Raw genomic sequence first — 56557 nt, 5'->3', positions numbered from 1 at the left:
GGATCGCGAAGATCATCCCCGCGCTGGTGTCCTCCTGGCGCAGGTCGCCGTTGACCCACGTCCGCACGGGGATCGCCTCGGCGTCCGCCAGCTCGTCGACGGAGCAGACCGAGCTGCCCAGCGGGTTGCACCCGGGGAAGCTCTTGGCGAGGGTCGGCGTCGCCGTCCGGCGCATCACGTCGCGAGCGGTCATGTCGTTGGCGGCGGTGATGCCGGCGACGGCGGGCCACACCTCGCCCGGGGCGGCGCGGTGGAGCCGGCTGCCGATGACGACGGCGATCTCGCCCTCGTAGTCGAGCTGCTCGGTGGCGTCCGCCGGGAACGCGACCTCCGCGTCCGGCGAGAGCATCGCCGAGGACGCCGCCAGGTAGAGGATCGGCTCGGTCGGCAGGTCCCGCCCCGCCTTCGCGGCCTTGGAGCGGTAGTTGAGGCCGACGCCCCACATCGCCCGCGGCCGGCCCAGCGGCGCGAGCAGCCGGGTGCCGTGGATCGGGACGCGACCGGTGACGGCGCAGTCGTGGAGACCAGCGAGCGAGCCGGTCGCCTCGACGACCGCGCCGAGATCGGGGAACGGGGTCGCGAGGAGGGCGATCTCGTCGCCGTCGACTCGGCCGATCCCGTGTTCGGTAGTCACCGCATGCATGACGGTCATCTTTTATTGCGAGATGGCATCATGTCAAGCGATACGCATGCGAGACGGCAGGGGCGTAGCACCAGAAGCCTCTCAAGGCCCAGAACCCGCCTGGGGACAGGGTTTTCGGGCAGCACGAACACCCGGCACCGGGTATCCGGTGCCGGGTGTCGCGTGGGTCAGATCACGCCTGTCGCTCGCCTACAGGTCGAGGACCAGCTTCGGCGTGCAGGACCGGCTGACGCAGATCATCATGGAGCGCCCGGTCGCCTGCTCGGTCTCGCTGAGCACCTCGTCGCGATGGTCGGGCGTGCCTTCGAGCACCCGCGTCTCACAGGAGCCGCAGAAGCCCTTCTCGCAGTCGTAGGCGATGCCGGGGACCGCCTCCCGGATGACCTCGATCAGCCGCTTGTCGACAGGTACGTCGACGGTGACTCCCGAGCGCCGGAGCTCGGCCCGGAACGGCGTGTTGCCCTCGGTCGAGGTCAGCCGCGCCTCCATCTCGTCACTGGCGGCGAACCGCTCGACATGGAGGTCGGCACGGCGGCCGAGCTCGTCGCAGATCCGCTGGACCTCCGCGATCATCGCGCCGGGGCCGCAGCAGTAGACGGCGGTGCCGGGCGGGGTGGCCGCGATCGCGCCCTGGAGGTCGGGGAAGCCGTGCTCGTCCTGGGGCACCAGGTCGACGTCGATGCCGGGCAGGGCGCCCAGCTCGTCGGCGAACGCCATCGTGGCGCGCGAGCGGCCGCCGTACACGACGCGGGCGGGTCGGCCGCGCGCGGCGAGCGAACGGGCCATCGCCAGGATCGGCGTGACCCCGATGCCGCCGGCGATGAGCAGGTGGCCGTCGGCGTCGACGAGCGGGAAGTGGTTGCGCGGACCGCGGACGGTCAGCTCCCGGCCCGCGACCGCGATGTCGTGCAGCTCCTCGGAGCCGCCGCGGCCGTCGCGCTCGCGCAGGACGGCGACCCGGTACGACGAGCGATCGTCGAGCGCGCCGCACAGCGAGTACTGCCGCAGCCGGCCGGAGGGCAGGCGCACCTCGAGGTGGGCACCCGGCTGCCACCGCGGCAGAGCGCCGCCGTCGGTCGCCCGGACGGTGACGGCGAGGACGTCCTCGGCGACCAGGTCGGCGGCATCGAGCACGACCTCGTAGGTCTCGTTGCCGTGGCTCGCCCCGTGGAACTGGTCGATCTGGTCACCGACCCGCGGGCCCGGCGTGAAGGTCGCGGGGATGACGTCCCAGCCCATGTGGTTGCCGCGCGAGGCGTAGCCGACGACGTTGTCGCGGTCGACCCGGTAGTCGGGCAGCCGGGTGAGGACCTGGTGGATCATCTCCTGGAACATGGCGCGCGCCAGGTGCGCACCGGGGCAGCGGTGGGTGCCGATGCCGAAGGTCAGGTGCCGGCTGGCGTCACGGTCGAGGCGGACCTCCTGCGGCTCGCTGAACACCTCGGGGTCGTGGTTGGCAGCGAACCAGGGCACGAGCACCCGCTCACCCGCCTTGACCGGGCAACCGCCGATCTCGGTGTCCGTGGTCGTGGTCCGCGACATGGCGGTCACCGAGCCGTAGCGGCGCAGGAACTCGTCCGTGCCGTCGATGAGCAGGTCCGGCGCGTCGATCAGCTGCTGGCGCAGCTCGGGGTGCTCGTCGAGGTGGACGAGGACGGAGCCGGTCAGCGAGGTCGTGGTGTCGACACCGCCGGTGATGGCGATGCCGATCACGGAGAACAGCTCGGCGTCGGTGAACTCCGAGCCGTCGGCCTTGCGCTCCTTGAGGAGGAGGCTGATGACGTCGTCCTGCGGGGCTGCCCGGCGCTCGGCGATGAGCTCGGCCAGGCGCTTCTCCATGTAGGCCATGCCCTCGTAGGCACGCTGCGCACGCTCGCTGCCCGGCTCGGAGGTGAAGACGTCGTGGATCGGGCGACCGATCCGCATCCAGTCCTCCTCGGGGAAGCCGATCCAGTCGAGGGTCACCGCGCTGGGCAGCGGGTTGGTCAGCACCTCGACCAGGTCGACGCTGCCGGACTCGATGAACTCGTCGACGATCCGGGAGGCGTGCCGCGCGATCATCGGGCGCAGCCCGTCGACGGCGGCCGGCGACAGGATCAGGTCGAGGAGCCGGCGGTACTCCACGTTGTCCGGCGGGTCCAGCTCGAGCGGCTGCTGCATGTTGCCGCCGAACGGACCGCTCGGGATCACGATGGCCGTTCCCTCGAGGTTGCCCGCCGCGCGCGTGGAGGAGAACAGCGCGTCGTTGCGGGCGACGTGGAAGACGTCGGCGTAACGCGTCAGATAGACGTAGCCGTTCTCATGCGCATCCGACCTGCCCACCGGACACTTGTCTCGGAACGCCGCGTAGTAGCCAACGATGTCATCGCGGCATTCGGGCGAGTGGTGGTCGAATTTCTCGTAGGTTGACATACCCCGTCCTCATCGGCCGTACCTCTGTGAGCGAACTCTCAAGCGAGGGTAAACCGTCTCGCAAGGCGAGTCAACGTCTCGCATTGCGCAATCAGGTCACGTCCCTTACCGTCTGGTTGACAGCACCTGCGAGGACACGAGAAGGATCTGCTCATGCGAACCAGAGGCGCGATCGTCCGGACGGCTCCCGGCCCCTACGAGGTGGTCGACCTGGAGGTCTCCGACCCCGCCGAGGGCGAGGTCCAGGTCCGCCTGGCCGCCGCCGGCCTGTGCCACTCCGACGACCACATCGCCGTCGGCGACTCCCCCGTCGCGATCTATCCCTTCGCCCTCGGCCATGAGGGCGCCGGCGTCGTGACCAAGGTCGGTCGCGGCGTGAGCGACCTCGCCGAGGGCGACCACGTCATCTTCTCCTTCCTGCCCGCCTGCGGCCGCTGCCGCTGGTGCGCGAGCGGGATGCAGAACCTCTGCGACGAGGGCGGCAAGGTGTGGATGGCACCCGAGGTGCCCCGCATCCACCTCGCCGACGGCGGCGCCCCGGTCGGCCAGATGTGCGGTGTCTCCGCCTTCGTCGAGACCACGACCGTCGACGCCCGCTCCGTCGTCAAGATCGGCGACGACCTGCCCCTCGACAAGGCATGCCTCGTGGGCTGCGGCGTCGCGACCGGCTGGGGCGCGGCCGTCAACTCGGGTGCCGTCCGGCCCGGCCACATCGTGATCGTGATGGGCATCGGCGGCATCGGGATCAACGCCGTCCAGGGCGCGGTCCACGCCGGGGCGACCACGGTCATCGCGGTCGACCCCGTCGAGTTCAAGCGCGACGAGGCCAAGCGCTTCGGTGCCACGCACGCGTACGCCACGATGGCCGAGGCCGCCGAGATCGCCCGCCAGCACAGCAACGGCCAGGGGGCCGACTCGGTCATCGTCACCGTCGGCGTCGTCAAGGGCGAGCACGTCGGCGAGGCCTTCTCGGCCATCCGCAAGGGCGGCACCGCCGTCGTCACCGGCCTCGGCAACAACGCCGACATCGGCGCGCCGATCAGCCTCACCGAGCTCACGCTCTACCAGAAGCGCATCCAGGGCTCGCTGTTCGGCCAGTGCAACCCGACCGCCGACATCCCGGCGCTGCTCGACCTCTACCGCGCCGGCGTGCTCAAGCTCGACGAGATCGTCACCCGCACGTACGCGCTCGACGAGATCGGGCAGGGCTACGAGGACATGCACGCGGGACGCAACCTGCGTGGGGTCGTCCTCTTCGACTGAGGCACACCCACCACCGGCCGTGCCCGGACCGCAGTCGCGGTCCGGGCACGGTGCGTTTTCCCCGGGGCACGCGGGAACCGGCACAGCAAGGGGCCACGCCTCCCCGTCCTGCGGGAAGGCGCGGCCCCTCGTCGCGCTTGCGTCTACCGTGCTGGCGCGAACGGCTGCCCCAGCGCCAGTGGTCGCCTGGACCGGGCGCCGAGGAGGGCGAGCGAGACCAGCGCCAGCAGGTACGGCGTCGCCGCGAGCAGCTGGGGTGACACGGAGTACCCGATAGCGGGCAGGGCCAGCTGGAGGCCCTGGGCGATGCCGAAGACGGCACAGGCGCCGATCACGCCGCGCAGCATCCAGCCGCCGAAGATGACGGCGGCGATCACGATGTAGCCGCGGCCCGCGGTCATGCCGGAGGTGAACGAGCCGGACTGGAAGACCGACAGGTACGCGCCGCCGATGCCGGAGCACAGGCCGCAGAAGAGCAGGGCCTGGCGACGGCGGGCGTTGACGTCGATGCCGGTCAGGTCGCCGGCCACCGGGTCGTCACCGGCGGCGCGGAGCTCGAGGCCGATGCGGCGACGGCGTACCCACCAGATGACGAACAGCAGCGGCAGCAGCAGGTAGACCACCCAGGGCTGCACGAAGAACGCCTTGCCGATGATCGGCAGCTCGGACAGCAGCGGGATCCGCCACGCCGAGCCGCCGGGGATGTCGAGCACCGTCGTCGACAGCAGGTAGTTGGTCACGCCGAGCACGAGCACGTTGAGCGAGAGGCCCACCACGTAGGTGTTCAGCTGCAGCCGGTGGCTCAGGTTGCCGTGCACGAAGGCCACGGCCAGACCGGCGAGCATGCCGCAGAGCAGTCCCACGATCGGCGATCCCGAGGCGGAGGCGCCGTACGCCGCGGCGAATGCCGAGCCGAGCATCATCCCCTCGACGGAGAGGTTGAAGGTGCCGGCCCGCTGGGCGACGTACTCCCCCAGGCCCGCGAAGAGCAGCGGCACCATCAGCGGCACCGACGCGGTCAGGATCGTCTGGAGGTCCGTCGTCAGGTTCATCTCAGGCCTCCACGGAACGGCGGATCCGGCGACGGCGCAGCGCCGCGAGCAGGACGGGGGGACACAGCAGGGCGACCACGATCGCGGCGGTGATGACGTTGACGATGTCGACGGGGATGCCGTCGCCGCCGAGCAGTCCGCCACCGGCGACCATCGCGCCGAACACCAGGGCCAGCAGCACGCTCACACTGGCGTTGGTCCGCGCGGCGAGCGCGATGAGCAGGCCGCTCCACCCGATCGAGCTGGAGACGCCGGGATTGAGCTGGAAGCTCTGGCCCATCAGGATCGCCCCTCCGGCGGCACCGGCGAAGGCGCCCGAGGCGGCAACGGCCAGCGAGCCCAGCCGGGGAGCACTGATGCCGATGGTGCCGGCGACGGCCGGGTTCTGGCCGAGGATCCGCAGCCGGTAGCCGGCGTGCGCGGACGAGAGGAACCAGGCCACCAGCACGGCGGCCACGAGCGCCAGCACGAACGCCAGCGGTACGTCGACGCCGAGGACGTGGATCGTGGGGAGCATGGACTTCTCGGGGACGCGCGGCGACTGGGACGCCGTACCGCCGCCGAGGACGCCGTCGCCGTCGTCGTGCAGCGGGCCGTCGCCGCTGATCAGCGCGGTGAGGAGCTGCTCGGCGAGGAACACCAGGAGCAGCGAGCTGACCACGATGTCGACGCCGCGGCCGAACTTCAGCAGCGCCGCGAGGAAGGCCCAGGCGGCGCCGGCCAGCGCGGCGGCGGCGAAGGCCAGCACGATGGTGACCGGGCCGGACGCGTCGACGTGGAAGATGACGAAGCCGGCGCCGATCGCGCCCAGGGTGACCTGACCCTCCTGGCCGATGTTGAACTGCCCGGCGCGCATGCAGATCACCGCGCCGACCGCGACCAACAGCAGCGGGGCGGCCGCGGTGAGCATGTAGCCGATGGAGATGCTGCTGCCGATGCTGCCCTCGAACAGGTCGCCGAGGATGACGCCGGGGTCGTGACCGGTCGCCCAGCCGAGCAGCAGTCCGACCCCGATGCCCAGCGAGAGGAACGCCAGGAAGGCGAGCACCTGCTCGGTCGCGGGCCGCGTGCTGCCGCGCAGGGACGCGAGCAGGCCGGCCATCGCGGCCTCCGGTCCGCGGCGGGCGCCACCGCGTGGCGGGGGTGGGGTCGCGTCCTGAACCGGCGACGCCGAGACGTCGGTGCTCAGAACGGGGTCCCCGGGTGCTTGTTCGGAGGAGCCGCTTGGGGTCCCCGCGAGGCTCTGCTCCGGAGAAGCGGAGCGGGGGAGGGCGGAGGCTTGTGGGGTGATGCGTTGCGGAGAAGAAGGACCTGGGGTGTTCATGCGCTGACTCCTCCCATCAACAGACCGAGCTTCTCGGGGTCGGCCTCGGCACGGGCCAGCTCCCCCTGGATCCGGCCCCGGTAGATCACGGCGATGCGGTCGGAGAGCTGCATGATCTCGTTCAGGTCGGACGAGATGAGCAGCACGGCGACGCCGGCCGCGGCCGCCTGGCGCATCCGCTCGTGCAGGTCGGCGACCGCGCCGACGTCCAGGCCCCGGGTGGGCTGGGCGAGCACGAGGACGGCCGGTCCGGCGGACATCTCCCGGGCGAGCACCACCTTCTGCTGGTTGCCGCCCGAGAGCGAGCGCATCGGCTGGTCGACCGAGGCGACCGCGATGTCGAACTCCTCGACCAGACGCTCGGCCAGGCTGTGCAGCTTGCGCCGGGAGACGACACCCGCGCGCGCGAGCGACTTCAGGCCGGCCAGCGCGAGGTTGTCCGCGACCGACATGTCGAGGATGCAGCCGGACGTCTTCCGGTCCTCCGGTACGACGCCCACGCCGGCCTTGCGGGTCGAGCCCGGCCTGCCGACCGGGACCCGCCGGCCGTGCACGCGGACCTCGCCGTCCTGGAGCGGGAGCGAGCCGGCGAGCAGAGCGGACAGCCACTGCTGACCGTTGCCCTCGACGCCGGCGACGCCGACGATCTCGCCGGCTCGGATCTCGAGGTCGAGGGCGTCGAGCGCGCGGGTCCCGTCGTGGGTCGCCGTGGCGCCGACGATGCGGAGGACCGGCTCGGTGTCCGCCGGCTCGGGCTCTGTCATCGCCGCCGGCTCGCCCGCGATCGGCACCGGGTCGGCGCCGATCGCGGCGGCCACGTCCGGCGTACCGGGCAGGTCGCGCCCGATCATGTGGCGGGCGAGCTCGGTCACCGGCGTCTCCGCGGGGATCACCCGGGAGACGACGCGACCGCCCCGCATCACCGTGGCGCGATGGGCCACCGCGGTGATCTCGGCCAGGTTGTGGCTGATCAGGACGACCGAGCAGCCGTCCTGGTCGACCAGCCGGCGCAGCATGGTGAACAGCGACCTCGACTCCTGCCGGGTGAGGACCGCCGTCGGCTCGTCGAGGACGAGCAGCCGGGGCCGGTCGATCAGGCAGGTGACCAGCTCGACGCGCTGCTGCTCGCCGACACTGAGGTCGCCGACCATCGCCCGTGGGGAGACCTCGAGGCCGAAGCGCTCGCTGACCTCCTCGATCTGCCCGATCGTTCGATCCCTGTCGACGCGGCCCTCGCCGCTGAGGACCACGTTCTCCCAGACCGAGAGCGTCGGGATGAGGCTGTAGTGCTGGTGCACCATCCGTACGCCGAGGGCGCGGGCCGCGTTCGGGTCGCGGATGACCGCCGGCTCACCGGCCAGGGTCACCTCTCCGCGATCCGGGCGGACCAGCCCGAGGAGGATGTTCATCAGGGTGGACTTGCCGGCGCCGTTCTGCCCCAGCAGGCCGTGGATCTCCCCCGGCGCGACCTCGAAGTCGACGTCGAAGCAGGCCGGGACCCCGTTGAAGTGCTTGGTGATGCCGGCCATGCGGAGCGCCGGCATCACCGTCTCCACCTCCGGTCGGGAAGCTGCAGTCATCGTCGGATCAGGACGCGCCGGCCATGCCGAACAGGTCGATCTTGCCGGCGTTGATGTCCGCCTGGGCCTGCTCGATCGCCTGGCTCATGGCGTCCTTGCCGTCGCCCGCGGTGTCGCACGCGTGGACTGCGGGGACCGGGTCGACGCCGAGACGCCAGTTGCGGGTCACGCCCAGCTCGAGCTTGCCCTCGGCGAAGAGGTCGAGCATCGGGGCCAGGTAGTAGCCGGGGGCGAAGATGACCTCGCCGATGAAGTCGGCGTCGCCGGAGTCGCAGAAGGTCTTCGGCGAGCCGAGCACCGGGATGCCGGCCTCCTTCGCCTTCTTGGCGACCGCGATCGTCGGAGCGCCGAAGTACGGGTAGACCGCACCGATGCCCTGCGATGCCTGGGCGTTGAAGCCCTCGACGGCCTTGCCGACGTCGATCTGGTCGCCCGTGTAGGTCTCCACGACCTCGGCGTCGGGCACCTGGGCCTTCACGCCCTCCGTGAACACCTTGCCGATCGTGGTGTTGAAGGGGGCGGCGATGCCGGACAGGAAGCCGGTCTTCTTGATGTCGTTGGCCTTCATGTAGGCGCCCATGGCGATGCCCGCGACGTACGCGTAGTCGAGGCCGACGTCGTAGGACTGCGTGAAGGTCTCGTCCTGCTCCGGCGATCCGTAGCCGCCCTGCAGGTAGAAGAAGGTGTCCTTGCACAGCGGGTTGGACGCCGCGGTGACGGCCTGCGCGAGCTGGGCGTCGCTGATCACGATCAGGTCGACCCGCTGGCGGCACAGGTTCTCCGCCGCGGTGACCGCCTGGGTCAGCGGGACCAGGCCCTGGACGGTGTACTCCCAGTCGTTCTTGTCCGCGGCATAGGCCACCGCGTCCGCCGTGCTCTGGTAGTACGTGCCGTCGTTGGTGTCACCCGAGGTGATGACGCCGATGGAGACCTTGCCATCCCCGTTCTGGTCCGGCTGTCCCTTCGGGACGCTGCCCTCGCCCGCCCACTGGGGCGCGGTCGCCGTACCGGGCTCGCCGATGGCGGCTCCGCGCGCGACCGCGAACGGGTCGGGGCCGTCGAAGCCCTTCTCCTTCTTCGGCTCGTCGCTGGAGCCGCAGCCGGCCAGCGCGAGCATGGCCACAGCAACGCAGGCTGCTGAGAACTTCTGGATTCGCATGTTTCTCCGCCCTCGATCCATCCGAGTAGTGCGTGACTTGCGGGTCGTTCCGACCTGGTCCGAGTGCCTGCCGGCCGAGCCCGGGAACTGCGCCAGCATGCACCAGCCCGTCTCGCAATGCAACACATCATCTTGACTATTGTTATCGGCGAGCCGGACGATCTATCTGTGACCACGGACACGAAGACCCCCGCAACGACCGCTCCGAGCGGCGATCACCTCGGTACGTTCATCGGCGGGAGCTGGCTCGAACGAAGCTCCGCGTTCCCCTCCGTCGACCCGGCGACGGGCGAGACCTTCGGCGAGATCTCGGCGAGCGAGGTGGGCGACGTCGACCGCGCGGTGGCCGCGGCCCGCGCGGCCGCGCGCGACTGGTCCCGGAGGTCGCCCTCCGAGCGCGGCGCGATCCTCGGCCGCTGGGCGGGCCTGGTCTTCCAGCACCAGCACCGGCTCGCCGCCCTGGAGGCGCGCAACGTCGGTAAGCCGCTGTCCGGCGGGCTCCTGAACGTCCAGATCGCGGGCTCGATCCTGCAGTTCACCGCGGGCGGTGCCGACAAGCTGACCGGCGCGACGCTGCCGACCCGCTCCCCGGACTACTTCGGCTTCACCCGCCGCGAGCCGCACGGCGTGTGCGCGATCGTGCTGCCCTGGAACGTCCCGGCGGTCCTCTGCGCCGCCAACCTCGCCCCCGCGCTCGCCGCCGGCAACACCGTCGTCCTGAAGCCGTCGGAGGTAGCCCCGCTGGTGATCCACGCGCTCGTCGAGCTGGCCGCGGAGGCCGGGCTGCCCGCAGGCGTCCTCAACGTCCTCACCGGCGTCGGCGTCGAGCTCGGCGCCACCCTGGTCAGCCATCCCGGGATCGACCACATCAGCTTCGTGGGCTCGGTCGCGACCGGCCGGCTGGTCATGCAGGCCGCCGCCCAGAACCTGATCCCGATCAAGGTCGAGCTCGGCGGCAAGTCGCCCAACCTCGTCTTCGCCGACGCCGACCTGGACGTCGCCGTCCCCGCGATCGTCCGCTCGATCACGGAGAACGCCGGCCAGAACTGCAACGCCGGCTCCCGCCTCCTCGTCCATGCGGGGATCGCCGACGAGGTCCGCGCCCGGGTGCTCTCCGCGATGGGCGAGATCCGGATCGGCAGCTGGGACGACGACCTCGACATGGGTCCCCTCGTGAACCAGGCCCAGCACGCCCGGGTCAGCAGCCTGGTCCAGGGCGCCCTCGGCGACGGCGTCGAGCTGCTCCTCGGCGGCACCCGGCCCGACGGTCGCGACGCCGGGAACTTCCTCGCGCCCACCGTGCTGGAGGTGACCGACCGCAACGCCCCGATCGTCGGGCAGGAGATCTTCGGTCCGGTGCTGACCGTCGAGACCTTCACCGACGACGCCGACGCCGTCGCCCTGGCCAACGGCACCGACTTCGGCCTGCTGGCGTGCATCTGGACCAATGACGTCTCGCGCGCCCTGCGCATGTCGTCGGAGGTCGACGCCGGCCAGATCTCGGTGAACCAGTTCTCCGACGCCGGCGTGATCGGCATGCCGTTCAACATGGCCAAGCAGAGCGGGTTCTCGTCGGGCAACGGCTATCGCGGCCTCTACGAGTTCACCCGCGAGAAGGCGGTCGCCATCAAGCTGCTGGGCTGACTCCGACAGCCATCCACAGCTCCGCAGATCCGCTTGTGACCACGACCGGACCAGGACTACATTGGCAGGGCCGACGACACTAGCCGTCGGAAGTGGTGAGCGTAGGAGGTCTCCGAGACGTCAGCACCCCGGAAGGGGCAGTCTCCTCAGTCGGTTTCTAGCCTTGCTGGCCCAACATCAGCCTCGGGAGCCTCCCGGGGCTGACTGCTTTCAGGGGCCGCCGAACCTGCCGTGATCGGTCGTCACCGGCTTGACCGCGTCTCGGAAGCGCCCACCGCGGCCGTGCGCCCACGCCAGGATGTCGGGCAGCGACAGCAGCAGGTCCGACTTGCTGCCGTGCCGGTACGTCAGCTCCGGCGCCGGCCCCAGCAACCGGCGTAGCAGCCGCCGATCCTCGGCGTCCTCCTGGCACGACTCGATGACGAGCTCGGTGACACCCAGGGCGATGAGACGCGGCACCATCTCCTCGAACAGCAGGTCTCGAGCGGCACGGGCGCGCTTGACCCGGGTCGCGAACAGCATCCCCGTGACCTCGAGCCCCGCGAGCATCCGGGCGTAGGCCAGGCGCTCCGCGTCATTGCGGCTCTTCATGTGAATCATGCCGTACGAACCCCGGGCCCGGGCCAGCTCGTGGCGAACCTCCCCAAGACGGGATTGGTCGACCACCACCGCGCACAGCAGATAGGCCCTGCGCTTGGACTCATCGACGAATGCCGTCCGCCCCACGCCCACGACCTCCCGTCCTGGCGCACGATCGCGTGTGTCGCTCGTGACCGCCGCCGGGACGAGTATGAGCGGAAGCGGGCGTCTAGCCTGCGCGTCATCCACAGGAACCGTCCACTCCCGCTCACACGCCGGGACGCGCGAGGAGGAACGGGGCCGGGCGCTACTTCGTCGTCACGTACGACGGCACGAAGTCGTCCGGGGACGGCGGATCGTCGAGCCGGTCCTGGCCGACGAGGATCTCGCCCATCCGCTCGAGCGCACCGGTGTCGACCCGGGCCTCGTAGATGTTCTCCGGCAGCGTCTTCAGCACCGCGGGATCCTGCTTGCACTGGGCGGACGCCAGCTTGAAGCGCTCGTCGTCGTTGGCCGGGTCGTTGAACGCCTCGTTCGTCTCGATCAGCGCATCCTGGAAGGCCTTGAGGTCCTTCTCCTTGGCCTTCGCCTCCTTGCCGGTGGCGACGTAGCCGGCGAAGACCAGGCTGCTGCCCTCGCCCGCGACGACATAGGGGTCGCCGAGGCTGACCAGCCCGAGCTCCGGGTCCACGTTCTGGGCCGGCACCTGCGCGGCCGCGACCTTGCCCGAGGCGACCGCGGAGGCGAGCTCGTTGAACGGCAGGGCGACGAACTTCACCGAGCTCGGGTCGCCACCCTCGAGCTTCATCCACTGGCTCGAGGCGATCTGGTTGATGCCGCCGACCTCGTTGACGCCGATCGTCTTGCCGTTCAGGCCGGCGGCGTCACTGATCCCGGCGTCCTTGGCGACGACCATGGCGTTGGCGGCGTCAGCCTCGACCGTGGTGGTCTCGTAGGCGGTCGCGATCCACTTCAGGTCCAGGCCCTGGTCGATGGCGAGCATCGTGGAGAAGGGGTTGGCGAAGGCGAGGTCGATGTCGCCGCTCTGCAGCGCGGTCAGCGCGGCTGCGCCGCCGGTGGACTTGACCAGCTCGACCTCCACACCGTGGTCGGCGAAGAGGCCCTTCTCCTGGGCCCAGTAGACGACCTCGTTGCACAGGCCCAGCGTGGTGACCCGCAGGGTGCCACCGTCGGCACCGGCCTTGTCGTCGGACGACGAGCCGCACGCGGCCAGCGTCGTGCTGACGCCGAGGCCGAGGAGACCGACGACCGCGAGCCGTCGGCGCAGGGGGGATGCATGACGAGCACTCATGGCGCGCCCTTTCGTTGGTGGGAGGGGACATCGCCCCACGACGGCGCCGCGGGCGAGCTGGGAGGACGACGCACGGGCTCAGGCCGAGGCAGGGGTGTCGGGCCGCATCACCAGACGGAAGACCTCGCTGCGGAGCTTGGCGAAACGGGCGTCGAGCTTGGTCTCGACCTGGTCCCGCGGGCGGGGCAGGTCGACGGTGAGGTCGGCGGCGATCCGCCCCGGGTTCGCTGCCAGGACGACGATCCGGTCGGCCATGTAGACGGACTCGTCGATGTCGTGGGTCACGAAGGCCACGGTCACGTCGTACTCGTGGCGGACCCGGAGGACGAGGTCCTCGAGATCGGCGCGGGTCTGGGCGTCGACGGCCGCGAACGGCTCGTCCATGAGCATGACGGTGGGCTCCGTGACGAGTGCCCGTGCGATGGCGACCCGCTGCTGCATGCCGCCGGACATCTGCCAGGGATACATCTCCCCCTTGCCGGCCAGGCCGACGGACTCGAGCGCGTGCTCGACCCGGGACCGCTGCTCCTCCTTGCCGAGCCTGGACGCGGTCAGCGCGGTGGTGAGATTGCGGCGCACGCTCATCCACGGGAACAGCGAGCGGCTGTAGTCCTGGAAGACGACGGAGAGCCCCGCCGGCGGACCGGTGACGGGCTCGTCGCCGAGCCGGATCTCGCCACTGCTCGGCTTGAGCAGGCCGGCCATCATCATGAGCAGCGTCGACTTGCCGCAGCCCGAGGGCCCGACGATGCTGACGAACTCCTGGGACCGGACGGTCAACGAGGTCTCGGTCAGCACCTCCCGGGCCTCGGCCCCCCGGCCGTAGGACTTGCGGACTCGGTCGACGACGACATTCATCGGTTCACTCCCTGTGGGTGCCGGTGGGTCACAGTGCGTCGAGACCGGTACGACGCTGCCAGCGCAGCAGCCGGGTCTCGATCCTGCCGAAGGCCAGGTTGAGGACGATCCCGATCAGGCCGATCAGGACGAAGGCGGACCACATGTCGAGGTACCGGAAGCTCGACTGGGCCACGACGATCTGGAAGCCGAGGCCCTCGGTGGTGGCATACAGCTCGGAGATCACCATCAGGATCAGCCCGATCCCGAGGCTGACGCGCAGCCCGGCGAGGATCTGCGGCGCCGCGGCCGGGACGATCACCCGGGCATAGAGCACCCAGCGCGGGACCCGGAGGCTGCGGGCGCTGCGCAGCCACATCGGGTCGACGCCGGCGACACCGTCCGCGGTGTTGATCATGACGACCCAGACGCTGCCCAGGAAGATCAGGAAGACGTTCATGTTGCTGGCGACGCCGAAGATCTGCACCGCGATCGGCAGCAGCACCGTGTTGGGGATCGCGGCGAAGAAGCGGACGACCGGGCCGTACATCTGGGCGATCACCGGGCTCCGCCCGAGCACCACGCCGCAGGCGATCCCGACCACGACCGCCAGCCCCCAACCGCGGGCGAAGCGGGACAGGCTGGTCGTCACCTCGCTCCAGAACAGGTCGGAGAGGAAGAGCTGCGAGGCCGGTCCACCCAGCCACACGTCACCGAAGTTCTCGAGGATCCGCGAGATGGGCGGCACGAACAGCGACTCGCTGACCCGGCCGTAGACCTCCCAGAGCACCAGCACGAGCGCCAGGAGCCAGAGGTTCCCCACCCCCGCGGCGGTACGACGGAGCGCGGTCGTCGCGCGGCCCGGCCTCGTCCTCGTCAACGGCGGGGTCAGCGGCGGGGTCAGCGGCGGGGTCAGCGGCGGGGTCGTCGGACTAGTCATGGTGCACCCACCTCACGAGCCGACGCTCGGCCCGGACCAGGGCGGAGAAGAGCAACGCGCCGGCCGTGCCCAGCAGGAGGACACCGGCGTAGACGACCTCGGGCCGCGACGCCTGCGTGTACTGGACGAGGACCGTGCCGACGCCGTACCGCGCGCCGAGCAGCTCGGTCGAGATCACGACGACGAGCGCGATGCCGACGGCGACCCGGACGCCGGTGAGGATCGAGGGCAGCGCGCTCGGCAGGGTGACCAGTGCCTGCTGGCGCCACCAGCCCCACCGCAGCGAGCGGGCGACGTCGCGCCGCATCGGCTCGGTGGTGGCGACGCCGTAGATGGTGTTGATCAGGATCGGCCACACGACGGCGTAGAGGGCGATGGAGACCTTCATCTGCATGCCCAGGCCGAAGATCAGCACGCCGATCGGGATCAGCGCTGTCGCCGGCACCGAGCGGAAGGTGTTGACCACGACCATGGTCGGGCGCTGCAGGAAGGCGAAGCTGCTCGCGACCAGACCCACGGCCACCGCGACGAGCGAGCCGACGAGCACCGTGAGCCCGGTGGCCGCGGCACTGTCGAGCGCTCCGGCGAGGAAGTCCTGGTCGCTGAGGATGGTGGGCAGCGCTCCCAGCACCGACCACGGTCCCGGCAGCGACGAGCGCGGGACGACGTCGAGGGCGCCGAGCAGCTGCCAGAGCAGCAGCAGACTCACCACCCCGGCCACGCCCAGCACGACGGGGCCGGCCCGGCCCGCACCGCGGACGGTTGCTTGCTCGGTCTGCATCGGACCCCCTGGCGAGGACGGCGATCTCTCGGGCGACGTGACCCGGGTCACGTCTCGACGAACGTAGGGCCTGTCATCGCGCGTGTCAATATGCGAGTCGATATCTCGCATAGCAATATGCATCTCGGGCCCGGATCGGGCCGGTGGCCGCCCGGCAGCACCGAAGTAGCACGCACCGTCCACGTGCCCACAACGGCAGTAGCACGCCGTCCCAGCAACGCGGACGACGTGCTACAACGCGTGACGCGGGGGTCAGTGGCAGGCGCCCGCGGCCCCGCCGACGGCGGCCTCGACCTGCTCCAGGACCGGGCGCACCTCCTCGAACCGGGCAAGCCGGTCCGGGAGCGTGGTCCAGATCCGGGTCGCGATCTCGCGGGCCTCGGCGCGGATCGCGGCCTCGTCGATGCCGGGGAAGCCGCGGTCGACGAGCACCGGCTCGCCCGCGACGTAGACGCTGCGCACGGCCGACCCGAGCTCGGCGTAGGCCAGCTGGTGACGCAGCTGCTCGGCCGGCGCCGGCCACACGTAGTCGGTGTCGATGACCGTCAGGTCGGCCTGGGCGCCGACCACGAGCCGGCCGACGTCCGCGCCGAGGGCGGCGGCGCCGTTGGTCCAGCACATCCCGAGGCCGTCGTTGGCCGTCGGCCAGGTCTCCGGCGGACCCTGCACGCGGTGCAGGATCGTCGAGAGCTTGAGCGTCTCGAACATGTTCTGGGTGTCGTTGCTGCTCGCGCCGTCGGAGCCGATCGCGACCTTCGCACCCGCCTTGAGCAGCGCCGGGACGGGCGCGACGCCCGCGCCGAGCTTGAGGTTGCTCGCCGGGTTGTGGACGGCGACCGCATCGGTCTGCGCGAAGAGCTCGATCTCCTCCGGGCTCAGCCAGATCGCGTGCGCGAAGGAGGACCACTCCTGCAGGGCATCCAGCTTGGCGAGGAACTCCACCGTCGAGACGCCGTAACGCTGCTGGGCCATCCGGATCTGCGACTGCGCCGAGAGCAGGTGCGTCTGCATCCGTACGCCGCGGGTCCGCGCCGTCTCGACACTGGCCTCGAACAGCTCGGTCGAGCAGCGCGGCAGGGACGAGGGGCCGAGCAGCGGCTGCAGCAGCGGCGACCTCCCCTGCCAGCGGTCGACGAACCGGTTGGCCGCCGCGAGGACGACCTCCGGGTCCGCCACGGGAGGCTTGCGCAGATCCGCGCCGCCGGGCACGAGGTCGACCGGGATCGACGAGAAGAAGTCGAGGTCGGAGTACTGGATCGCCACGTTGGCGCGGAAGCCGAGGTCGGCATACGCCTGCATGATGGCGTCCATGCCGTCGTCGACCCACTCGTTGTCCGAGCGGGCGCAGTCGAGCACGGAGGTCGCGCCGCTGCGGACCATCTCGATCGCGCCGACCATCGCCGAGACGTAGAGGTCGCGCGGCGAGAGCCGGGCACCGGCGCCGCCGTAGCTGGCGACGACCATCCACGCGTCGAGCGGGAGCGCGTCGCACAGGCCCTTCTCGATGGTCTGGTTGGAGTGCGTGTGCGCGTTGACCAGCCCCGGGATGAGCAGGTCGCCGCCGAGATCGGTCGACTCGACCGCGGCAGCGGCCGATCCGGCCCGGGCGAGCCAGCGGTCCGCGGCGCCGGGGCCGAGGTCGGCGATCACGCCGTCCACGACCACCACGTCGCCGAGCTCACCGCCGTGCTCGAGGTCCAGCAGCCGGGCGTTGCGCAGCAGCCGTGTCGTCATCCTTCGTCACCCTTCGATCGTTCCCAGTTCGCCAGTGCCGTCCGGAACTCCCGCTGCGCCTCCGCGCCCGAGAGCTCGCCCGGCCCGCCGTACGGCGAGGGCTCCGGGTCGACCTCGACGACGAGCATCGCCGGTCCGGGTGCTGCCCCGAGCAGCTCGCCGAGCAGCTCCGGGAGCTGGTCGACGGATGTGTCGCGTACGACGGTGCGCGCGAACGGCCAGCCGGCCCCCCGCGCGATCGCGGCCAGGTCGGCGAGCGCGCCGGCCGCGAGCGGCTGGCCTCCGCCCGTCTCGTAGCGGCCGTTGTTGAAGACGACGACCCGCAGGTTGGCGGGCGCCGCGTCGGCCATGGCGAGCAGCGAGCCGAGGTTCATCACCAGGTCGCCGTCGCCCTCGAGGAGCAGGAAGTCCAGGTCCGGGCGGGCCAGGGCGGCACCGAGCGCGAGGCCGGGCGCCGCGCCCATCGGGTCGGACGCGTAGAACGTGGGGTTGGGCCCGCCGTGGTCGCGCCAGGCGCGGCCCGCGGTGCCGAGGCTCGCGATGACGACATGCCCCGGCGCGGCCGCGGCGATCGCGCCCGCGACGTCGGCGCGCCTCATCGGGGTCCCCGCGAAGGTGTGCGGCGGCGGAGCGAAGCGGGGGAGACGTGGAGCCTCGTGGGGTGGTTCACGCCGTCTCCCCCACGAGCGCGCGACGGGAGCAGAGCAGCAGGACGGGGCGCCGCAGCAGCCATGCCTGCTCGCTCGCCTTCTCGAACAGCCAGTCGTCGGCGGGACCGTCGACGTGGTGCACGGTCAGGCCGGCCGCGGCGGCCACGCCGGCGGTCACCTGGCCCTTGTACATCTGGTAGTAGAAGCCGTCCTCGGCACCACCGCGGGCCGCGGCCACGACGACCAGCGGCAGCTCGTGGTGGTGCGCGAACGCGGCCAGCACGTTGGCCGAGAGCAGGACGCCCGCGTTCTGGCACAGCACGGCCGAGCGCAGGCCCATCAGGGCCGCGCCGCCGGCGATCGCCACGGCGTCGTCCTCGCGCGTCACCCGGACGTCGAGGATGCTCGGGTCGGCGACGACCTCGCCGATCAGCGGGCTGAGCCAGCTGTCCGGCAGGTAGGCCGCGAGGCCGACGCCGCCGGCCTTCAGCCGGTCGACGATCGCCGCACTCCGCGTGGTCGCGGTCTCGACGTCAGTCATCGTCACTCCTCATCTCGGGTTCTGCCGAGCAGCAGCTGCTCGGTCGCTTGGCGGGCCAGGCCGATGGCGGCGTCGAGCTTCCATCGGTTCCCCGGCAGTGGGTGGGCCTCCCAGGAGAGGTCCTGGTCGAGGACGTCGGCCACCGCATCGGGCGTGGGGACGGTGCCGGCCAGCGCGCGCGTGAGCCGCGGCGGCTGCCAGGGCTTGGGCGCGAGCCCGCCGAAGACGTAGCGCGCGGCAGTCCAGCGACCGTCGGTGTCGACGCTCGCGCACGCGGCGAGCGAGACCAGCGCGAAGTCGCCGTCCCACTGCTGCAGCTTGACGAAGGTCCCGCGGCTGCGCAGCGCTGCCGCCGGCAGCACGATCGCCTCGACCAGCTCACCGGGACGCAGGTCGAGCTCGCCGGGACCGGCGTAGAGACCGGCGATCGAGACGCGCCTGCTGCCGCCGGGTCCGGTCAGCACGACCTCGGCGCCGAGCGCGTCGAAGACGGTGGCGAGGTCCGAGGGCGTGACCGCCTGGCAGCGGTGGCCGCCGATCGCGGCGTGGTGCAGCCGGTGGTCGCCCTCGACGGCGTAGCAGGGGCAGCTGACGCCGCCACGCTTGTAGCAGTCGAAGCCGTTGCGGAAGAACCAGCAGCGCTTCTCCTGGCCGAGGTTGCCGGCGACCGTCGCCACCTCGCGGATCTGCGCGGACGCGATGGTTGCGACGGCGTCGGCCACCACGGGCACCCGCTCGGCCGCCCAGGTGGCGAGCTCGGCGAGCGTCACGGCGGCGCCGATCCGCCAGTCCCCACCGGCCTCCTCGTCGATGCCGCGCAGGGCGGCGATCTTGTTGGTGCCGACCAGCACGGTCGGGAAGAGCAGCTCCTGGTCGCGCTGCACCAGGACGTCGGTGCCGCCGCCGATCACCGTCGCGTCGGGCGAGGAGAGCTCGGCCACGGCCTCCGCGACCGTCTCCGGGAGGGCCACCCGCTCCACCGCCCGCGGCGTACGACGGCGCGCGAAGCGCGTCCCCCAGCGGTCGAGCAGCAGGTGGATGCCGTAGGGGTAGAGCGCGCGGAAGAGCCCGATCTGCCACCGTCCCGGGCGCCGGGCCAGGTGGTGCTTGCGCGGAGGGACGCCGTCGCGCTCCTGCAGGGCAGCGAGGACGACGTCGGGGGTCAGCGGCAGCTCACGGAAGCGGATGCCGGTGGCGTCGTACACGGCGTTGAGCAGAGCGGGTGCGGCCGGGATGAGCGCGATCTCGCCGACGCTCTTGGCGTTGAACGGGCCCGCGGGCTCGGGGCCCTCGATGAGCGCGACGTCGATGGACGGCACCGTGGTGGCGCGCGGCAGCGGGTAGTGGACGTAGCCGGCGTTGACCAGGCGGCCGCCCTCGTAGTGGAGCCTCTCCCCCAGCGCCGCGCCGAGGCCCTGCACCGCGCCGCCGATGATCTGGCCCTCGACCAGCGCCGGGTTGATCGCCCTGCCGATGTCGTGGACCGCCGCATAGTCGAGCACCCGGATCACGCCGGTGCCCGGGTCGACCTCGACCTCGATCGCGTGCGCCGCATAGGCGTAGGTGGCCGAGATGTTGGGCCGCTCGATCCCGGTCCAGTAGGGCTGCATCTTCGGCTCGACGTACTCGGTGTCGATGCGCAGCGAGCCGTCGGCGGACTCGTCGGCGAGGTCCACCAGGTCGGCGATCGCGACACTGTCGGCCGCCGACGACACCCGTCCGTCGGCCAGCGCGACCTCGGACGTGCCGAGCTTCTCGGCCCCGAGCTCGCACAGTCGCGCCGCCATCGCCTCGGCCGTCTGGCGCACCGCGTGCCCGCCCATGTGCGTGCCGCGCGAGGACCACGCGCCCATGTCGGGCGGCGTCTCGTCCCAGTCGGCCATGATCACGCTGATCCGGTCCATCGGTACGCCGAGCACCTCGGCCGCGATCTGGCCGAGGATCGTGCGCTGGCCGGTGCCGGCATCGGCGCCGCCGAAGCGGACCACGACGTCGCCCGTCGTACGGACCTCGACACCGGCGGCGCTCGTGTTGCCGCCCGGATAGGCGTAGGAGCCGCTGGCGTGCATGCCCGACGAGACGCCGACGCCGCGGTACGGCCGGCGGTCCGGGCCCCGCTTGGCGTCCCAGCCGATCCGGTCGCGGACCTGGGCCAGGCACTCGCGCAGCCGGTTGGAGCCGACCTGCGAGCCGGAGAGCTGGGTGGTGTCGGGCAGGCCGGAGTTGTCGATGCGGAACTCGATGGGGTCCTGGCCGCACTTCTCGGCGAGCTCGTCCATGAGCGTCTCGAGCGCGATCGCGGTCTGCGGCTGACCGTAGCCGCGGAACTGGCCGCCGGGCACCAGGTTGGTGTCGACCAGGCGGGCGTCCCAGCGCACGGCGTCGGGGCGGTACATCGAGCCGAGCTGCTTGATCCCGGCGCGCATCACCGAGGGGCCGTAGTGGTTGTAGGCGCCGTTGTCGACGTCGATGACCGCGTCGAGGAAGCAGAGCCGGCCGTCGGCGTCGGCGTGCGCCTCGAGCCTCGTCTCGAAGGCGTGCCGCGGCTTGGTGAACGCGAACTCCTCGGCGCGGCTGAGCTCCAGCAGCACGGGCCGGCCGCACTTCATCGACAGCGCGGCGGCGAGCGCCTCGTGCTCGGAGATCTTCGACTTCGAGCCGAAGCCGCCACCGACGGCGACATCGCGGCACACCACCTGGTCGAGCTCGAGGCCGAACAGGTGGGTCAGCTCGTGGACGACGAAGTGCGGCGCCTGGCTGGAGGTCCACATCTCCAACCGCTCGCCATGCCACCACGCGATGGTGGTGTTGGGCTCCATGCACGCGTGGTTGACGCGCGGGTAGCGGAAGGTGCCGCGGGCGGCGACCGACGCGTTGGTCCGGGCGAGGTCGACATCGCCCCAGTGCTCGGCGGTCGCGACGGCGACATTGGCCCCGTCGGCACGCTCGTGCAGGCGCGGGGCGCCGGGCGCGAGCGCGTCGGGGACGGTCAGCACGGCCTTGCGCCGGCGGTAGCGGACGTCGATCCGGCGGATCGCCTCGTCGGCCGCCTCGGCGGTCTCGGCGGCGACGGCGGCGACCTCGTGCCCGACGTACAGGACCCGGTCGACGGCCATCGGCGGCCGGTCGGAGTAGGGGCCGCCGCTGTGCTCGTAGAGCCGGCCCTCGGGGAAGTCGGCGGCGGTGACGACGGCGTGGACGCCGGGCACGCGCAGCGCCGCGGAGACGTCGAGCCGGCGGATGTCCGCATGCGGCAGGGGGGAGCGGAGGACCCGGGCGACGAGCGTGCCCTCGGGAGGCTCGTCGGCGGCGTACCGCGCGGTGCCGGAGGTCTTCTCGACCCAGTCCAGGGGGCGCACGGACTGCCCGAGGGCGCTCACGACGAGACCTTCCGGAAGCACTGCCGGCTCTGCGCGACGGCGCAGACGGCGTCGACGATCTGGCGGTAGCCGGTGCAGCGGCAGACGTTGCCCGACATCGCGCGGACGATCTCGTCGCGGCCGCGCTCCACCCGCTCGCGGAGGACGGCCTCGGCGCGGACGACCTGGCCGGGCGTGCAGAAGCCGCACTGGAAGGCGGCATGGTCGGCGAACGCCGCGCGGAGGTCCGCCGCGTCGTCGCCCAGCCCGGCGGCCGTCGTCACCTCGTCGGTGACCAGGGCCGCCAGGGTCGTGCAGGCCAGCACAGCCCGGTCACCGACCAGGACCGTGCAGGCGCCGCACTCGCCGCGCCGGCAGGCGCCCTTCGCGGCGAAGTTCCCGGAGGCCCGGAGGACGTCGAGCAACGTCGCTCCGGGCGCACCGGCCGGGACGACGTCACCGTCGACCCGGAGCCCGGTGCGGGGCTCAGCCATCGAGGGCGGCGGTCAACCCAGGAAGGTCGGTGACGACGCCGTGGAAGCGCTCGATGCTCGCCAGGGTCGCGGCATGCGCTGCGTCGTCGGAGTCGGCCACGCACTCGGCGGGGACGACGACGTCGAAGTCCCGCGCATAGGCGTCCCGGATGGTCGAGTCCACGCAGAAGCTGGTCGTCGTACCGAGGACGACGAGGACCTGCACGTCCCTCATCCGGAGCTCGACCTCGAGCGTGGTCTGGAAGAAGGCGCTGGACCGGTGCTTGACGACGACCTCGTCCCGGTCCTCCTTGATGGCCTTCATCTCGTCGAGCAGCTCGGCGTCCCAGGTGCCGCGCCGGCAGAGCTCGAGCTTGACGCCCCGGCGCTCCAGGTGCGACGGGATCCGGCGGCGGCTGCGCAGCACGTCGTCGTCGTAGTGGACCTGCTGGGTGAACCACACCGGGATGTCGAGGCGGTGCGCCAGGTCGACCGTCTTCGTGACGTTCGGGATGATGTCCTGCGGGTTCTTCACCGCGTCGGCGCCGAACGCCTGGCCTCGCGACCCCTCGGGGTGGCAGAAGCCGTTCTGCATGTCGACCACGAGCAGGCCCACGTCCCGCGGGTCGAGCTTCACGCTAAGCGGCATGCCAGTTCCTCTCCTTGTCCTTGTCGGGTTCGGGCTTCACGACCACCTGGCCGCTGCCCGGCTGGGCCAGCACCTCGCCGTCCCGGTAGATCACGTCGCCGCGGCGCATCGTCAGCGTCGGCCAGCCACGCAGGGGAACGCCCTCGAAGGCGCTGACGAACTCGCTCTGGGTGACGTCGGGACCGACGACCTTCTCGGTCTCCATGTCGACGATCACGAGGTCGGCGTCGGCGCCCACCTGGATCGAGCCCTTCGTCGGCGCGAGGCCGAAGAGGCGGGCGGGGTTGTAGGCCATCGTCTCGGCGACCTTCTCGATCGCGATCCGGCCCTTGAGCACGCCCTCGGTGAGGACGACCGGCAGCATGGTCGCGAGACCGGCGAAGCCGGGCGCCTCCTCCCAGATGCCCTTGCCCGACTTGGGGATCGGCACGTGGTCGGACCCGATCGTCGAGATCCAGCCCTCGCGCAGGCCGCGCCACAGCTCGGCCTGGTGCGCCTCGTTGCGCAGGGCGGGGGCGACCTTGCCGACGCCGGAGCCGGCGAGCCGCTCGTCGTCCGCGGTGAGGGCCAGGTAGTGCGGGCAGGTCTCCAGTACGACGGTGCGGCCCTTGCGGCGGGATTCGGCGGCCGCGTCGACGGCCATGCCGACGGTGGTGTGCGGCACGTAGAGCGAGCACTCCTGCAGGTCGGCGAGCCAGATCGCGCGGAGCAGGTCCTGCTCCTCGACGAAGTCCGGCCGTGACGCGCTGTAGGCCGCGAGGTCGTCGCCGCCGCTCTCCTTCACCTTGGCGGTGAGGTGGCAGACGAGCGAGTCGTCCTCGCAGTGGACCATGCACCAGCCGTAGGGGCCGAGCTCGCGGATCTTCTCCATGGCCGCGTAGAGCACGGCGTCGTTGACCGACACCAGGCCGATGGGGTTACCGGGCTCGTAGCCGCCCATGTAGAACTTGAAGCTGGTGACACCGAACTCCGCGGCGTAACGGGGGATCTCCTCCACCTGCTCCATCGTGGAGATGATGAAGTGGAACTGGGTGTCGACCAGCATCCGGGTCTTCGCGGTCTCGAGCTCGGCCGGGAAGGTCTCGAAGAAGGTCGACGGGGACCGGCGGTACTGCAGCACGGTCGTCACGCCACCGACCGCCGCGCAGGCCGTCTCGGAGGCGAAGATCTCCGACAGCGGCCGGCCGCCGCCCAGGTGGACGTGCGGGTCGACGATGCCGGGCAGGACGAACCTTCCCGCGGCGTCGATCCGCTCGGCGGCCTCCGGGAGCACGCTCTCGTCGGCGATGGCGACGATACGGCCGTCCGCCACGGCGACCGCGGCGTCGACCACTCCGCTCGGGCTGACGATCCGCCCGTTGGCGACGATGGTGTCCACGCGCATCTGACCTCCAGTTCCCGCTCTCCTCGAAGAGCGCAACCTCGCCTCATCGACACACTGGCAGGAGATCTCGGGTGGCTGTCGGCCGCACACCCGGCGCACAGTGCGTCAGGGCTGTAATCGACTCCCCGGCAGGGAGGCGATGCCGTCGCCGACGACTCTAGTGAGCGGGGCCACACACGTCAAGCATGCGGGATGACATCTCGTAATGCGATATCGGTCGGGCTCAGTGCTCGTGGTGGTGGCGGTGCCGCGGCACCCGCTGGTGCGGGTGATGGTCGCCCGCGAGGAGGGCCGTGTAGAGCTCCCGATAGCGCTCCAGCTCGGCCAGGTCCACGACATCGCGTCGCGGGTCGGAGGACGATCGTACGCTCTGCGGGCCGACCCGCACGGTGTCGATCCCGTGCTCGCGCAGCACCACGCCGTCGGTCGATCCGGTCCAGCCGGTGATCGGCGCCGGCGGCTCCCCGAAGACGTGCTCCCACGCGTCCTGCGCCGCCCGTACGACGGGCGCCCGCTCCGGCGTCGCCTGCGCACCGTGCAGCCACTCGACCTCGACCGCGCAGCCGCAGCCGGCCAGCGGGGTCGTCGCCAGGAGCGCGTGCAGACAGGCGGTCAGCTCGGTCGCCAGCCGCGACGGGCGCTCACCGGGCACCGTCACGACGTACAGGTCGACGAGCAGCTCGGCCGGCAGCAGGTCCGGCTTGTCCGGCCAGCCGGCGCGCAGGGCACCGACCCCCACCTCGGCGCCGACCTGGCCGACGGGCACGCGGCTGGCGAGGTAGCGCTCGCGCCACCGCTCCACCGCGTCGAGGACGACGCCCGTGTGGCGCAGCACGCCGCCGGACGGCGTCGCCGACACGGGGGCGAGCGCGGCGCCCGGCGTACCGGTCACCCGGACCTGGAGGTAGGCCGCGCCCGGCTCCTCCCAGAGCAGCCCCCGCGGGCCGCCCTTGGCCACGATCGCGGAGGGGATCTCGGGGGCGTCGGCGAGGAAGGCGCGGACGCCCTCGCCCCGGCCACCGCGGCGGTGCGTGCCACCCCCGGCGATCAGGAGCGTGCCGCGGCGCGCGGCGGCGAACGCCGCCACCGCGGCCGCGGCCGGCGCGCGCGCGACGCCGAGGCCGAACCCCTCGGCCGTGCCATCGGCGACCCGGAGCGGACCGACCGGATCGACGCGGCCAGTGACGAGGGGCTCGGAGATCCCGTCCCCGTCGAGGGAGGTGTCGAGGTGCGAGTAGAGCAGCGGCCCCGGCCCGGCGTGCGCGACCAGGTTGGCGCCCTCGGCGCCGTAGGGCTGCACGGTCCAGGTGATCGTGGGCCAGCGCTCACCGCACCACTGCGCCAGCGCCGTGGCCGCGAGTCGCTCGCGGCCACGGGGCGTCGGCGTCTGGTCGAGCACCCGGAGGAGCTCGACGAGCTCCTCGCTCAGAAGCGTCCCCAGTCGTCGGAGGCCGGCCGCCACACGTCGATGTTGCGGGGGTCGGCGGGCATCTTCCGGGCCCGGTGCGTCTCGTGCTCCTCCGGGGTGAACACCCGGTGACTGTCGCAGAGCTCGAAGCGGGGACCGAACTTCTTGTCGTGCAGGTAGAACGCGATGGATGTCGACGCCGAGTGGTTCACGATGTCGGAGGCGATCGGCGCACCCTTGTAGAGAGCGCGGGCGCGCATCCGCATGACGTGGTCGAGGCTCTTCATCGCGAAGCAGAGGTGCGCGACGTAGTGCTCGTCGTTCTTCTGGATCGCCAGGCTGTGGTGGTACCGGTCCTCGCAGCGCAGGAAGGTCGCCGAGCCGACGATGTGGTCGGACGGGATGAAGCCCAGCACCTGGATGTAGAAGTCCAGCATCTCCTCGTACTTGGTGGTCGCGAGGAACGGGTGCACGAGGTCGAGCGGACGGATCTCGATGCTCGGCGGCTCGGCGTACTCCTGGAACTCGGTGAAGAGCTCGACGATGAGGCCCTCGGGATCCTCGAGCGCGAAGCCGTTGTCGCACAGGGCCTGCTGCCGCTCCTGCAGCGGGAGGATCTCGCGGCCGGCGGCGATCGCGCGCCGCTTGATCTCCTCGAGCACCTCCTCGCTCTCGACGCTGAAGCCGACCGCGGTGGTCCAGCCGTCGGTGCGCTCAGGGGCGCTGATCAGCTCGATCGCGTGGTGCTCGATGTCGGCGCGCAGGTAGGCGTACTCGTCGGTGTGCTGCTCCAGCTGGAGCCCGACGTGGTACTGCAGGAAGTCGATCGTGGCCTGCATGTCGGGGACCTCGATGCGCGCGTACTCCATGCCGTACGGTCCACGTGGGTGCTTGGTCACGCGTCCTTCCCTTCCCGCGTCGGCCTCGGGCCGCTCCGCGAACTCGTAGGCGACGATCGCCTGGGCGGCGATCACCGGCCGCCACTTCTCACGCACGAACTGCTCGTGCGACTCACTGTTGAGGTAGGCGAGCAGCTCCTGCTCGTCGGGGAACTCGACCGACATCCCATGGGAGTAGGTCTGGTCCCGGCTGCTGAGGTTCTCCCCCATCGACCAGTGCCGCATCGCGGGATAGCGCTCGGGGAAGGTCTCCAGCTCCGCCAGGATCGCCTGCCGGGTCCCCGCGGGGACCTCCTCGGCGAACCGGAAGAGCAGCGTGTGTCGGATCATCGGCCCGACCTCACAGGATGAAGCTCAGTCGGGCGCCGACCGGCAGCGCCTCATGGCCCAGGATCGTCCGGCGCAGGCGGTACTTGAGGCCCTCCTGGGTCGGGACGACGACGTGCTCGTACCACCCGACGTACTGGTCGAACTGACCGTCGCGGGCCCGGTGCACGACGAAGGACGCGCGGATCCGCAGCGTGCCCTCCTCCTCGCCGGGGAAGAGCCGGACGTTGGAGACCATCCGCTGGGTGCGCGAGTGCGGGTTCTCCGCGTGCGCCTTGCGGGACTTCAGTCGCTTCACCCGGGCCTGGATCAGGTCGTAGTCGTCGTCGACGAACGAGCCGCCCGCGTGCAGCGACCAGCCGCGGTAGTCGGTGGTCGGGATCTCGTAGCGGGCCCCCTCCTCGAAGAGCGCGAGCCACGCGTCGTAGTTCCAGGCGTCGAGGATGTCGGCCTCCTCGTAGAGGAAGTCCTCGATCTCGCCGCGGGTGATGGTGCGGCCGGCGACCTCGACGGAGCCGCGCACGTCTGCCTGCGTCATCGCACGTCCCTCCCCTCGAGGAAGCTCGCCGGCCGGTCGCCGGTCACCTCGAGCCCACCGCCGACGGCCTCCTCCCAGTAGCGCCAGAAGCCACGCATCGCACCCTCGTCGATCGAGCGGCCCTGCTCGCCCTTGACCTCGTCGCGCATGCCGCGCGACATGTCGCTGTAGTCGAGCTCGCCGGCGCCCCTGGTCGCCTCGATGCCGCGCTGGACGGCCTCGTAGGCCTCGATGTCGTCGGGGGTCGCGAGGCCGCCGGGACCCACGAAGCTGACGACCGTCTTCATCCGCAGCGCACGGGACTCGGGGTCCTCCTCGCGCGGCACGAGCTGCCAGGCGCGGACGTCGGTGTGGCCGGGCGCGACCGGCTCGAGCTGCCGGATCGAGAGACCCTCGATGTCGAAGAGCAGCAGGTTGGGGAAGACGAAGAGGATGTGGCTCTCGTCGGCGATGTAGTGCGCGCGCTCCTCGCCGAGTCGCTCCACCATCTCGGCGCGGTGCTCCTCGGTGCGGACCTTCTCCGCCTCGCCGAACCGGGGCTCCCAGATCATCGAGATCCGGCCGCCGTGACCGGTGAGCACGAGCAGCGAGTGACCGTTGCCGAGGTTGTAGGCGTACTGGTTGTCGTCGGTCACCGCGAAGCCGGACTCCCGCAGGTAGCCGACGAAGGTGTTGTGGGTCGGCGAGAAGTGGTAGCCGTCCATCGCGTTCTCGACGGCGAGCTTCCAGTTGCCGCGGACGCTGTAGAGCTGCACGCCGGGCAGCGTCGTGACGCCGCTGGGGTGCTGCTGCTCGATCATCGTCATGTAGTCGGCGGCGTCACCGAGGTGCTCGAGGAGCGGCGGCACGTCGGGGTTGAACGAGATGAAGACGTAGCCCTCGTGGATCTCCAGGCGGGGCACCGCGCGCAGCATCATGTTCTTCTGCAGCGACTCGATGTCCTCGTACGCGCCGTCGTCCGGGATCGCCGCGACGGTGCCGTCGTTGTTGAAGGTCCAGGCGTGGTAGAAGCACTGGAACCGGCGCTGCGAGCCCTCGTTCTCGCGGCACAGCACGGTGCCGCGGTGGGGGCAGGAGTTCAGCCAGGCGCGGACCTGGCCCTCCGTGTCGCGGCAGAAGATCAGGGGCCGGCCGGCGATGGTCCGGACCTTGAAGTCGTTGACGTCGGGGATCTCCGTCTCGTGCCCGAGGTAGAGCCAGGTGCGCAGCCACACGTCCACCCGCTCGCGGGCGAAGATCTCCGGGGAGCGGTAGGCCTCCCGGTTGACGCGGAACGTGAGCCGCTCCCAGTCCTCGACGAGCATCGGTTCCGCCACTCGCTCGGACACTTCGCTTGACATGTCTGTCGCTCCTTCGCCCTCGTGCGTTCTGTCGCTATCGCGAGATGCCATCTCGCGATGTGACATAGCATCGTCGCCGTCGATGGGACTGTCAAGGGTTCTCGGCAAAGCCGTGACGGGTTGACGGCGACACCCTTCTGGGTTCATTGTCCTGTCTTGTAATAAGAGACGCTATCTCGGCCTGTATGACGAACGGAGACGCCGTGCCCTACGTGATCACTGGTTCCTGTATCGACGTGATGGACCGGTCGTGCGTGGAGGAATGTCCTGTCGACTGCATCTACGAGGGTGACCGGATGCTCTACATCCAGCCCGACGAGTGCGTCGAGTGCGCCCGCTGCGAACCGGTCTGCCCCCAGATCTCGATCTACCACCACGACGACCTGCCCGACGAGTCGAAGGGCTACGAGCGGATCAACGCCGAGTTCTTCACCGACCTCGGCTCCCCCGGTGGCGCCCGCAAGGTCGGCCGCGTCGGCACGGACCACCCGGACGTCGCATGAGCACTCCCCAGGACACCGCGCCCGCGGGACCGGCCCACGAGGTCGACCTGCTCGTCATCGGCGCCGGCCCGACGGGCCTCTACGCGACCTACTACGCCGGCTTCCGCGAGCTGCGGGTCGCCCTGCTCGACGCGCTGCCCGAGGTCGGCGGCCAGATCGCCGCGCTCTACCCCGAGAAGGCGCTGTACGACGTCGCCGGCTTCCCGTCCGTACGCGGCCAGGAGCTCGTCGACGCGCTGCACGCGCAGGCTCGCTCTGCCGACCCGCTGATGCTGCTCGGCCGCACCGCGGTCGGCCTCGAGGAGCACGCGGACGCCGTCGTGATCACCACCGACACCGGTGAGACGATCCGCGCCGGCGCGGTCCTCATCACCGCCGGCATCGGCAGCTTCACCCCGCGCGAGCTGCCCGTCGGCTCGGAGTACCTCGACCGCGGCCTGCGCTACTTCGTGCCGCGCCTGGCCGAGCTCGCCGACCAGGACGTGCTGGTCGTGGGCGGCGGCGACTCCGCGCTGGACTGGGCTCTGGGCCTGGAGGAGATCGCACGCAGCGTCACGCTGGTCCACCGCCGCCCCCAGTTCCGTGCCCACGAGCGCAGCGTCGCACAGCTGCACGAATCGAGCGTCGAGGTGCTGACGCCGTACGAGGTCGCCAAGGTGTCGGGCGAGGACCGCATCGAGGAGGTCGTCATCGAGGCCCGCGACGGCGAGAGCCGCACCCTCACGGTGCAGGCCGTCGTCGCCGCGCTCGGCTTCATCGCCGACCTCGGCCCGATCGACGACTGGGGCCTGGAGCAGGACCGCCGACACATCCTCGTCGACCGCACCATGCGGACCAACCGGCAGCGGGTGTTCGCTGCCGGCGACCTCGCCCACTACGAGGGCAAGGTCAAGCTGATCTCGATCGGCTTCGGCGAGGCGGCCCTCGCCGTCAACCACATCACCGCGCTGGTCCGTCCCGGATCCGCGCTCACGCCGGGACATTCGTCGGACCTGTGACGACACGGGGCGTCCGCGCCCGCCGGACACGGCGGCGCGGCGTCCCACCCGTGCGATACTCCGTCGAGCCCAGCGCCCCGATTCGAGGTCACATGAGCACCAGCAAGAGCCCCAAGAAAGAGACGAGCGAACCCGCTCCCACCATCCAGACGGTGGAGCGGGCCGCGGTCGTCCTCGGCTCGTTCACGGTCGCCAAGCCCTACCTGAGCCTCAATGAGCTGACCGCGTCACTCGGCACCAGCAAGGCGACGGCGCACCGCTACACGAAGGCGCTGCGCGCCGCCCACCTGCTCCGGTACGACGAGCGCACCGCCCTCTACTCGCTCGGCCCCCAGGTGCTGACGCTCGCCGCGTCCGCCCGCGCCGGCCTGCCGATCGTCGCCGCCGCCGAGCCCTACATGGAGGCGCTGCTGCACGAGGTCGACGAGACCGTCGTCCTCTCGGTGTGGGACGGCGAGACCGCGACCGTGGTGCGCTCGGTCGACAACACCGACCACATCATCCGGATCGGCGTCCGCTCCGGCGCCCGGCTCGACCTCACCGACTCCGCGCAGGGCCGCGTGTTCTGCTCGTTCCTGCCCCCGGAGCAGGTGCCCGGCCTGAAGTCGATCCTGCGCCGCGCCCCCGAGCTGGGCGCGGAGTTCGACACGATCCGCGAGCTCGGCCTCTCCCTCAACTCACCCGACATCAACGGCGTGCGCACGATCGCCGCGCCGATCTTCGAGGGCGAGACGATCGTCGCGGCCATGGCGATCGTCGGTACGGCCGTCACCGTCTCGGCCGACGTCGACAGCCCGATGGCCCGGGCGCTCCTGCGCACCACCCGTGAGCTCTCCGAGGGACTCGGCGGCAGCTGACCCGGCTCAAACTGAATCTGGATTGACGCCGACCCGGCGCAGTCTGAACTGCAGAACGCGTCGACCCGGCGCAGTCTGAACCAGAAATCGCATCGACCCGGCAGAGCTTCTGTCGGGTCGATGCGATTTCGCGTTCAGTTTGCGCCGGGTCGACGGAGTTGCGAGTTCAATCTGCGCCGGGTCGGCGTTTCTCAGACGTTCAGCTGCGCCGGGTCGGGCTCAGAGACCGAGGTCGCGCCCGATGAGCTCCTTCATGATCTCGTTCGAGCCGGCCCAGATCTTGGTGACCCGGGCGTCGCGCCAGGCGCGGGCGACGCGGTACTCGTTCATGAAGCCGTACCCGCCGTGCAGCTGGACGCAGTGGTCGAGCACCTCGGACTGCACCTGCGAGGAGAACCACTTGGCCTTGGCGGCGTCGATCGCGGTGAGCGTCTTCTGCGAGTGGTTGAGCACGCACTTGTCGATGTAGGCCTCGGCGGCCTCGATCCGGGTGGCCAGGTCGGCCAGCAGGAACTTGTTGTGCTGGAAGGTGCCGATCGGGGCGCCGAACGCCTGGCGCTCCTTGGCGTACTCGATGGTCTCGAGCAGGATCTGCTTGGCGTGCGCGATATTGGCGACCGCGCAGCCGAGGCGCTCCTGCGGGAGCTTCTGCATCATGTGGATGAAGCCCATGTCGAGCTCGCCGATGATCTCGGCGTCGGTGACCCGGACGTTCTCGAAGAAGAGCTCGGCGGTGTCGGACTCCTCCATGCCGACCTTGTCGAGCTTCCGGCCTCGCGAGAAGCCCTCCATGGTGGCCTCGATGCCGAAGAGGGTGATGCCCTTCGGGCCCTTCTCCGGGTCGGTGCGCACGGCGGTGACGAACAGGTCGCCGGAGTAGCCGTTGGTGATGAAGGTCTTCGAGCCGTTGATGACCCACGAGTCGCCGTCGCGCACGGCGGTGGTCTTCAGCGCCGCGAGGTCGGACCCGCCGGACGGCTCGGTCATGCCGATGCCGAGCAGGATCTCGCCGGATGCGACGCCGGGGAGCCAACGCTGCTTCTGCTCCTCGGTGCCGAGCTCGACGATGTACGGCGCCGTGATGTCGGCATGGATCCCGTGGCAGGTCGGGTACGCCGCGCCGACCTTGGCCAGCTCCTCCTGCAGTACGGCGTTGAACCGGAAGTCGCCGGCGTCGGAGCCGCCGTACTCCTCCGGGATGCACAGCCCGAGCAGGCCCTGCTTGCCGGCCTCGAGCCAGAACTCGCGCGGGAGCGCCTTCGCGGCGATGTGCTCCTCGGTGTGCGGAAGGACGGACCGGTCCACGAACTCCTTGACGGACGCGCGGAAGGCCTCGTGGTCCTCGTCGTAGATCTCACGCTTCATGACCACGACTCTACTCGCGGGTCACTTCACCGGTCCTTGTCCCCGGGCACAACAATCACCGCCCGGTGATTGGTCATTCGCAACGAACCACAGGCCCCTCTTCCCCTACGCTCACGAGCGTGATCTCGGCGCGACTGCTCGAGAGGGAGGCGGGCCTCGCGGAGGCTCGGGCAGCCCTCGACCGGCTGCGCGCCGGCACGGGTGGCGCCCTGTGCCTGCTGGGCCCGGCCGGAGTCGGCAAGACGTCGCTGCTCGACGCCGCCCTCGCCACGGCCGGCGACCTGCGGGTGCTCCGGGCCGCCGCGGGCGAGCTCGAGGCGCACGCGCCGTACGGCGTCGTGCGGCAGCTGTTCGGCCGCGTCCTGGCCGGCATGGCCCCGGCTGCGCTCGACGGCCTCGACGGCATCGCGCACGGCGCAGCCCGGGCCGCGGTCGACCTGGTGCTGCACCGCGGCGCGCCGGTGGGTGACCCCTCGGTGATGCTCAACAGCCTGTACTGGCTGCTGGACGGGCTCACCGCGGACGGTCCGCTCGTGCTCTCGATCGACGACGCGCACTGGGCCGACGAGGCGTCGCTGCTCTTCTGCAGGCACCTGCTCAGCCGGGCGGACGAGCTGCCGGTGCTCCTGGTCGTGGCGGCCCGCGACATCCTGCCGGAGCGGCGCAGCCCGGCCCTGGCGGCGCTCGTCGCCGGTGCGCCCCGGCTCGACCTCGCGCCCTTGAGCGTCGACGGCGTCCGCTCCTGCCTCGCCGACCTGGGGCACGCGCAGATCAGCGACGAGCTCGCCGCCGCGTGCACCGACGTCACCGGCGGCAACCCGTTCCTGGTGGTCGCCCTGGCCGACCTGCTGGGTACGACGGACGTCCGCTCCCTGGTCCCCCGGACCGTGGTCGACACCGTCGTGCAGCGACTCACCGCACTGGGTACGGCGGAGCAGGCTCTCGCCCGCGCGGTCGCGGTCCTCGACACGGCGCCGCTGCGCATCGCCGCGGAGCTCGCGGACCTCACGCCCGAGAAGGCGGGCATCGCCGCCGACCGGCTGCGCGACGCCGGGCTGTTCTCCACCGACAGCCGGACCGGCTTCCGGCACGCGCTGTTGCGCAGCGCCGTCCTCGCCGCGACCGCCGCCGCGGGCCGCGACGACCTGCACCGCCGCGCGGCCCGGGCCCTCGCCGACCTGCCGGACGGCCTGCATGTCGCGGCCGGCCACCTGCTCGAGGTCGAGGGCATCGGTGATCCCTGGGCGGCCGACGTGCTGCGGACCGCGGCCCGGTCGGCGCTCGCCGACGGCGCGCCCCAGGCGGCGGTCGACCTGCTGCGCCGGGCGGTCGCCGAGCCGCCGGCAGCTGTGGATCTCCCGGGATTCCTGGTCGAGCTGGGCACCGCCGAGCTCCACGTGGGCGACCCCGCGTCGATCACGACCCTCGAGCGTGCCGGGCGCGGCGTGACCGACCCCGTCCTGCGCGCGCACTGTGCGCTGGCCCTCGCGACGGCGTACCACGTCGGCGGGTTCTACGAACGCACCGTCCCCATCCTCACCGAGGTGCTGGAGGCCCTCGGACCGGAGCACGGCGACCTCGTGCTCGTGGTCGAGGCGGCCCTCGTCGCCGCGGCGCTGTGCGTGCCGGGCCGGGTCGACGAGGCGCGTCAGCGGCTGGCCGCCCACGGCCGGCTCGCCGGCGTGACGCCCGGCGAGCGACTGCTCCTCATCCACCAGGCATCGGTCGCCAACGCCACCGTGGCGCCGATCTCCGAGGCCGGCGAGCTGGCCCGCCGCGCGATCGGCGACGGCGCGACGCCCGAGCAGGTGGCGAGCCCGTTCGAGTGGACCATCGCCCGGATCCACCTGGCGTGCGCCGGCGAGTACGACGCCGTGGCTGACCTGTGCGCGCAGGGGCTCGACCTCGCGGCTCGCGAAGGCTCCGTCCCGCTGTACGCCGCCGCGTCGGTGACCCGCGGCTGGGCGCACCTGTGGGCGGGGCGGCTCGACGACAGCGCCACCGACTTCACCGAGGCGCTCCGCCACGCGGACCTGGTCCCCGGCGGGCAGCTGGTCAGGCTGATGGCGGCCGCCGGGCAGGCCGAGGCGCTGCTCGCCCGAGGGCGGCTGGCCGAGGCCGCGGCGGCGGTCGAGTCCGTTCCGGAGGAGGTCGCCGCCGACCGCACGAACGCGACGGGCATCCACCTGCTCCGCTCGCGCGGCCTGGTCCGCGCCGCCGCCGGCGACCACGAGGCCGCGCTGGTGTCGCTGCGCCAGTGCGGTGCCCGGCTCCAGGAGCTCGACATGGACTCCCCGACCTGGTGCGGATGGCGGGCGCCGGCGGTCGAGAGCCTGTGGGCGCTGGGCCGGGTCGACGAGGCCCGCGCGCTCGCCGCCGACGAGCTGGCGGTCGCCGAGCTCAAGGGCGCGGCCGGCGTGCTCGGCCAGGCACTGCGGATCGCCGGCGAGGTCGCCGGTGCCGACGGCATCGCCCTGCTCGAGCGCTCGGTCGCGGTGCTCGACGGATCCCAGGCGCGGCTCCAGGAGGCGCGATCCCGGGTCGCGCTGGGATCGGCCCTGCGTCGTACCGGACGCCGGGTGGAGGGTCGCGAGCAGCTCCGGGCCGGTCGCGAGCTCGCGCACCGCCTCGGTGCCACCGTCCTCACCGAGCGGGCCACGACCGAGCTCGCCCTGGCGGGCGGCCGCGCCGGGCGGATCGAGGTCACCGGCGTCGCGGCACTGACCTCCGCCGAGCGGCGGGTGTGCGAGCTGGCGTCCGCGGGACTGCGCAACCGGGACATCGCCCAGCGCCTGTTCGTCACCACCAAGACCGTCGAGGTGCATCTGTCGCGGGCCTACCGCAAGCTCGGCGTCGGCCGCGACGGCCTCGGCCCGCTGCTCTCCTCCGACGACGGCTCCTAGGGAAACGCTGATCAATGGCGGCGTCGCGAGCGCCGCGAGGCGCGCGCGATGGCAAGGCGCAGGCGCGAAAGGCATGCCGGGCGCACGTCGAGCGTCTGCAACGCCGCCAGCGTGCGTGCCCCGCGGCGCACAGCAGGCGGGATTGATCAGCGTTTCCCTAGACTCCGGGGCATGGCCGCCCACGACACCCGGATGCTGCTGCTGGGTGCCGTCGCGCTCTTCGAGCCGGTGAACGGCTACCAGATCCGGCGCGAGCTGCTGTCCTGGACCGTCGACGACTGGGCCAACCTCAACCCGGGCTCGATCTACAACGGCCTGGCCACACTGACGAAGCAGGGCTTCCTCGTGCGCCACGACCTCGCGGACGGCGGCCGCGAGGTCGCGGTGTACGAGGCGACCGACGCGGGCAGGGCCGAGCTCGAGCGACTCGTCACGGCCGGCCTCGAGGAGGTGAGTGTGGTGGACCGGAAGGGCTTCAGCGCGGCCTTCGGCCTCCTTCCGTTGGTCCCCGCGGACCGCGCGCTGCGCTCACTGGTGCGGCGCCGGGTCGCCCTCGAGGCGCTCGTGGCCCGCCTGGCCGAGCCGTCGGCGCCGGCGGAGACCCCGCCCCATGCCCTGCGCACGGTCGTGATGTGGCTGGACCTCGCCGTGGCCGAGCTGGGGTGGCTGCGCGAGACGATCGAGCTGGTGAAAGCAGGCCGCCTCGCGCTCGACCCGGCGTCCTGGACACCGCCGGCCGACGACCCCGGCTGGCAGATGAACGCCGACCGTGAGCGCTACCGGGCCCTGCTCGGCGGCTGAGTGCACGGTTCTCGATATCCGCTTGCGATGAATGTCGGCGGGTGGTGCTGTCGTACCTCCGGGGGCTCCGTTTGACAGGCAGTGTTCAAGTTTGAATACTTCCTGTTGTTCAACCTTGACTACGAGGGGATTCGACGATGATCCGTGCACGAGGACTCGTGCAGACCTTCCACAGCGGACAGGGCAAGCAGAAGAAGGAGGTCCACGCCGTGCGCGGCGTCGACCTCGATGTCGAGGAGGGCGAGGTCGTCGGCTTCCTCGGGCCCAACGGCGCCGGCAAGACCACCACGCTGCGGATGCTGACCACGCTGCTCAAGCCGACGGCGGGTACGGCGACCGTGGCCGGGTTCGACGTCGCGACCCAGGCGGTCGACGTACGCCGCAGCATCGGGTACTGCTCCCAGGTCGGCTCCACCTTCTCCGGCGCCTACGCCGGTGACGAGGTCGTCGACCACGGGATGCTCTACGGCATGTCGAAGAAGACGGCCGTGGCCAAGGGCCAGGAGCTCTTCGACAAGCTGCAGCTCGATGGGCTGTGGCGGCGGATGCCGAAGAACATGTCCGGCGGTCAGAAGCGGCGCCTCGACATCGCGATGGCGCTCATCCACTCGCCGTCGCTGGTGTTCCTCGACGAGCCGACCACCGGCCTGGACCCCCAGGCGCGGATCAACCTGTGGCACCACATCGCCGACCTGCGGGCCCAGCAGGGCGCGACCGTCTTCCTCACCACCCACTACCTCGACGAGGCCGACGCCCTCGCCGACCGGATCGTGATCATCGACAAGGGCGAGATCGTCGCCAGCGACACCGCCGACAACCTCAAGGCCTCCGTCGCCGGCGACCTCGTCGACCTCGAGGTCGCCACCGACGAGCAGGTCGCGATCGCCCGCGACAAGCTCGCCTCCATCAGCGCCGACGTCGAGGTCGAGGGGCACCACGTCCGCGGCCGGGTCGCCCGGGCCGGCAAGGCCGTGCCCGGCCTGCTGCGCGACCTGGAGACCTCCGGGGTCGGCCTCGAGTCGATCGAGGTCGTCCGCCCCACGCTCGACGACGTCTTCCTCACCCTCACCGGCCGCTCCCTGCGCGACGCCGAGGCGGCCGCCGAGGCCAAGGACGGCGCCGACGGCACCGATGCCGGCGTCCCGACCACCGAGGGAGCGAGCGCGTGAGCACCTTCTTCCGCGAGTCCTGGATCGTCTTCAACCGTCAGCTGCGGATGAACCTGCGCAACCCCGCGTGGGTCATCATCGGCATGCTGCAGCCGGTCCTCTACCTGCTGCTCTTCGGGCCGCTGCTCGAGCCGGTCATCGCCCAGCTCGGTGGCAACAAGTACACCTGGTTCGTGCCCGGCATGCTCGTCCAGCTCGGCATCTTCGGCGCCTTCTTCGCCGGCTTCTCGCTCATCGGCGAGTGGCGCGAGGGCGTCATCGAGGCCGAGCGGGTCACCCCGGCCCACCGGTCGGCACTGCTGTTCGGCCGCCTCTACCGCGACCTGCTCCAGCTCTTCGTGCAGGCGGTCATCCTCGTCGGGCTCGGCCTGATCATGGGCATGGACGCCTCGTTCGGCGGCATCGTCGTCGGCGTCGTCCTCACCCTGATGCTCGGCGGGGCCTGCGCCGCCGCGTCCAACGCCCTGGCGCTGACCACCAAGAGCGAGGACGTGATGGCGCCGGTCATCAACGTGGTCATGATGCCGGTGCTGCTGCTCAGCGGCATCCTGCTGCCGATGAGCTTCGGCGCCGGCTGGCTGGAGCGGCTCAGCGACTTCATGCCGATCCGCCACGTCGTCGACGCCGTCCGCGCCGCGTTCTTCGGCGACTTCGACAGCTCGATGCTGTGGGGCGTCGGCTGGACCGCGGTGCTCTTCGGCCTCGCCGTGTGGTGGGGCACCTCGGTGTTCAAGAAGGAGAACGCCTGATCCGTCAGGTCGCGAGCCGCACCACGTCGTCCACCCGATCACCTGTCGGGTGGGCGAGGTGGTGGTCCTAGGGTGTGGCTCCTTATCCGGCGCAGCAGGCGCGGGACAAGGAGCCGCGCCCTAGACCAGGACGCGGTCCTGCGGGAAGTCCGGGGCATCGGGGGCGGTCGCCGCCGGCTCCTCACGGAAGCCGTGCCGCTCCCACCACCGGGCCAACGGAGCGGGCGCCCACCAGTTCCAGCGCCCGAGGAGCTTCATCGTCGCCGGGACCAGGAGCGCGCGGATGATGGTCGCGTCGACCAGGATCGCGACCAGCATGCCGATGCCCAGCATCTTCATGAACACGACGCCACTGAGGCTGAACGCCCCGATCACGACGGCGAGCAGGAGCGCGGCGCTCGTGATGATGCGACCGGTCTTCTGCACGCCGGTCTGCACGGCGAGATCGTTGTCGCCGGTCGCGTCCCACTGCTCGCGGACCCGCGACAGCAGGAAGACCTCGTAGTCCATCGACAGCCCGAACAGGACCGCGAGCATCACGATCGGGTTGGTCAGGTCGAGGAAGCCCTGCGGGGTGAACCCGAGCAGGTCGGCGAGGTGGCCGTCGCTGAAGATCCACGTCACGACGCCGAACGAGGCGGTGATGGAGAGGGCGTTCATCAGCACCGCCTTCAACGGCAGCACGACCGACCCGAAGGCGAGGAAGAGCAGCACCAGCATCACGCCGACCACGATCACGCCCATCAGCGGGAGGTGGTCGCCGACCGAGCCCGCCAGGTCGACCGTGTCCGCCGTCAGGCCGCCGACCAGAGCGTCGGCACCGCCCGGGGCATCCACCGCGCGCAGGTCGCGCACCACCTGCTGCGAGTGGTCGGTCTGGCTGTTGCCCTCCCAGGACGCCCGTAGCAGTGTGGTGTCACCCTCCGTCGCGACCGGGCGGACGTCGACGACGCCGTCGACCTGCGCCAGCGCCTGCGCGTACGACGCGACGCCGGCCTCGTCGGTCCCCTCGACCAGGACGTTGGCGGTCGAGCGCTCCGGACCGAACTCGCTGTTGAGCCGCTCCGAGGCCAGGTGCGACGGGGTGTCGGACGGCAGCACGCGGTAGTCCACGCTGCCCCACTTCACGCCGAGGAACGGCGACGCGACGGCGAGGAGGACCACGACGACGGCCGCCGCGACGACCACCGGCCGTCGCATCACGGCGCGGGCCAGCCGGGCCCAGGCGCCGTGATCGGTCTCGACGGGCGTGGCACGCTGGAGGAACGGGATCCGCCACGCGTCGATGCGCGTACCCAGCAGGGCGAGCACCGCGGGCAGGATGGTGAGCGCGGCGACCATCGCGATGAGCACGGCCGCGATGCCGCCGTACCCGATCGACTTGAGGAAGGTCTGCGGGAACACCAGCAGCGAGCTCATCGCCGCCGCGACGGTCAGTGCCGAGAAGGCCACGGTGCGCCCGGCCGTCGCCATCGTGCGGACGACGGCGCCGCGCGGGTCGTCCGGATCGCGCGCGATCTCCTCGCGGAACCGGGACACGACGAAGAGTGCGTAGTCGATCGCGAGGCCCAGGCCCAGCAGGGTGATGATGTTGGGCGCGAAGATCGAGACGTCGACCACCTCGTTGAGGCCGGCGATCGTGGCGCGGGCGCCGAGCACGGCGACGAGGCCGACCAGGACCGGCATCAGTGCCGCGACCACGCTGCGGAAGATGATGAGCGACAGGATCAGGACGATCGGCATCGACACGACCTCGGCGCGCAGCAGGTCGGACTTCGTCTCCTCGTTGACGTCGGTGTAGACGGCGTAGGGGCCGGCGAACGCGGTGTCGAGCGAGCTCTCCTCCACCTCGGGACGCATCGCGTCGAAGGAGTCGATGAAGTCGTTCTGGCTCTCGCCCACGAGCGAGACGTAGACGGCGGTCGCGTGCCCGTCCTTGCTGACCATCGCGGGGTCCTGCGCCTCGTACCAGGTCAGGATCGAGACGACGCTGTCCGCGGGGATCGCGGCGAGGGTCCGCTCCACCTCGGCACGGAACGCCGGAGCCGAGGCCTCCTCGTCGTCGCTGGAGAAGATCACCACCGCGTCGATCGAGCGGTTCCCGAAGGTCTTCCGTTCGAGCGCGAGCTCGCGGGACGACTCCGTCCCCGGGTCGTCGAAGCCGCCGGCCGAGAGCCTGTCCTCCAGGCCGATGCCGGCGACCGCGGCCAGCGCCGTGATCCCGAGCCCGACCAGCACCACCGCCACCGCCCGGCGGACCACCAGGGCGCCCCATCGCTCCATCATGCTCGACCCCTCCGGATGCTCAGTGAATGTCTGTCAGTTCTGTTTACACCGTTAACCGTAAACGGTGTAAACTTCCGTCGTCAAGCGTTCACGACGATGTGCGCCCGATCGATCTCGAGGAGTCCCGTGGCCCACCTCCGCGCGCCCGCCACCCGCCGGGAACGCCAGCGCGAGGCGACGTACGACGAGATCGTCACCGTCTCCGCGCGTCTGCTCGCCGAGGGTGGCGACCTGTCGCTCCGTGCGGTCGCCGCCGGCATGGGGATGACCGCCCCCGCCCTGTACCGGTACGTCGCCAACTACCAGCAGCTCGTCGACCTGGTCGCCTTCGAGCTCGACAAGGCGGCGACGGCCGACTGGGCGGAGGCCGCCTCGCGGTTCCCGGAGGACGACCCGGCCGCCCGGCTGACGGTGGCCTGCGCGCGCTTCCGCCAGTGGGCGCTGGCCAAGCCCCGGGAGTTCGCGCTCGTCTTCGCCAACCCGATCGCCGCGGCCGACACCGAGCGACGGGAGCTGCTGACGCTCGCCACCTCAGGTCACTACTTCACCGACCTGATGTGGCAGATCTGGGAGCTCTACCAGTTCCCCTACCCGGCCCTCGACGAGCTCGACCCGGCCATCCGCCAGGCGGTCCTCGATCCCCTCATCCCGGCGAAGTCCGACCACATCCCCACCGAGGACCGCGGGCTGCTGTGGATCTACATGCGGGCCTGGTCCGCGCTGTACGGCGTCGTCACCCTCGAGTCCACGGGCCACTGCGACCCCCGCGTCATCGAGTCCGGCCAGCTGTTCCGCGCCACCATCCTCGACTGGCTCGAGCCGCTCGGGCTCCAGCACGAGCGCGCCCGGCTCACGACGATCCTCGACGAGGAGCTCGCCCGCCCCTGACCGACCCGGCGCGTCTGAACGTCTCAGGAGCACCGACCCGGCCCGGATTGAACCCGAAACAGCCCTGACCCGGCGCAGATTGAACTCATGGAAGTTCAATCTGCGCCGGGTCGGCGTCATCTCGGGCTTAGCCTGCGCCGGGTGGGCGTGATCTCGGATTCAACCTGCGCCGGGTCAGGTCCAGAGCACCTCGCGCGCCCAGACCGGCACGAGGTCACCGGCCCGGCCCTGCCGGGACTCGTGGAAGAAGTGGCTGCCCTCGCTGGGCTCGAGGTTGAGCTCGAGGGTGCGGGCGCCGTGACGGCGGGCGTGCTGGACGAACCCCGCGGCGGGGTACACCGCGCCCGACGTGCCGATCGACACGAAGGTGCTGGCCTCGGAGAGCGCGTCGGCGATCCGGTCCATCTCGTAGGGCACCTCGCCGAACCACACCACGTCCGGGCGCAGCTCGTGGACACCGCAGCCGGGGCAGGCGGGCTCGTCGAGGAGGGTGCCGGTCCACGGCGAGGCCACGCCGCAGGAGCGACACAGCGCCTTGAGCAGCTCGCCGTGCATGTGGACGACGTGGCGCGACCCGGCGCGCTCGTGGAGGTCGTCGATGTTCTGGGTGACGACGAGCAGAGCGGTACCCAGGGTCTCCTCGAGCTCGGCCAGCGCACGGTGCGCGGCATTCGGCTCGACCATGGCCAGCGCCGCGCGGCGCTCGTCGTAGAAGCGCTGCACCGTCGCACGGTCGCGCTCGAAGCCCTCCGGCGTCGCGACGTCCTCGACCCGGTGCCCCTCCCACAGCCCGTCGGCGTCACGGAAGGTCGGGACGCCGCTCTCGGCGGAGATGCCGGCACCGGTCAGGACGACGATCTGAGGCACGACCGGAGGCTACCCGCCCACCGGGTGACGGCCGTCACCCGGCCAGTCCCTTCTCGCACCACTCGACGTTGGCACGCAGCCGCTCGTCGTCCGGCCGGGCGGCGAGCGCGCGGCGCGCCGCGGCCAGCCCCTCGTCGTACCGGGCCGTCCAGTAGGAGCTGACGGCCACCTCGTCCCAGGCCCGCCACGCATAGGTCTCGGCGTCGACGAAGAGGCCCTCGCCGCCGGGCAGTGGGAGGGCGGCGGCGGTCCGGGCATAGAGGAGCGCGACCTCGTAGCGCTCGCGGGACCGCTCCAGCCGCGCCGCCTCGACGAGGGGCTCCGCGCGCCACGGACAGTGCTGGTACGCCGCCAGGTGGGCGTCGATCACGGCCGCGACCGGCTCGCCGAGCCGCTCGCGCAGCCGGGCCGACTGGTAGCGCGCCTGCCAGCGCTCCTGGTCCCAGCCGGCCGGGTTGGCGACCCGGGTGGCGTACGCCGCCAGCGCCCGCTCGGGCTCCCCCGCGTCCCGCCACGACTGGCCCAGGTAGAACTGCAGCCGCGGGTTGTCCGGATCCTCGCGCAGGGCGCTCTCGATCAGCGCGGCGTCCTTGCGGTAGGTGTCCGGGTCGCCGGCCCGGGCCCCGTCATGGCTGACGAGGACGGTGGGGGCGGCGAGGGAGCCGAGGCTCGCACCGGGGAGGTCGAGGTACTCGTGGATCGGCCCCACCCAGCGCCACGGGCTGGCGAGGCGGACCAGGCAGAGACGGGCGTACCGGGTGGCGTCGTAGGCGACCTGGAGGTGGTAGCCGTCCGCGGTGAGGTTCGGACGCCCGGGCGGGATGTCACGAAGCTGCTCGTCGGCATCGATCCACAGCGCGTAGTCGTCGGCCCCGCGCCGGGTCGAGGAGCGGGCGAGGTCGAGGACCTCCTGCCGGTTGTGGCCGAAGTCGACCCAGGCTCGCTCGACCAGCTCCCCGGGGACGTCGGCCAGCGCGGTCCGCACGAGGTCCTGGGTCCCGTCGGTCGATCCGGTGTCGGCGATGACCCACCAGTCGACGAACGGCCGCACGCTGTCCAGGCAGCGCCGGATCACGGGTGCCTCGTCCTTGACGATCATCATCAGGCCGATGCCCGGCACCGCGATCTCCCTCCTACGAGCCGGCGTGGGGCCGACCACCATCCGGCGGCCGGCCCCACAACTCTGTCAGCCGACCCGGACGATGGACAGGCCGGCGCCCACGCCGGCCTCCAGCGTCGCGACGCCGATCAGCCCGTTCAGCTCGAGGGACAGCACGTCGCCGGGCGTGAGGGCGAGGATGGTGTCACCCGACCACGCGTTCGTCGACAGGGCGGCCTGGTCGTTCAGCAGCGGCGACGGTGCTCCGTTGAGCTTCACCTGGGCACCCATCAACAGCGCGGCCGTGGTCTGCACCCGGAAGCTCACCTGGTAGACGCCCGCCTCGGTGATCGTGAACTGGGTGTCCGTGCCGTCGGCGACGACGCCGGACGTGGCGCCGGCCTGCGGCAGCGGGACCGCCGTGCCGCCGAGGACGACGGCGATGACCGAACCCGCGGTGTTGGCGAAGGACCCGTACGACGGCGCGACGCCCGCACCGGCCGTGCCGGTGGCGCCCGTCGCACCCGTCGCGCCATCCGCGCCGGTCGCGCCCGTGGCGCCGGTCGCACCCGTTGCACCGGTCGCGCCGTCCGCCCCAGCGGTGCCGTCAGTACCGGTCGCGCCCGCGGCGCCGTCGGTTCCGGTGGCACCCGTGGCTCCGGTCGCACCAGTGGGACCGGTCGGCCCGGTGGCGCCGATGGCACCGTCGGCGCCCGTGGCACCGGTCGCACCCGTGGCTCCGTCCGCTCCGTCAGCACCCGCGGCACCCGTGGCACCCGTCGCGCCGTCGGCACCGTCAGCACCCGCGGCGCCGGTCGCACCCGTCGCGCCGTCAGCACCCGCGGCGCCGGTCGCACCCGTCGCGCCGTCAGCACCGTCAGCACCCGCGGCGCCGTCAGCTCCCCGGACGCCCGGGGCCCCCTGGACACCGGCAGGACCGCGTTCGCCGCCCTTGACGACCTTGCCGATCTTCCAGCGGATCAGGCGCTCACCGGCCTGGCACTGCCGCTCGGAACCGTCCACCAGCCAGCGGCCGTTCTTCATGACCAGGCGCAGGGCCCCGGTCTCCTGGTCGTAGCAGCCGATCACCTGCCGGACGTTCGCCCTGCCGGCCGCATCGGCGGCGTCAGTGGCGGCGGAGGCCGGGATGTGCGGGAAGAGCGTCGCAGCGGTCGTGGCCATCACGGAGACCGAGTAGAGGCCTGCCTGGCGCCATTTCTTGTTCATCGACATCGGTTTTCCTCGGGGCACGGACCCGGGAGCGCGGGCCCTGGGGGAGAACGGCAGCCGGCGGACCGCCGGCACCGAGCGCCCCCATCGGCCGTCGGTACGCCGTCCTGAGAAAACCCGTCGGAGATTCTCAGGAGCGCGCGGCGCGCGCCGATCAACCGATGACAGCGTCATCCGCCCGCACGACGAAAGGTCCCTCCGTGCCCACGATCCCAGCCCGCCGCCACCCCCGCACCGCGGCCGCGCTCGGCGCGCTGGCTCTCGTCGGCGCCGTCCTCCTCGGCGGGTGCGGCGGCGGGAACGAGGACGGCGGCGGCCGTCCGGCGGACACCGCGTCGTCCTCCGCCAGCGCCGCGGACACCCTGGTCGCGACCGGGCTGGAGCGGATCTCCGCCGGCGACCTCGACGGCGCGAGGGAGATCTTCGCGGCGGTGCTCGTGCTCGATCCGGCGAACGCCTACGCGCACTACAACCTCGGCTTCCTCGCCCAGGACGACGGCGACGTGGCCACGGCGATCGACGAGTACAACCAGGCCCTCACCACCGACCCGGAGTTCGCGCCGGCGCTCTACAACCTCGCCCTCCTCACCGAGCAGGCGGACCTCGACACCGCGGTCGACCTCTACCGCAGGGTGCTCGACGTGAAGCCGGACGACGCCGCGACGCACATGCGCCTCGGCTTCGCCCTGCGGCATCTGGGCCGCGAGGACGAGGCGGCCACGCTGCTCGCCCAGGGGATCGAGCTCGACCCGGCGATGAAGGACGTGCCGGCCCCGTCGTACGCCGGGTGACGTCCAGGCAGGAGTCGCCGCTGAAGCGGCTGTGCCTGCACGACTGGGAGAGTCAGCGGCGACGGGTCCAGCGGATCGCCAGGCACCGTGGGCTGCGGCGGCGGAGGGCGCCCCACCACAGTCCGGCGCCGTAGGCCAGGTCGTCCAGCCGTCGGGCCGCCAGCGCCGTGGCCGGGTCGATGCCCGGGCGGTCCCGCAGGAACACCGCGAGATCGACGGCGACGGCCGTCAGGACCGCCCGCCGCGCGGAGCGGCTGAGGACCGTCGCGACCGCGGCGGCCGGCCACCAGTGCCGGAGCAGGAGCGCGGACTCCTGGCGGATCCCCCAGCCCAGGCCGCGCGCCGCGAGGCGGGCGGCGACCGCCGTGGAGTCCTCGCCCTCGGGCAGGCGCCGGCGCACGGATCGCGTGGTCGCGGCGACCACGACGGCTGCGACGGGGACCGACCACCAGCGGCGCTGGAGGACGGCGGCGGCACCGAGCGCGACCGGGACGGAGAGGACGGCGGGGGCGACCTTGTCGCCATGCCGGGCGGCGAGGTCGGCGCCACCGGTGCCGTAGACGAACTTGCGGCCGAGCCAGGTCCGCACGCTCGGCCGGACGTCGTGATGGGCCTCGACCGCCGGGTCGTAGCGGACGACGTGTCCGGCGTCGGTGAGGCGCCACACCAGGTCGACGTCCTCGGCGACGCGCCAGGCGTCCTCGAAGCCGTCGACCCCCCGTCCGTCCCCGTCGTCGGCGCGGAGCGACTCGGTCCGGCCGACCAGGCAGGCCGACGGCAGCCAGCCGATCGCCGCGCCCGGGAGCACCCTGCCGCCGACCCGGCCGAGGTCGAGGGAGGACGCGACGGCGTCGTACCGCTCGAACCACCGGGGCCGCCTGTCCGGCCGACCGACAACCCGGCCGACAACCCGGCCGGCGACCCGGCCGACGACCCGGGGACCGACGAGGGCGACGAGCGGGTCCGCGCAGTGGCGGGCAAGATCGAGGAGGGCGCTGGCGTCGACCTCCACGTCGGAGTCGACGAACGCGACGAGGGGCGTGCGGACCTGGTCGAGGCCCGCATTGCGGGCGCCCGCGGGGCCGCGGTTGCGGGACAGCGCGATCACCCGGGCACCGCGGCGGCGGGCGACGCGCGCGACGGCGACGGGGTCGTACGAGGCGTCGTCGACCACGACGACCTGGAGCGGCACCAGGGCGGCCAGGCAGCGGTCGAGCTGCTCCGGTCGATCGCGGACGGGTACGACGACAGTCAGGTCGGCGAGCGGCACCGCGCACCCGTCGAGCACCGGGTCGGCGAGATTGCCGTCCAGGAGGCGGCGGGCGAGGGCCGCGGTCGCCGGGCCGTCCACGGTGAGTCGCCCGCCGGCCAGCAGGCGCCGCGCCTGGCTGCTGAGCCGGACCACCCGCACCGGTGAGCCCCCGACCAGCAGCCGGCCGCGGTCGGCACGGACGAGGTCGGCACGGAGCCGGACGACGAAGCCGTCGGGCAACGCGGTGCCCGCGGCCGCCGTCGTGGTCACGGCGCGAACCCGCCGTCGGCGTGCACGACCGAGCCGTTGACGACCGCACCCTCGACCGAGCAGCAGAACGCGACGGCCGCGGCGACCTCGGCGGGGTCGAGGACCCGCCGCACGAGCTGGTTGTCGGCGAATCCCTCGACGCCGGGCAGTCCGTAGAGGTCCGCGGTCGCCTCGAGCATCGGGGTCCGGGTGGATCCGGGCGAGACCGCACAGGCGGTGACGCCGGTGCCGACCAGGTCGGCGGCCAGGCCCTTCACCAGTCCGACGACCGCGTGCTTGGCGGCGTTGTAGGCCGCGAGGTGGTACAGCCCGTGGGTGCCCGCCGCGGACGCGATCGCCACGAACCGGCAGCCCGCTGGGTCGGGCCCGGCCAGCATGGCCGGCACGGTGACGGCCGCGGTGTTCCACACGCCCTTGACGTCCACGTCCCACAGCAGGTCGAGGTCGGCCTCCGGGGTCTCCCACAGCGGCCGGCCGCCGGCGATCACCGCGGCGGCGGCGACCACGGCGTCGAGACGACCCCAGCGGGCGAGGGCGAGGTCGACGGCGGTGGCCAGCGCGGCCCGGTCCCGGACGTCGACGACCTGGCCGGCGACCTGGTCGCCTCCCGCCGCGACGACGGCGTCCAGCTCGGCCCGGGTCGCGAGCGGCGGCCCGGCGCACCCGTCGACGGCGACCACCCGGTTGCCGCGGGCGACGAGCGCACGGACGGTCGCCGCGCCGATCCCGCGCGCGGCGCCGGTGACCAGCACGACCCGAGGGTCCACCCGGTCGGTCATCAGGATCCGCTCACCGCACGCACGACGTCGCCGACCATCGAGGCGAGGAGGACGGCGCCCTCCGCGGCGCTCGCACCCGCCGGGTCGCCGAGCACCCCGTTGGGCGAGACCGCCTTGACGCCGCCCGCGATCATGGCGGGCAGCAGCTCCTCGAGCGGGTCGGTGTTGCCGGCCTCGGCCCGGCCCAGGCGCACGTGCCACGGCGCGAGGTGCAGCATCAGCGAGGTCTCGGTCCGCCCGGCGTGCAGGTCGACGTCCTCGGTCGCGCAGGCGACCCAGTCGACGTCATGTCCCTCGGCGGTCAGCTGGCGTACGGCGCCACGCAGCGCCGTCAGGTTGCCGCCGTGGGCGTTGACCAGGACCAGACGCCGCGCCCAGGTGCGCATCGAGCGGGCCAGCTCGACGACGACCTGGTGCAGTACGTCGGTCCCGATCGAGCTGGTGCCGGGGAAGTCCTGGTGCTCGCCGCTGGAGCCGTAGGCCAGCGCCGGCGCCACCAGGATCTCGTGGTGGCGCAGCGACAGGTACCGCGCGGCCTCCGTGGCCACGGCGGTGGCGATGACCGTGTCGGTGTCGAGCGGGAGGTGCGGGCCGTGCTGCTCGATCGAGCCGACCGGGACCAGCACCGTCGCCCCGGCCGGCAGGCCGGGGGAGGTCGCCGCCGCCAGCTCCAGGGCCATCGTCAGCGCCCCGCGGCCGCCGGCTCGGGCACGCCGAGCGCGCGGTCGAAGCCGTCGGGGATGAGCAGGTGCTCGGGCCGCAGCTCGGCCGTCGACGACAGGGCGAGCCCGCGCAGTGCGGAGTCGACACCGCCGGAGAGCACGTCGAGGACGTTCTCCACGCCGGCCTGGCCGTTGGCGGCGAGACCCCACAGGTACGCACGGCCGATCAGCACCGCCTTCGCGCCCAGGGCGAGCGCCTTGACGACGTCGGAGCCGCGCCGCACGCCGCCGTCCATCACGACGTCGACCTGACCGGCCGATGCCCGGGCGACCGCCTCGGCGACCGGGCGGACCATGCGGATCGCGGCCGGCGTACCGTCCAGGTTGTTGCCACCGTGGTTGGACACCGAGATGCCCGCGACCCCGGCGTCGACCGCCCGGAGCGCGTCGTCGACCCGGCAGACGCCCTTGAGCACGAAGGGCGTCCCGCTGATCTGTCCCCAGGTCTCGCGCATCCACACGACGTCCTCCCACGAGGGCGGCGGGGTGGTCATCCACTCGTAGTAGGCGCCGAAGAAGGTCGGCGGCTCCCCCAGTCGACCGTCCGGGCCCGGAGGTGCCAGGTTGGGAGCGGTGAGGTCGGGCAGCTTGCCGGTCTGGCGGAACTGCTGGCCGAACTGCCACAGCCAGCGGCCCTTGGTGGCGACCTTCGGGGCCAGCCGGACCATCGCCTTGAGGTCGACCTTCTCCGGGATCTCGGGGCTGCCCCAGTCGCGGCCCATCGAGAACGACCAGTCCAGCGTGGCGATCAGGCCCTGGGCGCCGGCCTCGTGGGCGCGGGTCATCCGCTGGACCATCGTGTCGCGCTCGCCGGTCCAGTACATCTGGAAGAAGGTCGTCGCACCGGTCGCGGTGACCTCTTCGACCGACTTCGACGCGAAGTTCGACAGGCCCATGATCGTGCCGCGGGCGGCCGCGGCGCGGGCGACGGCGACCTCGCCGTCGGGGTGCACGGCCTGGACGCCGGTCGGGCTGATGATGACCGGGCTGCCGATCGTGTGCCCGAAGACCGTCGTGGCCTGGCTGCGCTCGGGGAGCTGGCCGACGACATGGGGCGCGAGGCCGAGCTCGGCGAAGGCGGCCTGGTTGTCGGTCACGCTCTGGCCGCGCTCGGAGCCGGCCACGAGTGCGCCGTACACCGGCTGGGGCAGGCGCTTGCGAGCGCGCTCCTGGGCCACGGCGACGGACTCGAACCAGGGGTTCTGCTTCCAGGGGTTCTCGATCTTCATGGGTTCCTCGGGTCGGGGTCGAAGCCGGCGAGCGGGCTCTCCGCACAGTCGGAGACGGGCGGGCGGGTGAGCAGCTTCAGCATCACCGGCTGGTTGCGGGTGGGGTTGGCCTTGGAGTGGTCCTGGCTCGCGGGCGGGATCACCCGTTCGCCCCCCAGCTGACCGAGCGCCTGCTCGCCGTACCCCTGGACGCACTCGGGGTCGGGGCCGTCGAGCGGCAGCCCGGTGAAGAACTTCGCCGCCATGCAGCCGCCGCGGCACGAGTCGTAGAACTCGCACTTCGCGCACGCGCCTCCGGTCTGGGGGGAGCGCAGCTCCTGGAACAGCGGCGAGGTCTGCCAGACCTGCTGGAAGCCGCCCTCGAGCAGGTTGCCGGCGAGGAAGTTGTCGTGGATCGCGAACGGGCAGGCGTAGACGTCGCCGACCGGGTCGATCAGGCAGACCACGCGGCCGGCGCCACACAGGTTGAGCCCCGGCAGGGACTCGCCGAAGGCGGCGAGGTGGAAGAACGAGTCACCGGTCAGCACCTGCTCGCCGTCCGCGGTGTGCGCCATCAGCCAGTCATAGAGCTCGCGCTGCTGCGCAGGTCTGGGGTGCAGCTCGTCCCAGACGTCGGCACCGCGACCACTGGGGCGCAGCCGGGTGAGGCGCAGCGTGGCGCCGTACCTGTCGGCGAGGGCCTTGAACTCGTCGAGCTGGCCGATGTTCTGGCGCGTGCAGACGACGCTGATCTTGGCGTCCTGGAAGCCGGCGTCCTGGAGGTTCTGCAAGGCGCGCAGCGCGGTGTCGTAGGAGCCGGGCCCGCGCACGTAGTCGTTGACCTCGGCGGTCGCGCCGTCGAGGGAGATCTGCACGTCGACGTAGCCCCCACACGCGGGGCTCGCGAGGAAGCGGGCGCGCTCGGGCGTGATCCGCACGCCGTTGGTGGAGAACTTCACGCCGACCTGATGGTTCACGGCGTACTCCAGGAGCTCCCAGAAGTCGGGGCGGATCGTCGGCTCGCCGCCGCCGATGTTGACGTAGAAGACCTGCATCCGCTGCAGCTCGTCGATGACCGCCTTGCACTGCTCGGTGCTCAGCTCGCGCGGGTCGCGCCGGCCGCTGCTCGACAGGCAGTGCGCGCACTCCAGGTTGCAGGCGTAGGTGAGCTCCCAGGTCAGGCAGATCGGTGCGTCGAGGCCGTACTCGAACTGCTGGACCAGGCTCGCGGTCTGTGGGCGCTCGGGCGCGAGGGTCATCGCGGTGCCTCCTGGACGGTCGTGCGGGGGCGGATCATGTCGGTCGCGGCGAGGCCGCGCAGGGCCGCCGCGTAGGCGGCGTGCTGGGAGGCCGGGACACCGGCGGTCTCGAGCGCGGTCCGTACGTCGGGCGCCGCGGCGAGGGCGCGGACGACGGTGACCAGCTCGGGCCGCTTGAGGAAGGTGAGCTTCCGGTTGCCGAAGTGGTAGGCCAGCGCCCCGAAGGGCTCGGGTCGCAACGCCACCGACGGCGAGAGCGTCCACGGCTCCCCCAGCAGGGCGTCCATCAGTAGACGCCGCACATGCCGTCGATCGAGACCTCCTCGATGAGGTCCTCGGCCGCCAGCTCCGCCTGGTTCTCGATCCCGGTGTTCAACTCAGGGTTCATCGTGATCTCCTCGTCGGTTGTGGTTCGCGCCACACTAATGGCACTCGATGCCAAAATGGAAGGGTGGGGACGTGCTAACTTCCGACGCGATGCCTGATGTGGTGGCCGAGGGCCCGACTCCGACGCGCTCGTCCGCACGGGGACGACCCGTCGCCACCTCCCACGCGGCGATCGAGCAGGCCGCGTTCCGGCTCTTCGCGACCCACGGCTTCGCCGGCACCACCATGGAGGCCATCGCCCGGGAGGCCGGCGTCGGGAAGCGGACGATCTTCCGCTACTACCAGTCCAAGAACGACATCCCGTGGGGCCGGTTCGACCGGACCCTCGACCACTTCCGGGCGCTGCTCGCCGAGCAGGCCGACGACCTCCCCGTGCACACCGCGATCCACCGCGGAGTGGTCGAGTTCAACCGCTTCCCCGCGGACGCGCGGCCACCGCACCGCGAGCGCATGCGCCTGATCCTGACCACACCCGAGCTGCAGGCGCACTCGGTGCTGCGGTACGCCGAGTGGCGGCGGGTGATCGCCGAGCACGTCGCGCTGCGCACCGGCGCGCGCCCGGACGACCTCGTCCCGCAGGTCGCCGGCCACGTGTCCCTGGCGATCTCGCTGTCGGCGTACGAGGCGTGGCTGGCCGAGCCCGACGCCGACGCCCCGGGTCTGCCCGAGATCATCGACAGGGCGATGGCCGGGCTGCAGTCCTATCTGAGCGGGTGACGGTCGGCGGAGCCCCCGTCACGCGCCCCGGCTCGCGGCGAGCTCCTCGGCGGACCGGTCCCGCAGCAGGCGCGAGACCCGGCGGATCCGCAGCAGCATGGCCGCCGACGGCACCACCGCGCCGGTGACATAGGTGGAGAGCCGGGAGGGCGAGGTGCCGACATGGGCGGCGAACTCACGCTGCGAGATGCCGGCGCGGACGATGCACGCCTTGATGTCGCGCGCGACCAGTGCGCGCTCCGACGCCTCGCGCCGCTCACGGCACCGGGCGACCGCCTGCTCGACGACGGCCTGCGCCTGAGGCGACCTGCTCCGCTCGGCCAGCCGGAGCAGCTCGTGCGCATAGGGCCCCCAAGGGCTGGCGGCGACGATGCCGAGGTGGGCGCGCCACTCGGCGACCGAGCCGCGCGCCAGCAGCGCGAGGAGCTGACCGACGGTCCGCACCGGGGTCGCGGAGGGGACGGACTCGACGTCGTGCAGCACCAGCGCGTACGCCGTCGCGGCACAGCTCGCCGCCACCTCGGCAGGGACGTCGTCGGCCGTCCACCGGCGGCAGGCGTCGGCGGTCCAGCGCCGACCGGAGTCGACCTCGAGCAGCGCCGCGGCACGGTGCTGGAGACGGGCGAGCTGCTTCTCCCCCACCGCCTCGGCCAGCTGCGCGGTGACCACGTGGTCGTCGGCGTCGGCGAAGGCGACGACAGCGACGAGGTTCGCCACGACGGCGTAGAGCCGAGCCGAGCGCGGATCGTCCGGACGCTCGTCGAGCAGGGCGAGGAACCGGTCCCAGACCGCCCGGTCGCCCGGGCGGACCCGCTCGCGGCGCGCGAGCACCGCCTCGATGACGGCGGACGTCGTCGCGGGGTGGACAGGATGCAGGCGGCTGGGTGCGTTGCTCATCGATCGGCGGCTTCTCATGAGGACGGTTCGGACACGGCGTCCCGAGAGCGACACCTGCAGAACTAGATGCGGAACGCCGCCAAATATCACGCGAAACCTGAAACTTTTACCTTGGGGTAGGCAAAGCCCGCTGCCACCGGGGTAGGGGACGTAGCATGCGGGGTACGACGCGACAGACGTTGCGCGTGGGCCGGGGCCTCGCAGCTCCGACCGGGGGGACCACACAACATGCCTGACCGCGCGCCATCGAACGATGACGCGGCGAAGCTCTACCGCGACCACGTCGACGACGCACGACGCCTGGCCACGATCCTCGTCGGACCCGGCGAGGCCGAGGAGCTCGTCGCGGAGTCCTTCGCGCGCGTGATCGCCCGACTGCGCGTGGAGCCGGGCTCCATCGCGGACTTCCGGGCCTACCTCCACGTCACGATCCGCAACGGCTTCCGCGAGTCGCACCGCCGCCCGAGCGAGCGACCCTCGTCCGACCAGCAGTGGTTGCTCGACACGGAGGTGCCGCCGGTGGACGCCGTCCTCGACGGCGTCGACGCGGACACCGCGCGCGAGGCGTTCGCGACGCTGCCCAAGTCGTGGCAGCGGGTCCTGTGGCACCTCGAGGTCGAGGGCCGCAAGCCGGTGGAAGCAGCGCAGATCCTCGGCATGCGCGCTCGCGCGGTCTCCTCGCTGGCACACCGCGCGCGCGAGGGCCTGCGCCAGGCCTACCTCGACCGGCACCTGGCCGGCGCCCCCGTCGGCGAGGGATGCGCGTGGGCCCGGCCACGGCTCAGCCGCCACGTCCGCGGCCGGCTGACCGGCGGCGCCCAGGCGCGGATGGCGACCCATCTCGACTCGTGCGTCGACTGCAGCGCGGCGTACCTGATGCTGGACCAGCTCAACACCCGCCTCGCGGCGTACCTCTTCCCGATCGTGCTGCTCGGCGCGCTGCCCGCGGCGGCCAAGCCGGCCGCCTGGCTGGCGGGCGGGACCGTGTCGGCGAGCGGCGGTCTCGTCGTCCCGGTCCCGCGGACCACCACGCTCCGCATGACGCTCGCCACCGGCGCCGCGGCGGGTGCGCTCGCCGTCGCGACCGGCTTCGTGCTGTCCGAGGCGAGGACCGACGACCCGGCCGCGGCGGTTGCGCCGACGGCCACGCCCCCCTCCGCGCCGGCGGCGCGACCGGATCCGCCGAAACCGGCACCGGTGCCGGCGCCCGAGCCCGTACCGCCGGTCACACCTCCGGCCCCACCTCAAGCCCCACCTCAAGCCCCACCTCCGGCCCCACCTCAGGTCGCACCTCAGGTCGCACCTCCGGGACCGACGCCGGAGAAGCCGGAGAAGGCCACCCCGACACCCGAGCCCGAGAAGCCCGGGCCGACCGTCGCCGCCGCGACGACTGCGACCCCGGCCGAGACCCCGGCCGAGACCCCGACGGTGGCGCCGACCGTGGTGCCGCCGGTCGCGGTGGCGCCCGTGGCACCGACCGCCTACCCGGTCGCGGACTGTGAGACCGCGGGGCGGCTGGTCCTGCCGGTGACGGAGGGCGTCCGCTACGAGCTGACCGAGGGCGACGGCCGCACGGGACCCTGGACCGTCATCGCCAGCCCCGAGCCCGGCTACCGCTTCGCGTCGGACGCGCCGACCCGGTTCGGCGGCGACCTCGGCCAGCTCGCCCCGTGCACCCGACTCGGCGACGTCACCGTGAGCCCCGTCGACGACCACGGGCCGGGACGATGGCGGCTCAGCGTCCTCCCCGAGGTCGACGGCGGTCCCGCCCGCACGCTGCGCGTCGTCGTCACGTTCACCCGCTCGGTGCTCTATCAGCACACGTCCTGGCCGGACGGCTGGTCCTGCCCGGACGGCCCCGCCATCGGCATCGCCACGCCGTGGCACCCGCTCACCTGCACCTACGCCTACGACGGCGCCGCCCCCGGGCCGCTCGAGATCCGGCTGCGGGCACCCGCCGATGCCGCGTCTCCCGAGGAGTTCCTCTCCGAAGTGCTGCTGTACGCCGACGAGAGCCTCGTCGACACCGTCCGGATCGCCGGACCGGGCCCGTCGCCCGAGCCCTAGCGCTGGCCGGCTAGCCCGACCGGGCCGAGCGCCGCAGCCCGTCGCCGGCCTGGCTGATCCGCACCAGCATCGCCGCGGAGGGGACCACCGTCCCGGAGACGTACGTCGAGAGCCGCGACTGCGACGTTCCGATCAGCTGCGCGAACTCGCGCTGGGAGACTCCGGCCTCCGCGATCGTGCGCCGGATGTGCTTCGCGACCGCGCCCCGCTCCTGCGCCGCCGCGTCCCGCTGCGCACGGTCGACGTGGGCGCTCAGGCAGGCGAGGGCGAAGGCGTCCCGGCTGGGGTCGAGCAGGGCGATCCAGGCGGAGCCCGGGCCGGCCCACGGCTCCGCCGCGATCGCCGAGGCCTGCCGGCGCCACGACGGCACGTTGCCCTCGTCGAGGGCGCGGAGCACGGCGGCGCGGGACGTGGCCGGCGCAGGCGCGGCATCGTCGTCGCGGTGCAGCAGGAGGTGGGTGACGACGTCGGCGTACACGCCGCGGTCGCCCTCCTCGCCTCCGTCATGCTCGTGCCACGCCGCGCGGGCGACCCGGACGACGAGCGCGGTCGTGCGCGGCCGGCGGGCGGGCGGGTCGATCGCGGCGAGCACCTCGTCCTGCAGATCGGTCAGGCGCGCGACGCCCAGCTGGCGCGCGAGCTCGGCGAGGTCGTGCAGGTCGGCGGGATCCTGGAAGGAGGTCAGCGCCAGCGCGTTGGCGAGCACGACGCGTCGTACCTGATGACGCGGACCCTCACTGGGCCGGATCGCCCACTGCCCCCGACGCCACAGATGACGCAGCGGCACGCTGCCCTGCTGTCGTGTCTCGAACTGGTCGACGATGCTCCACATGGGTCCCTCCCCCGTCAGCGCCGCGGCCTCCCAACCGGCGACGCTGGGCCCAGTCTCCCCGATCCGCCAAGCCCACACCGGAGTTTCCCTGTTTCGAGGCGATCTGCCTCACGGGGACGAGGCGGCGATACCTCATCAGAGAACCGCGGAACCGGATCGCGTGTCCGCGCCCGACCGCCTGGGTAGCGTCGTGAGCACGCACCGCCCGCGGTGCCCGTCTCGGGACAGCTGATACACCCAACGGCCTCCCCACGACCACCCATCGGCAGGAAGCCTCGACCCGAGGGAACCCCCATGCGGAAGACGACCACCGGCTCCGAGACCGCCCGGACGAAGGAGGGACCGGTGACCGAAGCGCCCTACGACCGCGCGGCACGCGCCCTCCAGCTCGCCCTCGAGCGTGCCAACCTGGCCGCCGACCGCCTGACCCGGCAGTGGGCCGCGGGCGTCGTGCCGAGCGAGGAGGACGTCGCCGGCTACCGCCGCCTCAGCGCCGCGCTCACGTACGCCGAGGCCGTGTGGCAGGTCGAGGCCGAGCTGCTCGTCGCCACCGGCACCGAGCAGCTGCGCCACCACGGCACCGGGCCGAGGACGTCCCACCACTGAGCCACCCACGTCGGTGCGGCCACCCTCTCGGGGGGGGGTCGTTGGCGCCCCCCGGGCGGCGCCGGGGGGGGCCCCCGGGCCGATAGGGAGATCGGCGGGGGGGGGAAGAGTGGTGGTGTGGGGGGGGGGGGGGGGCGTGAAGAATGGGGTGTGGGGGGGGGGGGGGGGGGGGGGGGGGGGGGGGGGGGGGGGGGGGGGGGGGGGGGGGGGGGGGGGGGGGGGGGGGG

At 72.1% G+C, this 56557-nt stretch carries 50 protein-coding genes (1 of these 50 cut by a window edge); 14 read left to right on the top strand and 36 right to left on the bottom strand.

Annotation, left to right across the window (positions count from 1 at the left end):
- A protein-coding gene (locus KVF89_RS19025; protein ID WP_257427728.1) for a fumarylacetoacetate hydrolase family protein crosses the window boundary here: on the bottom strand, nucleotides 1-643 show its 5' portion. 182 nt of this gene lie to the left of the window's left edge; the window shows 643 of its 825 coding nt (coding positions 1-643); the start codon lies at nucleotides 641-643; its stop codon lies beyond the left edge, outside the window.
- A gap of 189 nt (nucleotides 644-832) precedes the next feature.
- Nucleotides 833-2965, bottom strand: a complete 2133-nt coding sequence (locus KVF89_RS19020) for a cytochrome P450/oxidoreductase (protein WP_257427727.1) — start codon at nucleotides 2963-2965, stop codon at nucleotides 833-835.
- A gap of 243 nt (nucleotides 2966-3208) precedes the next feature.
- Here KVF89_RS19020 and KVF89_RS19015 point away from each other — a divergent pair, with 243 nt between their 5' ends.
- The gene (locus tag KVF89_RS19015; RefSeq protein WP_257427726.1) at nucleotides 3209-4318 is read left to right on the top strand and encodes an NDMA-dependent alcohol dehydrogenase; all 1110 of its coding nucleotides are present in this window, start codon (nucleotides 3209-3211) and stop codon (nucleotides 4316-4318) included.
- Between the two features lie 143 nt (nucleotides 4319-4461).
- Here the strand turns inward: KVF89_RS19015 and KVF89_RS19010 are convergent, their stop codons facing one another.
- The 4 genes from KVF89_RS19010 to KVF89_RS18995 all read right to left on the bottom strand — a co-directional run bounded on the left by KVF89_RS19010 (nucleotide 4462) and on the right by KVF89_RS18995 (nucleotide 9433).
- On the bottom strand, nucleotides 4462-5370 hold the full coding sequence (locus tag KVF89_RS19010; RefSeq protein ID WP_257427723.1) for an ABC transporter permease: 909 nt from the start codon (nucleotides 5368-5370) through the stop codon (nucleotides 4462-4464).
- A gap of 1 nt (nucleotide 5371) precedes the next feature.
- Nucleotides 5372-6472 (bottom strand): ABC transporter permease subunit, encoded by a 1101-nt coding sequence (locus KVF89_RS19005; protein WP_257427721.1) that lies wholly within the window; start codon nucleotides 6470-6472, stop codon nucleotides 5372-5374.
- A gap of 218 nt (nucleotides 6473-6690) precedes the next feature.
- The gene (locus KVF89_RS19000; protein ID WP_257427720.1) at nucleotides 6691-8274 is read right to left on the bottom strand and encodes an ABC transporter ATP-binding protein; all 1584 of its coding nucleotides are present in this window, start codon (nucleotides 8272-8274) and stop codon (nucleotides 6691-6693) included.
- 7 nt (nucleotides 8275-8281) lie between these two features.
- Nucleotides 8282-9433 (bottom strand): BMP family ABC transporter substrate-binding protein, encoded by a 1152-nt coding sequence (locus KVF89_RS18995; protein WP_257427716.1) that lies wholly within the window; start codon nucleotides 9431-9433, stop codon nucleotides 8282-8284.
- A 168-nt stretch (nucleotides 9434-9601) separates the two neighbouring features.
- Here KVF89_RS18995 and KVF89_RS18990 point away from each other — a divergent pair, with 168 nt between their 5' ends.
- The gene (locus KVF89_RS18990; protein WP_257427714.1) at nucleotides 9602-11077 is read left to right on the top strand and encodes an aldehyde dehydrogenase family protein; all 1476 of its coding nucleotides are present in this window, start codon (nucleotides 9602-9604) and stop codon (nucleotides 11075-11077) included.
- 210 nt (nucleotides 11078-11287) lie between these two features.
- Here KVF89_RS18990 and KVF89_RS18985 read toward each other — a convergent pair whose 3' ends face one another.
- The 16 genes from KVF89_RS18985 to KVF89_RS18910 all read right to left on the bottom strand — a co-directional run bounded on the left by KVF89_RS18985 (nucleotide 11288) and on the right by KVF89_RS18910 (nucleotide 28828).
- On the bottom strand, nucleotides 11288-11668 hold the full coding sequence (locus tag KVF89_RS18985) for a hypothetical protein (RefSeq protein WP_257427712.1): 381 nt from the start codon (nucleotides 11666-11668) through the stop codon (nucleotides 11288-11290).
- 295 nt (nucleotides 11669-11963) lie between these two features.
- Nucleotides 11964-12968, bottom strand: a complete 1005-nt coding sequence (locus KVF89_RS18980; RefSeq protein ID WP_257427710.1) for an ABC transporter substrate-binding protein — start codon at nucleotides 12966-12968, stop codon at nucleotides 11964-11966.
- A 78-nt stretch (nucleotides 12969-13046) separates the two neighbouring features.
- Nucleotides 13047-13826 carry an ABC transporter ATP-binding protein gene (locus tag KVF89_RS18975; RefSeq protein WP_257427709.1) on the bottom strand — a complete coding sequence of 260 codons (780 nt, stop codon included), beginning with the start codon at nucleotides 13824-13826 and terminating at the stop codon, nucleotides 13047-13049.
- A gap of 28 nt (nucleotides 13827-13854) precedes the next feature.
- Nucleotides 13855-14745: an ABC transporter permease gene (locus KVF89_RS18970; protein WP_257427708.1), complete on the bottom strand. Its 891-nt coding sequence runs from the start codon at nucleotides 14743-14745 to the stop codon at nucleotides 13855-13857.
- Complete coding sequence (locus KVF89_RS18965) at nucleotides 14738-15526, bottom strand: ABC transporter permease (RefSeq protein WP_257427707.1); 789 nt, start codon at nucleotides 15524-15526, stop codon at nucleotides 14738-14740. The genes KVF89_RS18970 and KVF89_RS18965 overlap by 8 nt, the downstream gene beginning before the upstream one ends.
- Before the next feature lie 252 nt (nucleotides 15527-15778).
- Nucleotides 15779-17260 (bottom strand): amidohydrolase family protein, encoded by a 1482-nt coding sequence (locus KVF89_RS18960; RefSeq protein ID WP_257427706.1) that lies wholly within the window; start codon nucleotides 17258-17260, stop codon nucleotides 15779-15781.
- Entirely contained in the window at nucleotides 17257-17859 is a 603-nt protein-coding gene (locus KVF89_RS18955; protein WP_257427704.1) for a thiamine pyrophosphate-dependent enzyme, read from the bottom strand. The genes KVF89_RS18960 and KVF89_RS18955 overlap by 4 nt, the downstream gene beginning before the upstream one ends.
- A 67-nt stretch (nucleotides 17860-17926) precedes the next feature.
- Nucleotides 17927-18451, bottom strand: coding sequence for a thiamine pyrophosphate-binding protein (locus KVF89_RS18950; protein WP_257427702.1), 525 nt, complete (start codon nucleotides 18449-18451; stop codon nucleotides 17927-17929).
- Between the two features lie 2 nt (nucleotides 18452-18453).
- Nucleotides 18454-21831, bottom strand: coding sequence for a molybdopterin cofactor-binding domain-containing protein (locus KVF89_RS18945; RefSeq protein ID WP_257427700.1), 3378 nt, complete (start codon nucleotides 21829-21831; stop codon nucleotides 18454-18456).
- Nucleotides 21828-22304 (bottom strand): (2Fe-2S)-binding protein, encoded by a 477-nt coding sequence (locus KVF89_RS18940; RefSeq protein WP_257427699.1) that lies wholly within the window; start codon nucleotides 22302-22304, stop codon nucleotides 21828-21830. Before KVF89_RS18940 ends, KVF89_RS18945 begins: the two co-directional genes overlap by 4 nt.
- Nucleotides 22297-22932 carry a cysteine hydrolase family protein gene (locus tag KVF89_RS18935; RefSeq protein WP_257427698.1) on the bottom strand — a complete coding sequence of 212 codons (636 nt, stop codon included), beginning with the start codon at nucleotides 22930-22932 and terminating at the stop codon, nucleotides 22297-22299. Before KVF89_RS18935 ends, KVF89_RS18940 begins: the two co-directional genes overlap by 8 nt.
- Entirely contained in the window at nucleotides 22922-24316 is a 1395-nt protein-coding gene (locus KVF89_RS18930; RefSeq protein ID WP_257427697.1) for a dihydroorotase, read from the bottom strand. Before KVF89_RS18930 ends, KVF89_RS18935 begins: the two co-directional genes overlap by 11 nt.
- Before the next feature lie 223 nt (nucleotides 24317-24539).
- On the bottom strand, nucleotides 24540-25778 hold the full coding sequence (locus KVF89_RS18925) for a M20/M25/M40 family metallo-hydrolase (protein WP_257427696.1): 1239 nt from the start codon (nucleotides 25776-25778) through the stop codon (nucleotides 24540-24542).
- Nucleotides 25742-26953, bottom strand: coding sequence for a Dabb family protein (locus KVF89_RS18920; protein WP_257427695.1), 1212 nt, complete (start codon nucleotides 26951-26953; stop codon nucleotides 25742-25744). The genes KVF89_RS18925 and KVF89_RS18920 overlap by 37 nt, the downstream gene beginning before the upstream one ends.
- 10 nt (nucleotides 26954-26963) lie before the next feature.
- Entirely contained in the window at nucleotides 26964-27488 is a 525-nt protein-coding gene (locus KVF89_RS18915) for an aromatic-ring-hydroxylating dioxygenase subunit beta (protein WP_257427693.1), read from the bottom strand.
- Nucleotides 27485-28828 (bottom strand): aromatic ring-hydroxylating oxygenase subunit alpha, encoded by a 1344-nt coding sequence (locus KVF89_RS18910; protein ID WP_257427692.1) that lies wholly within the window; start codon nucleotides 28826-28828, stop codon nucleotides 27485-27487. Before KVF89_RS18910 ends, KVF89_RS18915 begins: the two co-directional genes overlap by 4 nt.
- A 203-nt stretch (nucleotides 28829-29031) precedes the next feature.
- Here KVF89_RS18910 and fdxA point away from each other — a divergent pair, with 203 nt between their 5' ends.
- The 3 genes from fdxA to KVF89_RS18895 all read left to right on the top strand — a co-directional run bounded on the left by fdxA (nucleotide 29032) and on the right by KVF89_RS18895 (nucleotide 31186).
- Nucleotides 29032-29331 (top strand): ferredoxin, encoded by a 300-nt coding sequence (fdxA, locus tag KVF89_RS18905; RefSeq protein ID WP_257427691.1) that lies wholly within the window; start codon nucleotides 29032-29034, stop codon nucleotides 29329-29331.
- The gene (locus tag KVF89_RS18900) at nucleotides 29328-30329 is read left to right on the top strand and encodes an NAD(P)/FAD-dependent oxidoreductase (RefSeq protein WP_257427689.1); all 1002 of its coding nucleotides are present in this window, start codon (nucleotides 29328-29330) and stop codon (nucleotides 30327-30329) included. Before fdxA ends, KVF89_RS18900 begins: the two co-directional genes overlap by 4 nt.
- A 92-nt stretch (nucleotides 30330-30421) precedes the next feature.
- Nucleotides 30422-31186: an IclR family transcriptional regulator gene (locus KVF89_RS18895; RefSeq protein ID WP_257427687.1), complete on the top strand. Its 765-nt coding sequence runs from the start codon at nucleotides 30422-30424 to the stop codon at nucleotides 31184-31186.
- 219 nt (nucleotides 31187-31405) lie between these two features.
- Here the strand turns inward: KVF89_RS18895 and KVF89_RS18890 are convergent, their stop codons facing one another.
- Nucleotides 31406-32551: an acyl-CoA dehydrogenase family protein gene (locus KVF89_RS18890; RefSeq protein ID WP_257427685.1), complete on the bottom strand. Its 1146-nt coding sequence runs from the start codon at nucleotides 32549-32551 to the stop codon at nucleotides 31406-31408.
- A 119-nt stretch (nucleotides 32552-32670) separates the two neighbouring features.
- Between KVF89_RS18890 and KVF89_RS18885 the strand changes: the two genes are divergently transcribed.
- From KVF89_RS18885 to KVF89_RS18870, 4 genes are all read left to right on the top strand, one after another.
- A complete protein-coding gene (locus KVF89_RS18885) occupies nucleotides 32671-35454 on the top strand; it encodes an ATP-binding protein (protein WP_257427683.1) in 2784 nt (927 codons plus the stop codon).
- 171 nt (nucleotides 35455-35625) lie between these two features.
- Nucleotides 35626-36255 carry a PadR family transcriptional regulator gene (locus KVF89_RS18880; protein ID WP_257427682.1) on the top strand — a complete coding sequence of 210 codons (630 nt, stop codon included), beginning with the start codon at nucleotides 35626-35628 and terminating at the stop codon, nucleotides 36253-36255.
- A 137-nt stretch (nucleotides 36256-36392) separates the two neighbouring features.
- Complete coding sequence (locus tag KVF89_RS18875; RefSeq protein WP_257427680.1) at nucleotides 36393-37424, top strand: ATP-binding cassette domain-containing protein; 1032 nt, start codon at nucleotides 36393-36395, stop codon at nucleotides 37422-37424.
- Entirely contained in the window at nucleotides 37421-38173 is a 753-nt protein-coding gene (locus tag KVF89_RS18870; protein ID WP_257427679.1) for an ABC transporter permease, read from the top strand. The genes KVF89_RS18875 and KVF89_RS18870 overlap by 4 nt, the downstream gene beginning before the upstream one ends.
- Nucleotides 38174-38293: 120 nt before the next feature.
- Here KVF89_RS18870 and KVF89_RS18865 read toward each other — a convergent pair whose 3' ends face one another.
- Nucleotides 38294-40459 (bottom strand): MMPL family transporter, encoded by a 2166-nt coding sequence (locus KVF89_RS18865; RefSeq protein WP_257427678.1) that lies wholly within the window; start codon nucleotides 40457-40459, stop codon nucleotides 38294-38296.
- 126 nt (nucleotides 40460-40585) lie between these two features.
- Between KVF89_RS18865 and KVF89_RS18860 the strand changes: the two genes are divergently transcribed.
- Nucleotides 40586-41347, top strand: a complete 762-nt coding sequence (locus tag KVF89_RS18860) for a TetR/AcrR family transcriptional regulator (protein ID WP_257427677.1) — start codon at nucleotides 40586-40588, stop codon at nucleotides 41345-41347.
- Between the two features lie 174 nt (nucleotides 41348-41521).
- On the opposite strand, the gene KVF89_RS18855 is transcribed toward KVF89_RS18860, so the two are convergent.
- From KVF89_RS18855 to KVF89_RS18845, 3 genes are all read right to left on the bottom strand, one after another.
- Entirely contained in the window at nucleotides 41522-42214 is a 693-nt protein-coding gene (locus KVF89_RS18855) for an NAD-dependent deacylase (protein WP_257427676.1), read from the bottom strand.
- A 34-nt stretch (nucleotides 42215-42248) separates the two neighbouring features.
- A complete protein-coding gene (locus KVF89_RS18850; protein WP_257427675.1) occupies nucleotides 42249-43334 on the bottom strand; it encodes a tetratricopeptide repeat-containing glycosyltransferase in 1086 nt (361 codons plus the stop codon).
- Between the two features lie 66 nt (nucleotides 43335-43400).
- Nucleotides 43401-44546: a BclA C-terminal domain-containing protein gene (locus tag KVF89_RS18845; RefSeq protein WP_257427674.1), complete on the bottom strand. Its 1146-nt coding sequence runs from the start codon at nucleotides 44544-44546 to the stop codon at nucleotides 43401-43403.
- A gap of 197 nt (nucleotides 44547-44743) precedes the next feature.
- On the opposite strand from KVF89_RS18845, the gene KVF89_RS18840 reads away from it, so the two are divergent.
- Entirely contained in the window at nucleotides 44744-45334 is a 591-nt protein-coding gene (locus KVF89_RS18840; RefSeq protein ID WP_257427673.1) for a tetratricopeptide repeat protein, read from the top strand.
- 52 nt (nucleotides 45335-45386) lie between these two features.
- Here KVF89_RS18840 and mftF read toward each other — a convergent pair whose 3' ends face one another.
- The 7 genes from mftF to mftA are packed head-to-tail and all read right to left on the bottom strand — an operon-like array spanning nucleotide 45387 to nucleotide 51212.
- Entirely contained in the window at nucleotides 45387-46856 is a 1470-nt protein-coding gene (gene mftF, locus KVF89_RS18835; protein ID WP_257427671.1) for a mycofactocin biosynthesis glycosyltransferase MftF, read from the bottom strand.
- Nucleotides 46853-47635 carry a mycofactocin-coupled SDR family oxidoreductase gene (locus KVF89_RS18830; protein ID WP_257427670.1) on the bottom strand — a complete coding sequence of 261 codons (783 nt, stop codon included), beginning with the start codon at nucleotides 47633-47635 and terminating at the stop codon, nucleotides 46853-46855. Before KVF89_RS18830 ends, mftF begins: the two co-directional genes overlap by 4 nt.
- A complete protein-coding gene (mftE, locus tag KVF89_RS18825) occupies nucleotides 47635-48315 on the bottom strand; it encodes a mycofactocin biosynthesis peptidyl-dipeptidase MftE (RefSeq protein WP_257427669.1) in 681 nt (226 codons plus the stop codon). The genes KVF89_RS18830 and mftE overlap by 1 nt, the downstream gene beginning before the upstream one ends.
- Nucleotides 48316-48317: 2 nt before the next feature.
- The gene (gene mftD, locus KVF89_RS18820) at nucleotides 48318-49586 is read right to left on the bottom strand and encodes a pre-mycofactocin synthase MftD (RefSeq protein ID WP_257427667.1); all 1269 of its coding nucleotides are present in this window, start codon (nucleotides 49584-49586) and stop codon (nucleotides 48318-48320) included.
- Nucleotides 49583-50824 carry a mycofactocin radical SAM maturase gene (gene mftC, locus KVF89_RS18815; RefSeq protein ID WP_257427666.1) on the bottom strand — a complete coding sequence of 414 codons (1242 nt, stop codon included), beginning with the start codon at nucleotides 50822-50824 and terminating at the stop codon, nucleotides 49583-49585. The genes mftD and mftC overlap by 4 nt, the downstream gene beginning before the upstream one ends.
- Nucleotides 50821-51111: a mycofactocin biosynthesis chaperone MftB gene (gene mftB / locus KVF89_RS18810; RefSeq protein ID WP_257427664.1), complete on the bottom strand. Its 291-nt coding sequence runs from the start codon at nucleotides 51109-51111 to the stop codon at nucleotides 50821-50823. Before mftB ends, mftC begins: the two co-directional genes overlap by 4 nt.
- Entirely contained in the window at nucleotides 51111-51212 is a 102-nt protein-coding gene (gene mftA / locus KVF89_RS18805) for a mycofactocin precursor MftA (protein WP_257427662.1), read from the bottom strand. Before mftA ends, mftB begins: the two co-directional genes overlap by 1 nt.
- 89 nt (nucleotides 51213-51301) lie before the next feature.
- Between mftA and mftR the strand changes: the two genes are divergently transcribed.
- Nucleotides 51302-51928 (top strand): mycofactocin system transcriptional regulator MftR, encoded by a 627-nt coding sequence (mftR, locus tag KVF89_RS18800; RefSeq protein WP_257427660.1) that lies wholly within the window; start codon nucleotides 51302-51304, stop codon nucleotides 51926-51928.
- Between the two features lie 18 nt (nucleotides 51929-51946).
- On the opposite strand, the gene KVF89_RS18795 is transcribed toward mftR, so the two are convergent.
- On the bottom strand, nucleotides 51947-52825 hold the full coding sequence (locus KVF89_RS18795) for a helix-turn-helix domain-containing protein (RefSeq protein ID WP_257427658.1): 879 nt from the start codon (nucleotides 52823-52825) through the stop codon (nucleotides 51947-51949).
- 228 nt (nucleotides 52826-53053) lie between these two features.
- Here KVF89_RS18795 and KVF89_RS30135 point away from each other — a divergent pair, with 228 nt between their 5' ends.
- Nucleotides 53054-54892: a sigma-70 family RNA polymerase sigma factor gene (locus KVF89_RS30135; RefSeq protein WP_273475525.1), complete on the top strand. Its 1839-nt coding sequence runs from the start codon at nucleotides 53054-53056 to the stop codon at nucleotides 54890-54892.
- Nucleotides 54893-54902: 10 nt separating this feature from the next.
- On the opposite strand, the gene KVF89_RS18785 is transcribed toward KVF89_RS30135, so the two are convergent.
- The gene (locus KVF89_RS18785; protein ID WP_257427656.1) at nucleotides 54903-55724 is read right to left on the bottom strand and encodes a helix-turn-helix domain-containing protein; all 822 of its coding nucleotides are present in this window, start codon (nucleotides 55722-55724) and stop codon (nucleotides 54903-54905) included.
- A gap of 294 nt (nucleotides 55725-56018) precedes the next feature.
- On the opposite strand from KVF89_RS18785, the gene KVF89_RS18780 reads away from it, so the two are divergent.
- Nucleotides 56019-56330, top strand: a complete 312-nt coding sequence (locus KVF89_RS18780) for a hypothetical protein (RefSeq protein ID WP_257427655.1) — start codon at nucleotides 56019-56021, stop codon at nucleotides 56328-56330.
- Nucleotides 56331-56557 lie beyond the last annotated feature (227 nt).

It is taken from the genome of Nocardioides carbamazepini (assembly GCF_024614185.1).
Taxonomy (GTDB): domain Bacteria; phylum Actinomycetota; class Actinomycetes; order Propionibacteriales; family Nocardioidaceae; genus Nocardioides; species Nocardioides carbamazepini.
Note: the sequence above shows the minus strand (reverse complement) of the source record. Positions and strands in the feature narration are given on the sequence as shown.

What these genes read in the sequence shown, in the direction of transcription:
- KVF89_RS19015 (WP_257427726.1), top strand. Translation starts at nt 3,209, where the DNA reads ATGCGAACCAGAGGCGCGATCGTCCGGACGGCTCCCGGCCCCTACGAG.
- KVF89_RS19010 (WP_257427723.1), bottom strand. Translation starts at nt 5,370, where the DNA reads ATGAACCTGACGACGGACCTCCAGACGATCCTGACCGCGTCGGTGCCG.
- KVF89_RS19005 (WP_257427721.1), bottom strand. Translation starts at nt 6,472, where the DNA reads ATGGCCGGCCTGCTCGCGTCCCTGCGCGGCAGCACGCGGCCCGCGACC.
- KVF89_RS19000 (WP_257427720.1), bottom strand. Translation starts at nt 8,274, where the DNA reads ATGACTGCAGCTTCCCGACCGGAGGTGGAGACGGTGATGCCGGCGCTC.
- KVF89_RS18995 (WP_257427716.1), bottom strand. Translation starts at nt 9,433, where the DNA reads ATGCGAATCCAGAAGTTCTCAGCAGCCTGCGTTGCTGTGGCCATGCTC.
- KVF89_RS18985 (WP_257427712.1), bottom strand. Translation starts at nt 11,668, where the DNA reads ATGAAGAGCCGCAATGACGCGGAGCGCCTGGCCTACGCCCGGATGCTC.
- KVF89_RS18980 (WP_257427710.1), bottom strand. Translation starts at nt 12,968, where the DNA reads ATGAGTGCTCGTCATGCATCCCCCCTGCGCCGACGGCTCGCGGTCGTC.
- KVF89_RS18975 (WP_257427709.1), bottom strand. Translation starts at nt 13,826, where the DNA reads ATGAATGTCGTCGTCGACCGAGTCCGCAAGTCCTACGGCCGGGGGGCC.
- KVF89_RS18970 (WP_257427708.1), bottom strand. Translation starts at nt 14,745, where the DNA reads ATGACTAGTCCGACGACCCCGCCGCTGACCCCGCCGCTGACCCCGCCG.
- KVF89_RS18965 (WP_257427707.1), bottom strand. Translation starts at nt 15,526, where the DNA reads ATGCAGACCGAGCAAGCAACCGTCCGCGGTGCGGGCCGGGCCGGCCCC.
- KVF89_RS18960 (WP_257427706.1), bottom strand. Translation starts at nt 17,260, where the DNA reads ATGACGACACGGCTGCTGCGCAACGCCCGGCTGCTGGACCTCGAGCAC.
- KVF89_RS18955 (WP_257427704.1), bottom strand. Translation starts at nt 17,859, where the DNA reads ATGAGGCGCGCCGACGTCGCGGGCGCGATCGCCGCGGCCGCGCCGGGG.
- KVF89_RS18950 (WP_257427702.1), bottom strand. Translation starts at nt 18,451, where the DNA reads ATGACTGACGTCGAGACCGCGACCACGCGGAGTGCGGCGATCGTCGAC.
- KVF89_RS18940 (WP_257427699.1), bottom strand. Translation starts at nt 22,304, where the DNA reads ATGGCTGAGCCCCGCACCGGGCTCCGGGTCGACGGTGACGTCGTCCCG.
- KVF89_RS18935 (WP_257427698.1), bottom strand. Translation starts at nt 22,932, where the DNA reads ATGCCGCTTAGCGTGAAGCTCGACCCGCGGGACGTGGGCCTGCTCGTG.
- KVF89_RS18930 (WP_257427697.1), bottom strand. Translation starts at nt 24,316, where the DNA reads ATGCGCGTGGACACCATCGTCGCCAACGGGCGGATCGTCAGCCCGAGC.
- KVF89_RS18920 (WP_257427695.1), bottom strand. Translation starts at nt 26,953, where the DNA reads ATGATCCGACACACGCTGCTCTTCCGGTTCGCCGAGGAGGTCCCCGCG.
- KVF89_RS18915 (WP_257427693.1), bottom strand. Translation starts at nt 27,488, where the DNA reads ATGACGCAGGCAGACGTGCGCGGCTCCGTCGAGGTCGCCGGCCGCACC.
- KVF89_RS18910 (WP_257427692.1), bottom strand. Translation starts at nt 28,828, where the DNA reads ATGTCAAGCGAAGTGTCCGAGCGAGTGGCGGAACCGATGCTCGTCGAG.
- KVF89_RS18900 (WP_257427689.1), top strand. Translation starts at nt 29,328, where the DNA reads ATGAGCACTCCCCAGGACACCGCGCCCGCGGGACCGGCCCACGAGGTC.
- KVF89_RS18895 (WP_257427687.1), top strand. Translation starts at nt 30,422, where the DNA reads ATGAGCACCAGCAAGAGCCCCAAGAAAGAGACGAGCGAACCCGCTCCC.
- KVF89_RS18890 (WP_257427685.1), bottom strand. Translation starts at nt 32,551, where the DNA reads ATGAAGCGTGAGATCTACGACGAGGACCACGAGGCCTTCCGCGCGTCC.
- KVF89_RS18880 (WP_257427682.1), top strand. Translation starts at nt 35,626, where the DNA reads ATGGCCGCCCACGACACCCGGATGCTGCTGCTGGGTGCCGTCGCGCTC.
- KVF89_RS18875 (WP_257427680.1), top strand. Translation starts at nt 36,393, where the DNA reads ATGATCCGTGCACGAGGACTCGTGCAGACCTTCCACAGCGGACAGGGC.
- KVF89_RS18865 (WP_257427678.1), bottom strand. Translation starts at nt 40,459, where the DNA reads ATGATGGAGCGATGGGGCGCCCTGGTGGTCCGCCGGGCGGTGGCGGTG.
- KVF89_RS18845 (WP_257427674.1), bottom strand. Translation starts at nt 44,546, where the DNA reads ATGTCGATGAACAAGAAATGGCGCCAGGCAGGCCTCTACTCGGTCTCC.
- KVF89_RS18830 (WP_257427670.1), bottom strand. Translation starts at nt 47,635, where the DNA reads ATGACCGACCGGGTGGACCCTCGGGTCGTGCTGGTCACCGGCGCCGCG.
- mftE (WP_257427669.1), bottom strand. Translation starts at nt 48,315, where the DNA reads ATGGCCCTGGAGCTGGCGGCGGCGACCTCCCCCGGCCTGCCGGCCGGG.
- mftD (WP_257427667.1), bottom strand. Translation starts at nt 49,586, where the DNA reads ATGAAGATCGAGAACCCCTGGAAGCAGAACCCCTGGTTCGAGTCCGTC.
- mftC (WP_257427666.1), bottom strand. Translation starts at nt 50,824, where the DNA reads ATGACCCTCGCGCCCGAGCGCCCACAGACCGCGAGCCTGGTCCAGCAG.
- mftB (WP_257427664.1), bottom strand. Translation starts at nt 51,111, where the DNA reads ATGGACGCCCTGCTGGGGGAGCCGTGGACGCTCTCGCCGTCGGTGGCG.
- mftA (WP_257427662.1), bottom strand. Translation starts at nt 51,212, where the DNA reads ATGAACCCTGAGTTGAACACCGGGATCGAGAACCAGGCGGAGCTGGCG.
- mftR (WP_257427660.1), top strand. Translation starts at nt 51,302, where the DNA reads ATGCCTGATGTGGTGGCCGAGGGCCCGACTCCGACGCGCTCGTCCGCA.
- KVF89_RS18795 (WP_257427658.1), bottom strand. Translation starts at nt 52,825, where the DNA reads ATGAGCAACGCACCCAGCCGCCTGCATCCTGTCCACCCCGCGACGACG.
- KVF89_RS30135 (WP_273475525.1), top strand. Translation starts at nt 53,054, where the DNA reads ATGCCTGACCGCGCGCCATCGAACGATGACGCGGCGAAGCTCTACCGC.
- KVF89_RS18785 (WP_257427656.1), bottom strand. Translation starts at nt 55,724, where the DNA reads ATGTGGAGCATCGTCGACCAGTTCGAGACACGACAGCAGGGCAGCGTG.
- KVF89_RS18780 (WP_257427655.1), top strand. Translation starts at nt 56,019, where the DNA reads ATGCGGAAGACGACCACCGGCTCCGAGACCGCCCGGACGAAGGAGGGA.